This window comes from Mycolicibacter nonchromogenicus, from assembly GCF_002101775.1.
GTDB lineage: Bacteria > Actinomycetota > Actinomycetes > Mycobacteriales > Mycobacteriaceae > Mycobacterium > Mycobacterium nonchromogenicum.
Map to the genome: position 1 here is coordinate 1 of NZ_LQPI01000057.1, position 42,906 is coordinate 42,906.

Sequence of the window (42,906 nt, forward strand, 5' to 3'; positions counted from 1 at the left end):
CAGCGCCATCGACAGATCCAGCATCTCCACCGGATAGCCGGTCTTGTCAGCAACCACCGCCAACATGTCCCCGACCAAATCCACACCCGCCGCCGCCGGCGCAGGTGCAGCAGGTGCAGGCGCAGCCGCCGGCGCAGGAGCTGCTGCAACCGGGGCAGCAGCAGGCGCCGGCGCGGCAGCCGGGGCCGCCGCCGGACCCAGCAGCGACTGCAGGTAGTCGACGATCTCGCGCAGCGTCACCAGCGCCGCCATGGTCGCGGTGTCCACCTCAGGCAACGTCGGCACCCGATCCTGCACGGCCGACAAGATCTCCACCCGCTTGATCGAGTCGATACCCAGATCCGCCTCCAGCGCCATCGACAGATCCAGCATCTCCACCGGATAGCCGGTCTTGTCAGCAACCACCGCCAACATGTCCCCGACCAAATCCACACCCACCGCAGCCGGCGCAGCGGCCACCGGGACAGCCGGCGCGGGGGCAACGGGGACCGCAACCGGCGGGGCCGCAACCGGGGCCGGCGCGGGCGGAGCGGGCATGGTCGCGACCGCAGCAGGTGCGCTTACCGGCGCCGGTGCTGCAGGTGCGGGCGGGGCGCTGACGGGAGCAGCAGGAGCCGCAGGCGGCGCAGGCACCGGGGGCACCGGAGGCGCCGCAGGCGGCGCGGGCATGGCCGGCGCGGGCGGCGGGGTGACCACCGGCGGCGCCGGGGGGGCCGCAACGCCGTACGGGGCGGTGGGCTGAGCCGGCACCACCGTGGTGGCGGCCGGGAACAGCTGGGGGACCGGCATCGGCGCGAACCCGACATTGGAGACCAAGGTCTGCAGCAGGCCCTGCAGGTGCGCGATGGTCTGCTGCATGCTGCCCAGCGCGCCGACCATGTGGGTCACCATCTCCGCTCCGGGACCGGACACCAGCGGCGACGTCACCATCGGAACGGGGGCGGGCTGAACCGGCACCGGGTCGTGCGACGGGACATGTGCCGGCAGCCCGTTCGTCTCGGGAACGGGGGGATGCGCTGCTGTCATTTCGGGCTCCGATACGGTCGCGTGGCCGTTGTGGTCACTGCGGGGGGTGGATATCTCGGGTCGCTGCACCAGCTCGTCATTGATGTCTGGTCGGCCGAAGTTCGTGCCGTTGAGCTTGATCGTCAACTTGGGAGCCGGACGCGTCCGCGGGTCATCACCGTGGCGGTAGTCGGCCCACAGGGCATCGAAGTTCATCGGAACGCCGGCGGCCACCAGTTGAGCCAGGCCCATCCACAGCGATCGAATCCCGTTCCTGCCCTTGGCGTCCAGGGCGATCGCGACGTGGTCCTGGCCGGTCAGGCACTTGCCGACGAGGTTGGTGAGCACGCTGCCGGGGCCGACCTCGATAAAGGTGCGGGCACCCGCGGACCACATCGCCTGGACCTGCTCCACGAACCGCACGGGCTGGGCGATCTGATTGGCCAGCGTGGCCTGCATCTGGTCGGCGCCGCCGACGTACGGCTGCGCCGTTGCGTTGGCATAGACGGGCACCTGCGGCAGGCCGAACGGGATGCCCGCCAGGTACGAGGCGAACGGGCCCGCCGCCGAGCTGACGATCTCGGAGTGGAAGGCGGTGGCGACGTCGAGGAGCCGCGCGTTCATGCCTGCTGCGCCGAACCGCTGCGCGGCGTCGGCGATAGCCGCACTGTCGCCGGAGAGCACCACCTGGTTGGGGGCGTTGTGGTTGGCGATCACCACAGGCAGGCCCCACTCGGCGAGAAGCCGGCTGACCTGCTCGGCGGAGGCGGTCACCGCGCACATCGCACCATCGCTGCTGGCGGCGGCCTGGGCCATCAGTGCACCGCGTGCGCGTGCGATGAGCAGCGCGACGTCGTCACTGATCACCCCCGCGGCACACAGGGCACTGACCTCACCGAAGCTGTGACCGCCGACGGCAACGGGCGCGATGCCCAGCGAGCGCACGATGGACAGCAGGCTGAGGCTGTGCGCACCGATGCCCGGCTGCGCCCACTCGGTCTTGGTCAGCTCAGCCGCCTGAGCCGCGCGATCTTCCTCGGTGAAGGCCGTCTTGGGCCACACGACCTCGTGCAGGTCGCGGTCGGCGTTGAGCAGCTCGGCGCGCGCAAGCTCCCAGGGCGCCAAAGCCGGTCCGTAGAGCTGCGGGATGTCGGCACCCATGCCGACGTACTGGCTGCCCTGGCCGGGGAACAGCAGCGCCACCGGGCCAGCCTGCTGGCTGGAGTAGTAGTAGCCCTTCGGCGAGCTGAACGACGTCTCCACGTTGGGGGTTTGGAGTTTCGCCGCGGCTTCGCCGAGCATGGTGCGCAGGGTCTCGACGCTGTTGGCGACCACGGCAAGGCGATGCGGGCGGCCGGCGTCATACGCCGACTGCGTGCTTCGCGCGAGGTAGCTGAGCATCTCCGGGGAGTCGACCAGCGAGCCGGCCAGCTCTCCAGCCTGAGCAGCCAGTGCGGCCGCCGAATCCGCGCCCAGGACCACCAGCTCGGAGTCCCAGGAGCGATAGCGCGGAGCATGCTCGCCGGCGCCGGTGTACTCCTCCAGCGTGATGTGGAAGTTCGTCCCGCCGAAGCCGAACGCGCTGACCGACGCGCGCCGCGGCACGTTCTGGTCGGCGATCCACGGTTTGGTCTGCGTCGACAGGTAGAACGGCGACGATTCGATCTCGAGCCCGGGGTTGGGGCGGTCGATCTTGATGGTTGGGGGCAGGACCTTGTGATGCAGAGCCATCACGGTCTTGAACAGCCCGCAGGCGCCGGCGGCGCCCTTGGTGTGGCCGACCTGGGACTTGACCGAGCCGACAGCGCACCACTGACGGTCCGTCCGGCCCGACTCGTCGAACACCCGGCGCAGGGCGGTGAACTCGGCAACGTCGCCGGCCTTGGTGCCGGTGCCGTGGGCTTCGACGAGGCCGACGGTCTCCGGCCCGTAGCCGGCCGCCTCGTAGGCGCGGCGCAGGGCCTTGGCCTGACCGTCCGGGCTGGGGGCGTAGATGCTCTTGGCCCGGCCATCCGAGGACGTGCCGATGCCGCGGATCACGGCGTAGATCCGGTCGCCGTCGCGCTCCGCGTCGTCGAGGCGCTTGAGCGCCAGCATCGACAGGCCCTCGCCCAGCATGGTGCCGTCAGACTGGTCGGAGAACGGACGGCAGTCGCCGGTGCGCGACAGCGCGGTGACCTTGGCGAAGCACATGAACATGAAGATGTCGTTGAAGGCGTCCACGCCGCCGGCGATCACCATGTCGGCCTCGCGCAGGTAGAGCTCGTGCAGCGCGATCTCGATCGCGGCCAGTGAACTGGCGCATGCGGCGTCGACGACGCAGTTCGTTCCGCCCAGGTCGAAGCGGTTGGCGATTCGCCCGGCGATGACGTTGCCGAGCAGGCCCGGGAAGGTGTTCTCCTGCCAGGGGGTGTAGCCCGCCGCCACGCTCTCGCTGAAGGCGGTCAGCTCACTGTCGGACAGACCGGCCGCGCGCAGGCCGCGTTCCCAGATCGGCCGATGCAGGCGACCGCTCATGTAACCCGACATCTCGGTGCCCCCGGACGAGCCCAGCACCACGCTGACCCGTTCGCGATCGATCGTGGAGATGTCGCCGCCCGCGTAGTCCTCCAGCACCTGCTGCGCGACCCTCAGCGCCAGCAGCTGGGCGGTGTCGGTCGCAGGCAAGACGTTCGGCGGAATGCCGAAATCCATCGGCGCGAAGTCAATGGTGGGCAGGAAGCCGCCGCGACGGGCGTACACCTTGTCGGGCGTGCGGGGATCCGCGTCGAAGTAGTCGTCGACCCGCCAGTGCGACTCCGGTACGTCGGAGAACAGGTCCACGCCCTCGACGATGTTGCGCCAGAATCGCTCGGCTTCGGGGGACCCGGGGAACAGCGCACTGACGCCGACCACTGCGACAGGTGGATGTTTGGCTACCACAGGGTCTCCTTAAGAACGGCCTTGACGCAAAGCATCGAAAGCCTAAGTTTTGCCATCAGAGACGATGAATAGCAGCTGGGGGTCCGCTGATCATCCCAATGGCCAGACGCTGCCGGGACCATATCAGAGTGTTGTAGCCATCACACATCGAAGATGTCTGGCCCAGGCCCCGGAATATATTACAGTCTTCGGCCAAAATGTCATGCCGGGGCCCCGCTGAACAGCCACTAAGCGACGCGCATAACGAATTTTACGACTTTCGTCACACCGCCAGCGGACGTGGGCTGTAAGCGAACGCCCTGGCCGGCACCGGGACCCCGCAGGCGCGGGCCGCGCCGGCGCGACTCACGTGGGCCGCACCTTCGAGCAGGTTAAGCGCCACCTGGACAGCCTGGCGATTCTCGCATGCCTCGAGGTGGCTGCCCGCCACCCAGCTGTTGAACGCACCCATGGCCGGGCCGCACCAGATCTGGTAGTCGAGCACCCGCTCGGGGAGGCCGCTGATGGCCCACCGGCTCGACTGACCCAGATACCAGCGGAACACCAGCGCCATCTGGTACTTCGGATCCCGCGACGCGAGTTCGAGCACCGCCGGGTCGCGCTGTTGCCAGTACCGCTGGGTGTCCGCCCACACCTCGGCGACGGTGGCGCCCAGGATCTTCTCCAGCTCGGGGCCGTGCTTGGCGACCACGCTGGCCAGGTCGGGGTTGCCCGCGTACCACTCGTAGAGCTTCTTGCCGCGCGGGGCGAACATCGTTCCTCGTTTGAGGACCTGCAGGTTGACGCCCATCTCGAACATGTCGGAGGCGGGGGCCATCATCACGTCGGCGATCCCGGCCTTGGCGAGCATCGCGCGTCCGGCCTCCGACAGCCCCGACTCCACGCAGGCCTGGTTGACCGACCCGGTCAAGACGTAGGCCGCGCCCATCGCGAAGGCACCGGCGACCGCCTGCGGCGCACCGAGGCCGCCCGCCGCGCCCACCCGCACCCGGCCACTCAGCGCGCGCTGCTGGGCGAGCGTGTCGCGCAGCATGGCGATCTCGGAGAACAGCGCCGGCAGCGGACGGTTGTCGGTGTGCCCGCCGCTGTCGGATTCGACGGTGATGTCCTCGGCCACCGGCACATACCGAGACAGGTCGGCCTCGCGCTCCGTCAGCTTTCCGGCCGCGACCAATGCGGACACCAGCGCCGCCGGCGCCGGTTCCATGAACATGCGCGCCACCTCCGGCCGCGACACCTTGGCCATCACGTGGTTACGGCGCACGATGTTGCCGGCCGGATCGGTGTCCAGGCCCGAGAGTGCGTAGTGCACCACCGCGGGCGTCAGCTTCATGAAGGCCGAGGCCTCCACAACCGGAACGCCGCGCGCGATGAACAGCTCGGCGACGCGCGTCTCCAGCGAGACCTCATTGGGCGAGTGGATCAGGTTGGCTCCCCAGGCCAGCCCGGGCCGACCGGCCAACGCGGTCTGGATCTCGTGCAGCCCCCGCTCGACGGCCTCGTAGGAGAGCCCGCCGGCGCCGAAGAACCCCATCATCTGGGCCTCGGCCATCGCGATGACCAACGCCGGCGTGGCGATGCCGTTGGCCATCGCCCCGGTGACGTAGGGGAAACGGACGCCGTGCGCCTCGCAGAATTCGCGGTCGCCCAGCCACTCGGGGTAGATCGCGGGCAACGTGCCCACCAGGGAATATTCCGTCTCCCCGGCGCCGGCCACCGCCCCGCCCAGTGCCACGCCCAGCATCCCGGTGGCGGTTTCGCGCACCACATGCACGGGGTGACGGATGTAGCCGATGACGTCGGCGATGTCGTCGGGGGCGAATGCGGCCGGTGTGGTGGTGGGGCGCCAGCCCAGGCCCGGGCTCGCGCCGGCCTGCTGCTCCAGTACTGCGCCAGGTCGCTCGTTCACAGTCGTTCCTCTCGATCACCGGTGCCAAGAGCTCTCGCGCCGAGGGGCCGTGCGCACGAACCGGAGAAATCGATGAGAGTTTCTCATGGCCGGCGGCGGCGGGGAGTCTCCGCACCGTCAAACGGGTATAGGACCGCCGGTAGGCGCCAGCGGTGGCGCCGTGGACGGAGGAAATCGCTGCCGTGGGTCAACTACCGATGGCGCCGCTGCCGCGCCGCCGTTCTGGGCTGCGCCAGATCACCGAGGGCCTCGGCCAACTCGACGCCGAGGTGTTCGAGGCGATCGCACACTCACCCAGCCGGCTGCTCGACACCACCATGCCCCCGCTGACCCGCGCCGCCGACCACTCCAAACTGTGGCTGGCTCTGGCCGCCGTCATGGCGGCCACCGGCGGCCCGGCGACCCGCCGCGGAGCCGCGCGCGGAGTGGCGAGTCTGGCACTGACCAGCCTGATCACCAACCAGGTGATCAAACGGATCCGGCCGCGTGCGCGTCCCAACATCACGCTGGTGCCGCTGCTGCGCCGGGCCCGCCGGCTCCCGCTGTCGAACTCACTGCCCTCCGGGCACTCCGCGAGCGCGGCGGCCTTCGCCGTCGGGGTGGGCCTGGAGAGCCCCCTGGTGGGACTACCGGTCGCCGGGCTGGCGGGGCTGGTCGGTCTGTCCCGGATCGCCACCGGCGTCCACTACCCCGGGGACGTACTGGCCGGGCTGGGTATCGGCGCGTCGCTCGCGGTAGTCGGAGCCAAGCTGGTCCCGCCGATAGCCGCCCCTGCTGCTCAGCGCACCACGGCTCTTCGCGTCCCCTCCCCCGCACGTCCCGACGGCGACGGCGTGGTGTTGGTGGTCAACCCCGAGTCCGGCGGTGGGCGCGCGGGCGAGGTCGCCGCGCAGGTGCGCCGGGAACTGCCGGCCGTCACCATCGTCGAGGTCGGCCCCGACGACGACTTGGTGGAGTCGCTGCGCCGCGCCGCCGACACCGCGGAGGTCCTTTCCATCGCCGGCGGCGACGGGTCGGTCGCGACCGCAGCACACGTGGCGGTGCAACGCGACCTGCCGCTGGCGGTGTTTCCCGGCGGCACGTTGAACCACTTCGCCAAGGACATCGGTTGTGACGCCACCGAGAAGACCGTCCGGGCCATTGCCGAGGGCAGCCTGTCGCGGGTCGACGTGGTGCGGTTCAACGACGAGACCACCATCATCAACACAGCGAGCATCGGCGCCTACCCGACGTTCGTTCGGCGCCGGGAACGGCTGCAGGGCAAGCTCGGCAAGCCGGTCGCCAGCGCCTACGCCATGCTGATGACCCTGCGCCGCGAACGGCCGGTGCGTATTTCCTTCGACAACATGACTCTGCAGACGTCTCTGTTCTTCCTCGGCAACTCGGTGTATCAGCCCGAGGGCTTCGCGCCGGCCGTGCGGCACCGGATGGACGACGGTCTGCTGGACGTGCGGATCCTGGAGACCGGCCGACCGTGGTGCACGCTGCGAATCCTGGCGTCGGTGCTGACCGGACGGCTGCAGCGCAGTCGGCTCTATCACGAGCTGCGGGTGCCTTCATTCCGCTTCACCGCGCTCGACGGACCGGTACCGATCGCCCACGACGGCGAGGCCGACATCGCCTGTGCGGAAGCCGAATTCACCGCGTGCTACCGCGCACTGCAGGTGTATCGGCCCATGCCCTCGGCCTCGCGCTGACGACCCGGCTCGTCATCTCGGCGGACGCAGCACTTTCATGGCGGCCCGCAGCACCGGTGCGGGGATGCGGTCCCGCATGGCCAGCGCACCGGCGGCGGCCCGCGTGCGCAGCGGGGTGCCGCGGCCGAACACCCGGTTCAACGGTCCGCCGGTGGGCTCGATCTCGACGTGCAGCGGCGGGGTGCCGACGGCAGCGCCCAGCGCCTGGGCTATCACCATGCGCTGGATCTCACTGGTGCCTTCGAAGATGGTGTAGAGCTTGGCATCTCGATACCACTTCTCCACCGGATGGTCGGTGATGTAGCCCCAGCCGCCCAGGGTCTGCACCGCCCGCTCGGTGACCCGCACCGCGACCTCGCTGGCGGCCAGCTTGGCCATCGATCCCTCGCCGCGGGTGAAGGTGATCCCGTTGGCCGCCATCCAGGAGGCCCGCCAGGTCAGCAGGCGCGCCGCGTCGATCCCGGTGGCCAGCTCCGCCAACGGGAACGCTATGCCCTGGTTGTCGATGATCGGGCCACCGAAGGCCTCGCGCCGGGTGGCGTAGTCGGTCGCGTATTCCAATGCGGCGCGCGCGATGCCGATGGCCTGCGCGGCGACCATCGGCCGGGTCTGCTCGAAGGTCCCCAGTGTCGCGGAGCCCGAATGCGGCGCGCCGGCGAGAATCTCTCGGGCCCTGGCGAGTTTGTGCTCGAGTTTGTCCGCCCCGCCGAGCAGGTTCTCGGACGGAATACGTACGTGATCGAATCGCAGCTCGGCGGTGTGCGAAGCCCGGCAGCCCAGCTTGTCGAGCTTTCGGACCAATTCCAGTCCGGGAGTGCCACCCGGCACGATGAACAACGCCTGGCCGCGATGGCCGAGTTCGGGGTCGACGACGGCGTTGACCACATGCACGTTCGCGATACCGCCGTTGCCGATCCACATCTTATGGCCGTCGATGATCCAGTCGTCGCCGTCGCGACGGGCGGTGGTGCGCAGGTTGCGGACGTCGCTGCCGCCTTCAGGCTCGGAGATCGCCAGCGCGGCGAGCTTGAGATCGCCTGGCGTGCCGAAGCATTCCGGCGCCCACTGCAGCATCTGTTCGGCGGTGGCGGCCTGTCCGATCGCCGACAGGGCCAGCGCCGGCATCACGATCGCCAGCCCGATTCCAGCGCAGCCCCAGAACAGTTCTTCCATGAACATCGGCAACGACAGACCCGTCGAGTCGCCGATCAGGTCGCGATAGAACAGTGGGCTGTAGAAGCCCTGGGCCGCGGCCTCCTCAAGCACCGGCCACGGGAACTCCTGGCGCTGGTCATAGTCCAAAGCGACCGGCCGAATGACCGATTCGGCGAATTGGTGGGCGCGGCGAGCCAAGTCATGCTGCGCCGTGGTGGGCGTGAGGTCGAAGGCCATCGCGGAGTCCTGCCGTCCTGGGGCGTCCTTGCGGCCAGCCGTGGCCGCCTGAGCAGGATTGCCGCTCCGGCGCCCGGGCAAACGCGCGGCCTTGACCTCGCCTCAGGAGGCGACCAGGGCGTCGATCTGATTCAGCGCCGAGGTGGTGCCCTCCTCCACCCCCATGTCCAACACCTTCTGAAGATCCGCGGCGGAGGCGAACGTACCCACGTAGGTCGCGCGGGTTCCACCGTTGTGCTCAGTGAAGGTGTAGACGTTCCGGGAGGTCGGCATGGTGGGATCCGGATTGAAGTCCAGATCGGCGAAACCGTCGTCGAAGGTGAAACTCCGCGGCTCGTCGACAGCGATGATCTGCCAATATCCGGCGTACTTCTCACCGTCCGGGCCGGTCATGAAGTAGTTCGTGCGACCACCGGGCACAAGATCATGCTGGACCACGGTTGCGGGGAATGTCGGTGGCCCCCAAACCTTTTCCAGCTGGCGCGGGTCAGCGTAGACCTGCCAGATTCGCTGCACCGGCGCAGCGAACTCGGCGGTGATGGTCAACGTCAAGGCGTCGATGTCGTGGTGTACGTCGATCACAGGCATGGTGCGGCCCCCCTAGCTCTCCTCGGACATGATGAGTTCGTCGATACGAGCGATGCGACCGCGCCAAACCTGTTCCAACTCGGCGAGCATGGACGCCACCGACCGCACCGCGGCGACGTCACCGCAGGCCAACTGCTCACGGCCGCTGCGACGTTTGGTGAGCAGGCCGGATTTCTCCAACACGGCGACGTGTTTCTGCACCGCGGCGAAGCTCATCTCGTACTTCACCGCGAGCTCCGAAACCGAGTGCTCGCCGGCCAGGACCCGGCGCATGATGTCACGCCGAGTCCGGTCGGCAAGTGCGTGGAACAGGGCATCCGCCCTGTCGTCGTCGAGCCCGATCACCCGCCAATCGTACAACCATTTGGTTGTACGATGTCAAGGGCCGCCGCCCCGGCTGGGATCAGACCAGCGGGAACCAGTAGTCGAGGGTGTCCTCGACACCGCCCCAGTCGATGCCCATCCAGTCGGTGAAGAAGTCCTCGATCCTGCCGAACCCGGCATAGACGAACTCCACGATCGAGTTGAACATGCTCACCCACCAGCCGCTGTCGATCAGTCCGTTGCCCAGGGCGGTCACCCAGGCGCTGAACTGGTCGATGTCACCGGAGATGTCGATGTTGGTGATCAATCCGTCGGCGGTGGCCGTATGGTCGGCAACCTGCTCGGGGGTGAGCCCCAGATACATGACGTGTCCCCAGAACGTCCCGAGGATGGATGTCGAGGTGTAGTCGTCGACGGGGTCACCGGGGAAGCTGTAGACGGTGGTGGTGAACGCGTTGTTCGGGGTCAGATTGCCGAACAGCAGCGAGGGATCGTTGTCCAGCGACACCTCACCAGTCGAATTGGCCCACACGCCGTCGGGGCTCGACGGGTTGCCGATGAACACGAAGTGCAGCGCCTCGGGGTCCACGCCGTCATCGGCCAGCTGCGCCATTGCGATCGAGCCGGCCGTGGCGCCCTGCGAGTAGCCGAAGATCCACAGTGGGTTGTCGGCGTCGTAGGCATCCGGATTGGCGGTGAGTTCGGCGTGCACCGCCCGGACGATCTCGGCCGCACCGGCAAAGCTGCTGTAGCCCTGCAGGAACAGTTGCGGGGTGGTGAGCACCCGCAGGGGGTCGTCGCAGACGCCGGCACCGATCAAACACACCCCCGCGTCGTCGCCGGGATCAAAACCCAACGGCTGCAGGAACAGATCGGCCGCGGTTTGGGCGAAGGTCGCCGACGGCGTGGGCAGCATGGTGCCGCCGACGAAGATTGCGGTGTCCGACAGCAGGGTCACGTCCAGCGCCTGCGCCGCGTGGGCGACGGGCGTTCCGGCGACTCCGGCCGCGATCATGCTCGCGGCTGCCAGCGGCGCCAGAGCTTTCTTGGGGTTCATCCGCACTCCCTGAGACACCTAGAAAAATCCTCAAAAAACGCATGAAAAACAGCCGTGGCGATCATGGCAGCATCGCGCCTGGTCGTCAACGCTGCGCGTGCGAATCAGCGGGGCGGGGCGCCTCAGGCCGGACGGAGTCGGACCGGCAGATACTGATGACGGCGAATGATGTTGTTGATCGCCCAGGTCGGCTCGCCGGTCACCTCGATGCGATCGACCTGTTCGGTCAGGGCCCTGAGCAGCGCCGTGGCCTCCAGTCGCGCCAAGCCCTGGCCGGCACACGCATGCGCGCCGTTGCCGAACGCGATGTGCCGCCCGGCGTCGTTGCGAATGTCGAACACATCCGGTCTTCGCCATTCCCGCTCGTCGCGGTTGGCCGAGGCATAGATCACCAGGACCCGGGCGCCCGCCGGAATGGCCACGCCGGCGATCTGGTGGCTTCGGGCCGCTTTTCGAGTGAAGGCCCGCAACGGTGATTCGAAGCGCATAACCTCGTTGACCGCGTTGGGAATCAACGATGGGTCGGCTTTGAGCAGAGCCCACTGTTCGGGGTGGGTGGCAAAGAGTTGCACCGCACTGGAGATTGCGCTGATCGTGGTGTCCAGCGACGGCGCGAGGTAGTCGACCAGCAGTGGGGGCACCTCATCAAAGCTCAGTGTGCCGTCATCCACCGCTTTGAGGAGGTCGTCAGCCATGCTGCCCGGCAGCACGTCCCGACTGCGGGCGATCCGGCGTGCGAAGCGCAGCATCTGCAGGCTGCGCGGAATCGCCTTGGCGCCGTGCCAGTTAAGCGGCCCGAGCACATCGAAGGTAGCTGCAGCCCAGTCCAACAGATGTTCGCGTTGGTCGGTGGGCCAGCCCACCAGGTCGGGCACGAAGGCCAACGGCAGGGCGGTGGCCAGATCGGCGACCGCGTCGATGCTGCCGCGTCTCACGGCATCCTCGACGATGCACTGCGCCCGCTGGTCGACGCTGTCACTGAGGGCACGCAGTGCGCGGGGCATCATCCGATGGGCAAGAAGTTTGCGGCGCCGGTCATGCTCAGCGCCGTCGCTGCTCAGGGTGGTACCGCCGGAGAGCCGGTTGGCGGGCGTATTGGCCGCAACGCCGTGGCCCGACAGGTAGAGGGCGTCGTTGCGCAGGACTGCCTTGCATTGGGCATATCGGGGCAGGGCATAGAGCCGGTGCCGCGCCAGCCAGACCACCGGGCCGAGATCGCGCAGCGCCCGGTAATGCGGGTACGGGTCCACGATCGCCGACCGACTGTAGATGCTTCGCCGATACACCGGGACATCGGTGCGCCGAGCGAGCACGGTCCGTTTCCTACTCATGCGCTTCGCGTTCGCCGGAGTGCACGAACGTCGGCAGGGCGTGGCACAGCGCCGACAGATCGCGGCCGGCCACCATGACGGTGCCGTCGGGGCGCACCACCGCGCCGGTCACGCGGTGGTGACCCAACCAGCTGGCCAGCTCCTCACCCGTTACGGCGAGCACGCTCTGCGCGCCCCGATCCTCGACTATGCGTTGAAGATCCGGGGTCAGCGGCTGTGTGGTCAGCACCCCGAATCCCCGCCCCAGCTCATCGTCGAGGCGCCGGCCGGTGGCAAGAACCGGATTGGGGCACAGCCGCCCGGCGAGACGGCGGGTGCGCGCGGTCCGCCGCACCATCGCCGAGGCGCGCAGCGGTGGGGTCGTCGAGTCGGTGATCTTCTCGCGCAGCCCGGGCAGCAGATGCACCCTTGGCACCACCAGTCGCCGCACCAGGGTGCCGAATTCGCCGCCGGCGGTCATGGCCCGTCCGACGTTGAGTGCCAGCGAGATCATCTGCCTCGTGTGGCGGGAGCGTTCGGTTTCGTAGCTGTCCAGCACGCTCGCCGGCAGACCTGCGCGGTGATGTCCGGCGATCTTCCAAGCCAGGTTCATCGCATCGCGCAGTCCGGCACCCATCCCCTGACCGATGAACGGCGGGGTCAGATGCGCGGCGTCGCCGAGCAGAAACACCCGCCCCGATCTCCACCGATCGGCGATCTGGGCGCGGAAGGTGTATTCAGCGACCCGCAGCAGCTGCAGATCGGCATCGGCGATACCTCGCGTCCATGGCTCGATCAACGGCCGCAACTGGGCCAGCGTGGAGTAGTCGTCCACCGATTCCTGGTGCGCCAGTGCGAATTCCCAGCGATACCGGTTGGGGCCGATCCGCATATAGGTGCCGGCGCGCCGGCTGTCGCAGACCTGGTGCACCCCTTCCCACTGGTGCAGGTCGGCCGTGCAGGCGATGTCGAGCACCAGCCAACGCTGATCGAACCGCAGGCTGCGCATGGTCGCCCCGATCGCCGCGCGCACGGTGCTGTTAGCGCCGTCGCAGCCCAACACGTAATCGGCGGTGATGCGCGATTCACCGCCCGTCACCCGATCGCGAACGTGCAGTTCGACACCGTCGGCTTCCTCGGTGACGGCGAATACCTCGGTGTCACCACGCAACCGGACGTTCGGCAGGCGAGTCAGGTTGTCCCGCAGCAGCTTTTCCAACTCGGGCTGGTCGAACATGTTGGCGGCCGGAAAGCCGTTGCGGGTCGGTGTGGTGTCGCGGCTGAACTCGGCCAGCACACAGTGGTGGCGATCGACCAGTCGCAGCCCCTTGGCCGGCCGGGTGATGGCGGCGAAGGCGTCAGCGACGCCGAGGCGCGCCAGGATGCGGTAGACCTCGTCGTCGAGGTGCACGGCCCGGGGCTGCGGGTAGACCTGCGGCCAGCGGTCGAGCACCAGGGTTTCTAAGCCGTACTGCCCCAGCAGGGTGGCGGCGGTGATCCCGGTGGGTCCGCCGCCCACGACCGCGACCGACACGTGTTCGCCAGGCGTCATCGCAGTCCGCGGGTCATGCGTGCCGAACCGTCAGGCGCTGGGTGCCCAGGTCCACGGCGCCGTCGTCGGTGGCCACCGAGGCTTCGACGACGTCGCCGTGCTGCAGGTACTTCGGGTTCTTGGCCTGCCGGGCGAAGAAGGCCTTCCATTTGAGGGCCGGGGGCAACAGGTTGCCGATCAACTCGATCGGCTTGGGGGGTGCACTGAGCGCGGTGCCCACCGGCGTTCCGGTCAGGATGAGATCGCCGGGGGCCAGCTGCTGAAAACGGGTCAGCGCCTGCAGTGCCTGTAGGGGGCGATACAGCATGTCACCTTCCACCAGCCCGTTCTGGCGCTCTTCACCGTTGACGCTCAGCCGCAACCGCAGATCGCCGAAGCGCGCCAGCTCGGAAGCGTCGACGAGCACCAATGCCGGGCCCACGGGCGTGAAACTCGGATAGGACTTGGCCTCGTAGAACTGGGTCTGCGGCAGCTGGATGTCGCGGGCAGAGACGTCGTTGGTGACGGTCAGCCCCACCACGTAGTCGGCGAGGTTGGTATCGGTGATCGTGGTGCCGACCGGGACGTCGCGGCCGATGACCAGTCCGATCTCAACTTCGTAGTCCAGCAGTTTCACGTGTGGCGGGCGGATGATCTGGCCGTACGGATCGCTCAGTGAGGCAGAGGATTTGCGGAAGAACGTCAGCGGGACGGTTTTGGGATCCATGCCGGCGTCGATGACGTGCGATTCGAAGTTGGTCATCTGGGCCACGACTCGGCACGGTGCGGTCACCGGCGCCACCAGCTTCAGCTCCTCGACGGCGACGGTGCCTTCGGTGGCGGCGGCCGCATCGATGGCGGCCCGGTCGGCGAGCAGCTCGGCGGTGGTCGTCGCCGCGGTGGCGATCTTGGCAGCGCCCGTGGGCGTGCGCACCCACCAGGCGTCGGAGGTCCGCAGTACGGAAGTCGTCATGACACAGCCACTTTCAGTAGTCCGATGAGGCGCTTGAGGTCGAACTCGTTGTCGTGCCGCAGCGCGGTGATCATGGCGGCCGCCTGACGGCCCGCCGCGCGGGGGCTCGCGTCGAGAAAGTCTTTGGTGGCCGGTGGCCCCCATTGGGCAAGTCCGGATGCGGTGAACGGTGCCCAGCCCGGTTCGACGGTGTTGTCGAAGACGTCGCCGTCGGCGTAGTGCTCCACCAAGAAACCGTCGGGGTCGCGCCAGTAGTCGAAGATCTGGCTGCCCTGGATGTGTCGCCCGATGCCCCAGGAGCGGAAGTAGCCACGCTCGTGCAGATATTCACCGCCGGCGGCCAATGCGTCTAAGTCGGCGACTTCGTAGGCCGAGTGCACGTATCGGTTCACCGGGCCCAGCGCCAGGGCCAGGGTGTGGTGGTCGGTGGGCACGGTGCCGCGGTCACAGCGGATGAAACTCATGGCCGGGCCACGATCGCGTTGCCCGGGAAAGTAGAGGAAGTCGCTGACGATCATGCCCAGGGTGTCCAGGTACCAGTTCAGCGTCTGCAGGTAGGTGGTGGACTGCAGAACGACGTGGCCCAGGCGCTGCACGCGGGCCGGCACCCGCAGCGGCCGTACTCCGGCGTTGACCCGGGGCTCGGCGCCCCCGACGTTGGCAAGCTGCGGCGTCTGACAGGGCTGTGCGGGCAGGACATGCATGCCGGCGACCACTTTGACCGCGGTCCCGCTGGGGTCGGTCAGTTGCACGGCCACACCGCCGATCGATTCGGGCAGCCGCCGCAGCGGGACACCGGCTTTGTCGGCCAGCCGCGCGACGTCGGCCTCGTCGGCGGCACGCAGCGCATACCCGGCAAAGCGGGTACGCGGGCCGCGCCGCAGAAACACGCACGGCGCCCCGGGGTGGGTGCCGCGCAGCTGCACCTGCACCGGGTCGCTGTAGGCGACACCGAAGCCGAAGGCCCGGGCAAACGCCTCGGCGCGAACCAGATCGGGTTTGTCGAATTCCAGCCAGGCGATGTCGACCACCCGGATGAGCGGGTCCCTGGCGCGGCCGGGGTGCTCGCCGCGAACCGCGCCGTGTTCGCTGTGCAGATCTTTGTGCCCATCGGCCAATGACTGGCCTGTCTTCGGCACGCGCACCACCGCCCTCCGGCTGAACTGACGAAATCGTCACATACGACCAAAGCTTCAGTCAAATGGATTGACGAAATCCTCAATACTGAACCAGCTGATAATCTGCAGGCATGAATGCGCCCGAGCGCGACGTCGACCCGGCTGCGGCCGGTCCGGTCAACAGGCTCGAACGGCGCAAGCTTCGGACCCGCAATGCACTGATCCGCGCAGCCCAGGGCTTCATCGCCGACGGCAGGCTGGCCGTGCCCATCCTGGAGATCACCCAGGCCGCCGACGTCGGCATGGGCTCCTTCTACAACCATTTCGACAGCAAAGAGGAGCTGTTCGCTGCCGCGGTGACCGACGCCCTGGACAGCATCGGCGCCCTGCTCGACACCTGCACCGCCGACATCCCGGACCCCGCCGAGGCCTTCGCCGCCAACTATCGGCTCAGCGGCCGACTGTTTCGCCTGCGCCCGCAGGAGGCCGCACTGCTGCTGGCCAACAGCAGCACCATGATCCTGTCCGAACGCGGCCTGTCGCCCCGGGCATTGCGCGATATCACCGCGGCGATCGAGCAGGGCCGTTTCACCATCGCCGATCCCGAACTGGGGCTGGCCATCGCCGGGGGCGTGTTCGTCGGGTTGGGGACGCTGTTGAGCCAGCGGCCCGACCGCGAGCCCGAAGCCACCGTCGACGAAGCCACCGAGCACGTGCTGACGGCCTTCGGATTGAGTCACGCCGAAGCCCGCGAGATCTGCAGTCGGCCGCTGCCCGACTTGTCGCCGCTGCACGATTCGCCGGCAGCCGAGCCGGAGCACTGACGCAGGCCGCCCATTGACTTCGGCAGCGAGCCCCTGCGAGGATCGCTCTCAGGTTTCCCTTTGGATTTGCTCGTCTGATTATTAGCTGTTGGGCCAGTTTGTGGAAGGACGCCCGGTGATGCTGACCAAGCTCGTCGCCCCGATCGCGATCGCCGGTTCGGTGGCCGGCGGGGTCCTGGCCGCCCCGGTGACCCACGCCGCGCATTTCGACGTGGACCTGCTGTCTGGCACCGCGTTCTTCATAGGTCCCACGACGCTGTCGACGCCGTCGCCGACCTTCGCCCAGACCGCGGCCGATCTGTTCCTGCAGCCCTTGGGTTTTGACGGCGGTGAGGACTTGGACTCGTGTGTGGTCGGTGCCGGCGTGTGTGACGCCCCGCTGCGCATCCTGTCCACGCCGGCGCTGATCCAGCAGGGCCACAGCAGCTTCGTCGGCGCCGCCGAGATCGTCCGGGCGGTGCTCGCCGAACTCGATGCCAATCCGGATGCCTACGACGCCGAGAACCCGCTCTGGATCTTCGGCTGGTCGCAGGGCGCCACGGCCGGCTCCATCGCGATGGCTCAGTTGGCCCACGAAGAAGTCGATCCCGAAGCGCTGCACTTCGTGTTCATCGGCAACCCGGTGGGCGCGGACACCGCCTCGCCGGGAGGGGACGAGCCCGGCTTCTTCGACGGCTCTCTGCTGGCAGGGGTTCAGACCCCGAACAACGCGTTCGCCGTGACCGACTACACCGTCCCCGGAGACCCCGTCACCGACCCCACCTCGACCTCGGCGTTGGGGCTGCTCTACGAACACATGATGTACCTGGGGCTGACGCCCGAGCAGGTGGCCAACAACACGACCAGCACCGACGGCTTGATCACCAACATCGACATCTCTGGTGAATTCGACCAGTTCGGCGCCTGGATCAACGCCTGGGCCCACGGGCTGGTGGACAGCGGCTGGTGGCAGGGCATCTTCTACTCCGTCGTGGCGGCGTTCTACAGCGCCTTCGGCAACATCGAGGACTTCTTCGGTGACTGGCTGGGCATCGACTGGGGCGGCGTGGAAGAGACCCTCGACTTCTGGTTCCCGACCGACGTCTGACCCGCCCGTCGTGGCAGGTGGCTACCGTCATGGAGTGACCCTGCCGCGATCGCGCATGACCCGGGCCTGCGCCCTGGGCAGCGTCGCGCTGGTCCTCGGCGCGCTCCCGGCGTGCGGGCGCTCGCGGCAGCCGCCACCGCCGAGCAGCACCTCCGTTGCGGCAGCGCCTGCGATTCCGCGTGACGATGCGCCCTACCTGCCTCGCGAGGAGTTGGTGGCACCGGTCTCCGAGCTGATCAACGGCGCGATCGCGGCCCCCCGGTTACCGGGCGCGGTAGTGCGGATCGGGCACGCCAGCGCGGTCGTGTTCAGCCAAGCGTTCGGCGTGCGCAAACTCGACGGCGAACCCGGCCTGGACGGCTCGCCGGCCCCGGCCGAGCCGATGACCGAAGACACGATCTTCGACATCGCGTCATTGACGAAGTGCCTCGGCACGGCTGTTGCGGTCCTGCAACTGTATGAACAGGGCCGAGTCGAGATCGACGAACCCGTGCAGACCTATCTGCCGGAGTTCAACGAGGCCAACGACCCGCGGCGTGCTCAGGTGACGTTGCGCATGCTGCTCACCCACACCTCGGGGATCGGTGGCGATCTGAGCCACCAGGGCCCGTGGGGACTGACCGCGGCCGACAAGGCCGGTGGTGTTCATCGGGCGCTGACCGCCCCGCTGGAGTTCGGCCCCGGCGAGCTGTTCCACTACTCCGACATCGGTTTCATCATCCTGGGCACGCTGGTCGAGACCCTGACCGGCCGCCCGCTGGACAGCTACGTGCGCGACAACGTCTTTGCGCCGCTGGGCATGAGCGACACCCGCTACCTGCCCGCCACCAACGCCTGCGGCCCCCACCAGATCCGCGGAACCGCCGTTGCCGTCGACGCCGGCGCATCCGGTGACCATGACTGTCCGGCAGATGGCTGGCGCACAGAACTTCTGGCCCGCATCGCGCCGACCGCGCATGACGAAGACACCCCCGAGATCAATCCCGACTTCGACCAACTGCTGCGCGGCACCGTGCAGGACCCCACGGCACGCCGCATGGGCGGGGTGGCCGGCAGCGCGGGAGTGTTCTCGACGGCCGGCGATATCGGCCGATACGCCCAGGCCCTACTCGATCGACTCGCCGGGCGCCCGAGCCCGTTTCCGCTGCGGCGCTCCACCCTGGAGCTGATGACCACACCCCAGCAACCCGGGCACGACCCCGCCCAGGTGGTGGCCGCGAACGCCGCCGCGCAACAGGCGCTTGCGTCCTCGCCCAACAGGACTGACCCCCTGCTCGCTGTGAGCTACCCGGCGATCGCCGGACAGGATCTCCGCGGTTTCGGCTGGGACATCGATACGCCCCACTCCCGGCCGCGCGGGATGGTCTTTCCGATCGGCAGCTTCGGGCACACCGGGTTCACCGGCGTCACGCTGTGGATCGACCCGGGCTCGGACAGCTACGTGATCGTGCTGGCCAACGTGATCCACCAGCGCGGCGGTCCGCCCATCGCCGGGCTCAGCGGCGACGTGGCCACCGTGACCGGCCGGGCGCTGCACCTGTACGGGAATTGAGATCCGATAATGGCCGGGTGGTCGACCGCAACACTCCCGCGATCCCCGTCATCGCGCTGACGGGCCATCTCGGGGCGGGCAAGACCACCCTGCTCAACCATGTGCTGCGGGCACCGGGTGCCCGAATCGGCGTCATTATCAACGACTTCGGCGAACTCAACGTCGACGCCGGCCTGGTCACCGGCCAGGTCGACGAGCCGGTGTCGATCGCCGGCGGATGCATCTGCCATCTGCCGGACGAAGGCGGGCTCGACGAGGCACTGGAGAAACTGGCCGACCCGAAGCTGGCGCTCGACGCGATCATCATCGAGGCAAGTGGGGTGGCCGAGCCCGCGGACGTGTCACGGGTCATCCGGTTCAGCGGGGTGGAACGGATCCGCCACGGTGGTGTCGTCGACGTCATCGACGCGGCGGAACACTTCAACACGGTCGACACCGCCGCGGCCCCGCCCCAGCGCTACGGCGTGGCCTCCCTGGTGGTGGTCAACAAGCTGGATCGGATCGCCGAGGAGGCTCGCGACGAGACCCTCCGCCGGATCGAAGCCCGGGTGCGCGAACTCAATCCGCATGCGCACGTGGTGGGCGCTATGGCCGGACGGGTGGATCCCCGGTTGCTCTACGACGTCAGCGACGGCGACGCCGCCGGGCAGCTGTCGTTTCGGGAGCTGCTTCTCGACGGCGATGCTCACCACGAGCACACGCACGCTGACTCCGTCACGGTGGTCGGCGACGGCGCTGTGGATCCGGGGCCGCTGATCGACCTGCTCGAACAGCCGCCGCGGGGCGTCTACCGGATCAAGGGCACCGTCGCCGTCGGCAAGCGTCGCTATCTGGTCAACGTCGTCGGCACATCTGTGCACGTGGTGACCGCGCCGCCGGGATCAGGCCCGAGTCATCTGGTCGCGATCGGCACGGACCTCGACACCGCCGATGTTCGCGCGCGCCTGGAAGTAGCGCTGCGGCCGGCCCCGGAGAAGGTGGCCGCCGCCGGTATGCGGCGCTTGCAGCGGTTGCGGCAGTACAGCATTTAGTGGGTAGCCGCGCTCACAGGCCCAAGTCACTGAGTCCGGGGTGATCGTCCGGCCGAAAGCCTGCCCTGTCCCAGTGAAAGAGTCGGTCGGCCTCGGTGATCGCGACGTCGTTGATGCTGGCATGGCGAGTCTTCATCAGCCCGTCGCTGTCGAACTCCCAGTTCTCATTCCCGTAGGCCCGGAACCAGCGCCCCTCGGCGTCGTGGTACTCGTAGGCGAACCGCACGGCGATCCGCTCATCGCCGAACGCCCACAGTTCCTTGATCAACCGGTAGTCCAGCTCGGTCGCCCACTTGTCGCGCAGGAACTCCACGATCTGTTCGCGGCCGCTTAGGAATGTGGAGCGGTTGCGCCACCGGCTGTCCGGCGTGTAGCCCAACGCGACCCGCTCCGGATCGCGGGTGTTCCAGAGGTTTTCGCCGGCGCGGACCTTGGCGGTTGCCGTCTCCCGGGTGAAGGGAGGGACCAGCGGGGAGGTGCTCATCGTCGGCTCCTAGGGCTAAGCCTGCAGAAACGCCAGCAGGTCTGCGTTGATGGTGTCGGCGTGTGTGGTGGGCATGCCGTGCGGAAACCCGCTGTAGGACTTCAATGTTCCGTTCTGCAGCAATGCTGCGGACTTCGGACCCGAGGCGACGTACGGCACGATCTGGTCGTCCTTGCTGTGCATCACCAGCGTCGGAATGGTGATCTTCTTGAGGTCCTCGGTGAAGTCGGTCTGGGAGAACACGACGATCCCGTCGTAGTGCGACAGCGCGTCGCCCATCATCCCTTGGCACCACCAGTTCTCGATGATCGCTTCCGACGGCTCGACACCCGGCTGGTCGTAGTTGTAGAACGGGCCCGCGGGCAACGCCCGGTAGAACTCGGATCGGTTGGCCGCGAGCTGGGCCTGCAGATCGTCGAACACCGACTTCGGGAGTCCTTCGGGATTGGCCTCGGTCTGCACCATCAATGGCGGCACGGCCGAGATCAACGCGGCCTTCGCTGCTCGGCCTTCGCCGTGGCGGCCCAGGTAGCGGACCACCTCGCCGCCGCCGGTCGAGTGCCCCACATGGATGACGTCGTGCAGGTCGAGGTGCTCCACCACCGCGAGCAAGTCGTCGGCGTAATGGTCGGCGTCGTGGCCGTCGGGGGTCTGCGTCGAGCGCCCGTGGCCGCGCCGGTCGTGCGCTATGACGCGATACCCGTGCTGCAGGAAGAAGAGCATCTGGTTGTCCCAGTCGTCAGACGACAGCGGCCAGCCGTGACTGAAAACGATCGGCTGACCCGAACCCCAGTCCTTGTAGAAGATCTCCACTCCGTCAGCGGTGGTGACTGTGGGCATGTCGACTCCTCAGGCCGGCCCGGTGCCCGGGCATCAAGTAGGGCTCATCAGGGGCTCGCCTTTGAGCATCAGGCTCGACGGTAGCCGCTGCGGTGCGTTTGCCCTGGGGCTTTCCCAGCCCGTGTCGACCCGGAATCTGGCGACGCGCTCAGCGCGTGTCGTGCAGCCCAATTCCGGCTCGGCGACAGCGGGTGCGGCAGCGACAGCCACCACCCCACCGGCCACACCTCCACCACGCACCCCGGCAGCCCCGTGTGTTTCCGCGCCCCACCGTCGAGCCGGAATCTTGCGACGCGCCCGCCGCGTGTCGTGTAGCCAAATTCCGGCTCGGCAACAGCGGGCGGGGCGCGAAACCCGACCAAGTGCGTGCCATCGGGTGTAGGCAAGTGACTGGTTCCCCCTGGCCAGGCGCAGTAATGTCATCGCGGTGCGCTTTGTCGCCGCGGGGGGCGGCGCAGCATCACCGAGCGTGCGTGGTGAGGGGAACAGAGCATGCCGCTGAGTCTGTCGAACCGGGACCAGAACTCCGGTCACCTGTTCTACAACCGACGACTGCGCGCCGCCACCACCAAATTCTCGGTGCGAATGAAGCACGACGACCGCAAGCAGACCGCCGCGATCGTGCTCTCGATCGTGCTGATCTTCATCGGCATGGGTTGGATGCTGCTGCTGAACGTGTTACGTCCGGCCGGGATCGTGCGGACATCGTCGATCGTCGGCGACCGCGACTCCGGCGCGATCTACGCCCGCATCGATGGGCGGCTGTACCCGGCGCTCAACATCACCTCCGCCCGACTGGCGGTCGGTCACGCCGAGCTGCCCACCTGGGTCAAACCCGCCGAGATCGCCAAGTTTCCGACCGGGCCTACGATCGGAATTCCCGGCGCACCAACATCGTTGGTCGCCAACACCGATGCCCCCTCGGCGTGGGCGGTCTGCGACACCGCGGCCTCCCCGCGCCGTGCCGAGCCACCCGTGGTGACCTCCATCGCGGGCCCGTTGAGCCAGGCCGGACGCGCCGCACCATTGGCCCCGGGCGCGGCAGTGCTGACCCGCTTCCAGGGCGCCACGTATGTCATCTGGGGCGGCAAGCGATCCCAGGTGGATCCCGCCGATCGGGCGATCACGCTGAGCCTCGGCATCGACCCGGGCGTCACCGTTCCGGTGGAGATGTCGCGGGCACTGTTCGACGCGCTGCCAAGCACCGAACCGCTGCGAGTCCCGGTGATTCCCCTGGCGGGCACGCCGTCGCAGTGGGTGCCCGGGTCCCAGGTCGGGGCGGTGCTGGAGACCCGCACGGCCGGCGGCGGCTCCCAGTTCTATGTGCTGCTGCCCGAGGGAGTCCAGAAGATCACCAGCTTCGTGGCCGACCTGATTCGCAGCGCGAACTCCTTCGGGTCCGTGGCGCCCCTGGTAATCAGCCCGGACAAGCTGATCAACATCCCGGAAGTGGGCACGCTGCCCGTCGAGTACTACCCGAACAGCACGCTGAAGTTCGTCGACACGACCGCCAATCCAACGACGTGCGTCGCTTGGGAGAAGGCTTCCGGCGACCGGCAGGCGCGGATAACCCTGTTCAGCGGGCGCGGCCTGCCGGTGTCACCGGCGATGGACAGTCGGATCGTCAAGTTGGTTCGCGATGACCGCAGCCCCACCTCGGTGGTGGCCAACGAGGTACTGGTGCTGCCGGGCGCAACCAATTTCGTCACCTCGACCAGTGAACTGCTCGACTCCGACTCGCGCGAAACCCTGTTCTGGGTATCACCCAACGGTGTGCGATTCGGGATCGCCGCCGAGAGCGAGACCCTGCGGGGCCTCGGCCTGGATCCCGGCTCGGCGCAGCAGGCGCCGTGGCCGTTGTTGCGCACCTTCGCGACCGGTCCGGAACTGTCACGGCATGCCGCGCTGCTGGCCCGCGACACCGTGACCTCGGCCGGCGCGGTGCAACCGGTGGTCCCCAACAATCAGCAGGGCCTACCGGGAGGGCACTGAGGCGATGTCCAAGCGCGCATTCGTTCCGGTCCGTCTTCAGGTTCCCGAACCCAGGCCGGTGCGGGTGGCTCCCCGCGCACCGGACGCCCTTCCCGAACGGGAGCCACGCAACCTATGGGTGATGATCGGCATGCCCGCGCTGATCGTCGCGCTGATCGGCACCATCGTCATGCTCTACGTCTCCGGGGTGCGCAGCTTGGGCTCGGGCATGTTCCCCATGGTGGGCATGGCGGGTCTGGGCATGCTGATGTTCTCCGGGCGATTCGGGCGGGCCCGCAAGATCAGCTGGGGCGAGCAGGAAAAGAATCGGCGCAGCTATCTGCGAACTCTCGACGGGGAGCGCGACGAAATCCAGAAGGCGGTCTGCGCCCAACGCAGATCCCAGGAACTGGTGCACTCCACTCCGCAGAGCCTTGGCGCGGTCATCGGCGGGCCGCAGATGTGGGAACGCCGTCGCTCCGATGTGGACTTTCTGGACGTGCGGATGGGTGTCGGCGTGCAGCATGCCCCGGACTCCGTGCTGTCGGTGCAGTGGCCGGAGATCCCCATCGACGAGGAGTTGGAGCCGGTCACCGGCCAGGCGTTGCGCGACTTCATCCTCGAACAGCGCAAGATCCGCGACATCGCGAAGGTGGTCAACCTGCGCTCCCGCCCGGGCTTCAGCTTCATCGGCGAGGACCTCGACGCAGTCCGCTCACTGCTGCGTTCCATGCTGAGCGGGCTGGCGGTATTTCACAATCCGCTCGACATCAAATTGATGGTGGTGACCCGGCACCCCGAGCTGTGGTCCTGGATGGTCTGGCTCCCGCATAACCAACACGATGAGCTGTTCGACGCCTGCGGATGGCGGCGCCTGGTCTTCACCAGCCCCACCGAACTCGAGGCGACGCTCGGCGCCGACCTGCATATGAAAGGCAAGCGCGGCGCCTGGCGGGCGCCTTCGTCGCCGAGTCCCACCACCATGGGATCGGCGTTGGAAACCGGCACCGATGGCCACGATCTGGGTCCGCACTGGGTGATCGTCGACGACAACACCGGCAGCCCCGAGGCCTGGGAGAGCGTTGTCGGGCGGGTCGGGAAGGAAGGCATCACCGTGCTGCGGGTGGCATCCCGGCCGGGTGCCGGTGTCGGATTCGCCCGCGAGGAGATCTTCGAGGTGATCGGCCAACCGGCCCACCGCGGCACCGACCCCGCAGCGCGGCCCATGCTGCGCGCCGGCGGCAAATTCTTCGCCCACGCCGATCAGCTGTCGGTGCCGCGCGCCTACCGCTACGCGCGGGCGATGGCCCGCTGGTCCCCGACGGCCAGTGTTGACGTCGCCGACGCGGGCAGCGGCGCTGTCGAGCTGTTACGCGCACTGGGGATCGATGACGCGCGCGAGCTGAACGTCGACCGGTTGTGGGCCGAGCGGCGCAGTCGCGGCGACGAGCGCTGGGCTGAGATCCCCGTCGGCGCCAAGCCCAATGGTGAGTTGCAGAACGTGGTGCTGCGCGCAAAAGACTTCGGCGGCTTCGGGTTCCACTCCGTGGTGATCGGCACCAGCGGCTCAGGCAAGTCGGAGTTCTTCCTGTCCCTGGTCTACGGCATCGCGCTGACCCACTCGCCGGAGACCTTCAATGTGATCTTCGTGGACATGAAGTTCGAGTCCGCGGCCCAGGACATCCTCGGCATCCCGCACGTGTCGGCGGCACTGTCCAACCTCGGCAAAGACGAACGGCACCTCGCCGAACGGATGCGCCGGGCCATCGACGGTGAGATCGCCCGACGCTACCGCCTGTTCAACTCGGTCGGGGCACGCGATGCCAACGACTACGAGGAAATCCGGCTGGCCGGCCGGGACCTGGAGCCGGTGCCGATCCTGCTGGTGGTGATCGACGAATACCTCGAGCTGTTCCAGAACCATCCCAAATGGATCGACCTGATCATCCACATCGGTCAGGAAGGTCGCGGCGCCAACGTCTTCTTTATGCTCGGGGGACAGCGTCTGGACCTGTCGTCGTTGCAGAAAGTCAAGTCCAACATCGCTTTCCGGGTCGCACTGCGCGCCGAGTCCGGTGACGACAGCCGCGAGGTGATCGGCTCGGATGCCGCGTATCACCTGCCGTCGAAGGAGAACGGGTTCGGTCTTCTGAAGGTTGGCCCCCGCGACCTGGACCCGTTCCGCTGTTTCTACCTCTCTGCTCCGTTCGTCGTCCCCAAGCGCAAGACGTCGACGGCCAAGACCTTTGACATGACCCTGACCAAGCCGCGGTTGTACACCTGGCAGTACCAGCCGCTTGATGAGGCGGACGCACAAGCGCTGCAGGATATTTCGGCCACTGATGCCGAACCGGACGAATTCCTTCTGCACGCCGACGGCTTCAAGAAGAAGAAGATCGTCGACGTACTGCGGGAGTCCCTGATCGCCGCCGACCGCAAGGCCCCCCACCTGCCGTGGCTGCCCCCGTTGGAGGTCTCCGAGCCGGTAGACGAGTTGGTGGCGCGGTATCGCGGCAAGCCGTGGGACATCGACTACGGCCGCAACCCCGGGCTGGTGTGGCCGCTGGCCGTCAAGGACATCCCCGAGGACGCCCAGCAGTTGGTTCACTGTGTCGACGTGTTGCGCAGCAACGTCATGGTGGTGGGGGCCAAGAGCCGCGGCAAGACGACGACGCTGATGACACTGATGTGTTCGGCGGCGCTGATGTACTCCCCGGCGCGGCTGACGTTTTTCTGCGTTGGCGGCGCCACGCTGGGCTATGCCGAGACTCTGCCGCATGTGGCCGACATCGTCTCGCCGGCCGACCGCGAGGGCGTGGAGCGCACCGTGGCGACCATGGCCGCGCTGATCAGCGCCCGGCAGGACTCCTTCCGGCGCGACAAGATCGACATCAACGAATTCCGGGCGCGGCGCTTCGGTTCCGGCGAGGATGGCCTCGCGGGCACCGATCCCAATGATCCGTACGGTGACGTGTTCCTTGTCGTCGACGACTTCTCCGACCTCTACGCCGCCGACACCATGCTCGGCGACCGGATCATCGCGCTCAGCAGTGCCGGACCCGAATACGGCGTGCACCTGATGACCAGCGCTTCAGGCTGGATCCACGGCCAGCGTCAGACGTTGTTGCAGAACTCCGACGTGCGCATCCAGCTACGACTGCAAAATCCGGCCGAGAACGAGATGGGCACTGCATCGCTCGATGCCCGCGACGCCGCCAAGCGCACGGTGAACCGGCCCGGTTTCGGTCTGACCGAGTCGCTGCACGAGATGCTCATCGGGGTGCCGGAGCTGGCCGCAGCCGACGGCACCCGCATCGGAACCCGGGAACTGGGGGCGCGGGTCGCCGAGGTCGCGGGGGTGACCAAGCACGCCACGCTCAAGCGATTGCCGCCCGCGGTGGCACTGTCGGAGCTCCTGGCCTACGACGTGGCTCAGCGTCCGCCCGCCCAGACTGCCCCGTCGATCGCGTTCATGATCGGCGAGCAGCACAACCTTCTGCCGGTACCGCTGATGCTGTCCGAACATCCCGGGATGATGATCCTCGGGCGGGCCCTGTGCGGTAAGAGCGCCACCCTGGCCGCGATCGGCGAAGCGGTCATGGCGCGGTTCAGTGCAGACGAAGCGCAGATCACCATCGTCGATCCCAAGACCGGGCCACTGCGTGACCTGCAGGGTGCCGACTACATCAACGCGTACGCCTATGACCAGGACGAGATCGACGAGGTACTGACCACGCTGGCTCAGCAGGTTCTGCTGCCCCGGCTGCCCGCCAAGGGCCTGAGCCAAGAGGAACTGCGCGCGCTCAAGCCTTGGGTGGGGCCGCGTCATTTCGTGTTGGTGGACGACGCGCAGGATCTGCGTCCGGCGCAGATCCATCCGGCCAAGGCGCCGGTGGGTGCAGCGTTGTGGAAGCTGATGGAACGCGGCCGTCAGATCGGACTGCACGTGTTCGCCACCAGGAACTCGTCCAACTTCGGCCAACTGGAGATGGACCCCTGGGTCAAGACCCAGCGCGCCGCCAAGGTGCCCACCTTGTTCATGGACAACGACCCGCAGAACAAGGTCAATCGGATGGTGCGGGCACAGGCGTTGCCGCCCGGCCGCGGATTACTCGTCAACGATTCCGAGGTGGAAGGCGTGTTGGTCGGGGTGCCATCGTCGATGATCCACAATTTCGAGCAGCAATAACCGGTATTTACTTTATGAAGTGACGGCGGCCGCATATCGGTTTACGATCGATCCGACCTGCCAACGTCGGCATATCGACGATGCGGCATCGGGGAGGAAATCATGTTCTCTGTAGAACCGGAAGCGGTCCTGGCGTCTTCGGGGGTCGAAGCGGAAATCACCGCAGAAACAGCGGCGGCCGCCTCCGCGGCCAGCCCGGCCCTGTTGGGCGTTCTACCTATGGGCAACGACCCGGACTCCATCGCTTTCCAGGCCGCATTGCTGGCATCCGGTACGCAATACCTGGGTATCGTCGCCGAGCATTCGGCGCAGCGCGGGCTGTTCTCCGGTGCACAGGCCACCGCCTCCGGTGTCTACGGCGCCACCGAGGCGCTGCGATCCGCCGCCGTCGCACTGGGCGGCTAATCAGTGGCTGACCCGGGGTGGGCCGCCCGCACGCCGGAGACCAACGACATGTTGATCAAGTCCGGCGCGGGCGTCGCGACCATGCTGACCAATGGGGCGGCATGGACATCCCTGGGGGTGGCCCACCACGCGTCGGGAATCGCTTCGGCCGTCAACACCGCCCTGACCTCTATCGGATGGATCGGCGCCGGATCGGAGGGATCGGTCCTCAACGCAACCCTGTTGAACGTGGCGCTCCACGGTCTGGCGGGCTGGGTGGATGTCAAGGCACCTGTCGTCGCCACAGCGGTCGAGGCCTACCAGCTGGCCTACAGCAGCATGCGCACCACCCAGGAGTGCGAGGAGAACCGGTTCGAGACGGCCACCGACTACGGCATCAATCCGTCGGTATTGGGGGCCTTGACGCCGCGCATCACGTCGCTCGAGTTCGAGTATTACGGCCTGTTCTGGCCAAACAACGCCGCGGTGGGCGCGTCCTACGGTGCGGTGCTGACCGCGCTCATCTCCAGCCTGACGGTTCCCCCACCGGTGGCCGGAATGGGCGCTTCGCCGGCGGCCCCCGCCGCTGCCGCCAGCGCGGTCGGTGAGGCGACGTCGCAGGTCGCGGCCGGCGGCGCCATGCGCGCCGCCCACACCGGTACCTCGACCGCGAGCAACGCCGCCGGGCAGGGCGCCAACGCAGCGCAGGGTATGGGCGGGCAGATGAGTTCGATGCTGGGTCCGGTCCAGCAGATCGGTTCGACACTGACGCAGGCGCCACAGTCACTGATGCAGATGCCGCAGTCGCTGATGAGCCCGATGCAGTCGCTGATGGGCATGTTCATGAATCCGAGCATGCTGGGCGGCGCTCTCAATCCGGGCGGGACCGGTGGGGCCACGGCCACGCTGGCCAATGCGACGTCAGCGCCAGGTGCAGGCGCCTTCGGCGGTGGCGGATCGGGCGCGCCGCTCTCGGCTTTCACCCGACCCGTGAGCGCGTTCGATTCCGCCGGCGGCCGCCCGGTTGGTTTGCGGCCCAGCAGCGCACTGGGCTCCGTCGAGTCCCAACGGGTGACGTCCACCGGCGGTGGCGGCATGGGCGGCATGCCCGTGGCAGCCCACGGCGCGGGGTCGGGCGGGAAGGGCCAAGGCGCCCGGTCCTCCGACCGAACCAACACCGTAAGAGTTGTCGACGACCGGGCTTGACCTGGAAGTTTGCTGAATGCAGGGTGAATCGACACATCCGAAAGGAGCAAATACACTACCGCCAGCCACATCCCGCCAAACCAGGGGGGTTGTTTTACAACCGAGGAGGAACCGATGGCAGCCATTGTCGTCACGCCCGAACTGATGCGGAACACCGCGTCAAAGTTGTCGCAGCACATCGAACACGCGCAGGCCATCGCCAACCAGTACCTGGCCGACCACGAGAACATCCTGGGCGCTGGAACGTGGGACGGTGGCGGCTCCCGGGCGTCGTATGCCACCGCCGCGCAGATTCACGATGACGTACAGAAGGTCCTCACCGGCGGCCACCGGCTGACCGAGGGGCTCAACCAGGCCGCTGCCCTGATGGAGTCGCACGAATCCCACTCCGAGCACGCCTTCCACTCACTCTTCGGCGGACAGTCCGCCTAACCCTCGACCCCAGCTCTCGAAAGGACACCGATCCCCATGGCAGACAGTGGCGGTATCACCTACAACCCCGGCCCCGTCTCCGATCACGCCCACAGCGTGGTCAGCAGCGCCGGCACCCTCGACCAGATCCACCAGGACGCCCACCAGCTCACCCAGATGCTGACCGAGTACTTCGCCGGCCACGGTGCCACCGGCTTCTTCGAAGCCCAGGCCCAGATGCTGTCCGGGCTGCAGGGCCTGATCGAAACCATCGGTCAGCACGGCTCCACGATCGGCTCTGTACTGGAAGGGGCCATTTCGACCGACAAGACGATCCAATCGCTTTTCTGATCGGCTTGATCATCACGGAGGTGGGGTGTCTGCGCGAGCGGCGCAGATACCCCACTTTCCGCGTCAGGCCGACTACGGCGACCACAGGTGAGACGAGGGTGACGTGCTGACTACGACGCTCGACGGACTGTGGGTGCTGCAGGCGGTCACCGGGATCGAGACACTCTGCCCCGAACTGGGCCTCCGCCCCCTGCTGCCCCGTCTCGACACTGCCGAGCGTGCGCTGCGGCACCCCATCGCCGAGGAACTGACCGAGATCGGCGTACTCGACGACCAGTGCGAAGTGGACCCCATGGTCCGGGAATGGCTGACCGTGATCATGCGTCGCGACATCGCGCTGATGCTGAACCTGCACTTCCCCGGGCGGCCCAGCGGCGACCCCCAGTTCATGACCCGCGTCTCGATCAGCCGCTTCGCCTCCTGGTGGGTGGTGCTCGAACGCCATGACCAAGAGGTGCGCCTGTATCCCGCCGGCAGTGCGAGCGACCCGGGCGCCGCGGGCGATCTGGTGGTGGGCCAGATCGAGCGGCTATGCGGGGTCACCGACGCAGCCCAGCTGCGTCCAGTCACCCTGGACACCAAGCAGCTGCTCGAGCGCGTCCATGACCAGGACAGTCTCCGCCAGTACCTGACGGCGCAGCGTCTCGACGTCGACCAACAACAGGTCGTAGCGCTGGCCGCCGACCCGGAGCTTTCTGGACAGGCCAACGTCGTCGCGATCCAGCCGGGCGCCGGCCCCGAGGAGCTGGCGCGGATGGCTATTGCGGACACCGCGGTGCTGATCTCGGACACTCCGTCGGGCCGCGTCTGCGTGGAGAACGTCGACACCGGCGGCCGTCGCTACCAGATCATCTCCCCCGGCACGCGTGGCAACGTCGCCGACGCCATCCTGCGACTCATCGCTCGACTTCCGGCGGGCGCGGACTGGCATTCACATAGGCGGGTTGTGTGACAGTGAATTCACATCTTCACCATTACTGTGCAATATCAACAATCATCAGAAATATTGCAAACGCCGAATCAGCAGCCGTGTTAACATCACTCTCGTGACGAGCCCATGGAATAACTCGAATATGCCAGACGAAGGCTCGTCCGGGCGGTGGGATCCTGCATCCAGCCACCGCTACCGCGATTCCGTATCGGATTCCATGCGCATTTCCGACCTGGCGACCCCCCGCAAGATTCCGCCGGGCTCGGGCTGGCGCAAACTGGTCTATGCCGTGTCGGCGAAAGTCATAAATCCCGGCGAATCTCCGCGCGAACGGCATTACCGCGATCTGCGTAATAGAATTCGTCGCCATATCCGGCGTCAGTACGTGATCACCTTGGTGTCCGGAAAGGGCGGCACCGGGGTGACGACGATGACCGCCGCTATCGGCAGCGTGTTCCGCGAATGCCGACCGGAAAATGTCATCGCGATTGACGCCGTCCCGAGCTTCGGGACCCTGTCCGATCGCATCGACGAACACCCGCCGGGCGACTACTCGGCCGTCCTGAGCGACACCGACGTGCAGGGCTATTCCGATATCCGCGAACACCTGGGACAAAACGCCATCGGCCTCGACGTCCTCGCCGGAAACCGCACCTCGGATCAGCTGCGGCCGCTGGTTCCAGCCATGTTCAGCGGGGTGCTGTCGCGGTTGCGGCGGACCCACAACGTGATCCTGATCGATACCGCGGCAGACCTGGAGCACCCGGCCATGAAACCGGTGCTGGAGAACACCGACACGCTGGTCTTCGTCTCCGGCATCACCGCGGACCAGTCCCGGCCGGTGTTGCGGGCGGTGGACTACCTCGCCTCGCAGGGCTACCACGAACTGGTGTCCCGGTCCACGGTGATCCTCAACCACCCCGCGCCGGGTGGGGACAACGCCGCGGTGGCCTATCTGACCGAGCGGTTCAGCAAGACCGGCGCCACGGTGGAGGTCATGCCGTATGACGCACATCTGGCGAAGGGCGGAATCATCGACGTCCAAAACGAGGTGAAGAAAAAAGCCCGGTTGCGGTTATTTGAAATAACCGCCGGTCTGGCCGACAAGTTCGTGCCCGACACCGAAAGGTAAGCATGGTGACCTCTCCGACACCAGCTAAAGTCGCGTTTCCGGCACGCTGTGCGGTGAGTATCGCCTATGACAAACATCTCGTATCGCAGGTCTTTCCGGCCGGTATCCCGGTGGAGGAATTCTTCGAGGGAATGGTCGAGCTGCTCGACGAGGACCTGCACCACCACGGTTTCGACGGGGTAGCTCTTCCCCCGGGCGGCTACGAACTGCACAAAGTCAACGGTGTCCGGCTGGATATCACCCGCAGCCTTGACGACCTGGGTGTCCAGGACGGCGACACCCTTGTTCTGGTCCCAGCCGTGGGCGGCGACTCCTTCGAGCCGCAGTTCGAATCGCTGTCGAGCGCTCTGGCCGCCACGGCCCGCCGGCTGGGCACCCAACCCGAGATCAAATGCCAGGAGTGTGGGCACAAAGCCGACGAGCAGACGGTGGCCCGGCTACTCAACGTCAAAGTCGACCGGATGTTCGCTCCAGTCACCGCGTTGACCGCCGCGCACACCGCGATCGGGCTGCTTGCCATGGCGGTGGTCGTGCTGTCGACGCTGGCGGTTCGGGCCCGGACCTTCAGCGACAGTTGGCCACCCGCGGCGGTCCTGGCCGGCCTCGGCGGACTGCTGGCGCTGGGTGCCACGGTGATCCGACGGAACTGGCCATCACGCAACGACTTGTTCAGCGGATTCGGCTGGTTGGCCGTGCTGGCGCTGTCCTCCGCTGCGCTGTGCGCGGCACCCGGCGCCCTGGGCGCGCCCCACCTGCTGATCGCAGTGACGGTCCTGGGGTTGGGCGCGCTCGGCCTGAGCGTGCTGCTGCGCTCGCAGACCGCCGTGGCAACCGCGGTGGTCACCGCCGCCGGAATCGGCGGGACGGTGGCGGCAGTGCGGATGTGGCATCCGGTGTCCCCGCAGGTGATCGGTATCTGCATGCTGTTGGGTCTGCTGATCCTGTTGCGTATGTCGCCGACGATCGCGCTGTGGGTGGCGCGGGTGCGGCCGCCGTACTTCGGATCGATCACCGGCAGGGACCTATTCGCTCGCCGCGCCAACATGCCTATCGATACGGTCTCTCCGGTCAGTCCGGAAGACGGCGAGGACGACGAGGACGACCTGGTCGACATCTCTGCCCGTGGCGCCGCGATCGCGGCCTCGGCCCGCCTGATCAACGCGGTGCAGGTCGGGATGTGTGTCGCCGTCGCGACGGCGCTGCCGATCGCGGTCTGGATGGTGTTGGAACCGAGCGGGGCCCGGCCGCGTGGGGCAGTGGCTCTGTGCGGTCTGGTGGCGGGCCTGTTCATCACCCAGGGCCGCGGCTTCGCCGGCCGCGTCCAAGCGATCGCCCTGGTGGGCGGGGCATGCGCGGCCGTGCTGACCGGAATCGTGAAATACGCACTGGCGAGCCCGGGCGACACCGCCGCCGGGTTCTTGTGGCCGGCCGCTGCCGTCGTGGTATTCGCCGGGCTCGGGGTGGCTGCCGGCCTGTTGGTCCCTGAGACCAGGTTCGTGCCCTGGATCCGACTGGCCGTCGAATGGCTCGAGGTCCTCGCGTTCATTGTGGTTGGGGTTCTTGGCGCTTGGCTGGGAGGACTGTTCGTGTGGGTGCGCAACTGAGCCGCGTGCGCGTCCACGGGGGGGTGGTAGCCGCGGTCATGCTGTTGGTGAGCTTGTCCGGTGGCGCCCCGGCAGCGCGAGCGATCGAGCCGCCCTCCGTCGATCCGGCGCTGGTGCCGGCTGATGGGGTGCCCGGGCCGGACCAGCCGATGCGCCGCTCGAATTCCTGCAGTGTGCCGATCACGGTCAGCAATCCCGACGTGGCACAACTGGCACCCGGATTCGACATGCTGGGAATCGCCACCGCGTGGCAGTACTCCACCGGCAACGGCGTTCCGGTCGCCGTCATCGACACCGGTGTCACACCGAATCCCCGGTTGCCGGCGATCGCCGGGGGCGACTACGTCATGGGCGGCGCAGACGGACTGGGCGGTCTGCAGGACTGCGACGCCCACGGCACGATTGCGGCCTCGATCATCGCCTCGGCCCCGCTCGGTGTGCTGCCGATGCCCCGCCCCATGCCGGAAGTCCCGGCGTTCCCTCCGCCGGTGGGCCCGCCGCCGAGCATCAACGAACCCCTGCCGCCGGCTGATGTGCCCGGCCCGCCTGCACCGCCCCCGGCCCCGGCTCCGGTGACCATCACCCAGGTGGCACCGCCGCCCCCGCCACCACCTCCCCCGCCGGCGGACGGTGCCGTGGCCCCAGCCTCGGGTCCGGCCGACCCTCAGACTGAGGACGAGCCGGCGGTTCCCCCGCCCCCACCGGGCTCCCCCGACGGTGTCGTCGGGGTGGCCCCGCACGCCACCATCATCTCGATCCGCCAATCGTCGCGGGCATTCGAACCGGTCAACCCGCAACGGTTCGGCTACGACGACGAGCGGGTAAAGGCCGGCACGCTGGCAACGCTGGCCAAAGCGGTCGTCCATGCAGCCGACCTGGGGGCCAAAGTCATCAATATCTCGGTGACCTCCTGCGTATCGGTGGCGGCCGGACTCGACCAACAGGTGTTGGGGGCAGCACTGTGGTACGCGGCGACCGTCAAGGACGCGGTGATCGTCGCGGCCGCCGGCAATGTCGGGGAGGCCGGCTGCGCCGACAACCCGATGTTCGACCCGCTGAACCCGAACGACCCGCGGGACTGGAACCACGTCAAGGTGATCTCCAGCCCGTCATGGTTCTCTGACTACGTCTTGTCCGTCGGCGGCGTGGACGCCACCGGGACGCCGATCGACAAGAGCATGGCCGGACCCTGGGTGGGGGTGGCCGCACCGGCCACCCACGTGATGGGCCTCTCGCCGCAGGGCGGTGCCCCAGTCAACGCGTACCCGCCGATTCGGGCCGGCGAGAAGAACATGCCGTTCTGGGGCACCAGCTTCTCGGCCGCCTACGTCAGCGGCGTGGCTGCTCTGGTCCGGGCCAAATACCCTGCGCTCACCGCGCACCAGGTCATCAACCGCATCATGCAGACCGCTCACAATCCGCCCGCGGGCGTCGACAACCGGGTGGGTTACGGCTTGGTCGACCCGGTCGCAGCGTTGACCTTCAACGTGCCGGCGGGCGACCCGCTGGCGCCGGGGTCGCAACACCGCGTGATCACCCCGGCGCCGCCGCCACCGCCGCCGGACCACAGAGCCCGGACCGTTGCCCTGGGATTCCTGGGCCTGATCGCAGTGACCGTCCTTGCCGCCGCGATCACCGCTCGGATCCGGAGGGCTGCCAAGTGAGCCGAGACCAGTTCCGGTTGACCGGATTCGCGCCGTCGAGCAACCGCCGGCTGCTGTGCGGGGCGACCGTCGCACTGTGCGGTCTGGTGGGCTGGGCGCTGGGCGGGCCGATCGGTGTCGTCGCGGCTGTCCTGCTGGCGGGGCTGGTCGTGATGGTGCCGTGGTGGGGGCAGCCGGCGTGGTCGTGGGCTCTGCTGTGGCTGCAGCGCCCGTCGAAGGCCGCCCGGAACGAGCCGATCACGGTGGCCAACAACCGCGCCGGCGGTGGAGTTCGCATCCAGGACGAGGTGGCGGTGGTGGCGATCCACCTGCTGGGCCGGGCGCATTCGGCCACCGTGGCCACCGGATCGGTGAACGTGGAGACCGACAACGTCGTGGACGTCGCCGACCTGCTGCCGATGCTGCGGCACGCGCTGGGACTGGTCCTGGAGTCGATGAGCGTGATCAGCATCGGTGCGCGCCGGGCCACCACCGGCGACTACCCGCGGGTCTACGACACCGAGATCGGCACACCGCCCTACGCCGGCCAGCGAGAGACCTGGCTGGTGCTGAGATTGCGTGTCATCGACAACACTGCCGCACTGCGCTGGCGCACCACGCTGGGTGCCACCGCTGTCGCAGCAGCGCAACGGATTGCCGGTCTGCTGCGTTGCGGGGGCCTGCGCACCCGGGTGGCCACCGCCAGCGACCTCGTCGAACTGGATCGGCGCCTCGGGGCGGGTTCGCTACCTACGAACGCCGAAAGGTGGAAGTCGCTGCGCACCGAGCGCGGCTGGGTGACGACCTATGCCTATCCGGCCCACCAGATCAGCGCGCAGCTGCTGGGGCAGGCGTGGACTCTGCCGGTCGATGAGGTGATCCAGAACGTCACCGTGTTCCCGGACGGGACATGTACGGCGACGGTGACCCTGCAGACACCGCAGCCGGCCCCGACTCCCCCGTCGGTGGTGTTGCGCCGGCTCAACGGCGAGCAGGCGGCTGCCTTGGAGGCCAACATGTGCGCCCCCCGTCCGCAGCTGCGCGGCCTGCGGCCCGGCCGGTTGCCGGCCACCCTGCCCATCGAGATCGGGCCGTCGGGTGTGCTGATAGGCAAGCTGGCCAACGGCGACCGCCTGATGGTGCCGCTCACCGACTCCGGCGAGCTGAGCCGAGTCTTCATCGCAGCCGAGGACCTGATCGCCAAGCGCATCATCATCCGGGCGGCCGGCGCCGGAGAACGAGTCTGCGTGCACACTCGGGACACGGCCCGCTGGGCCAGTGTTCGAATGCCCGAGGTGACCATGGTCGGCGAATCCCGGCCGACTCCACGCACCACCGTCAGCGTGGTGGACGGGCCGATCGCGCCGTCACCGCGACCCGCCACCGTGATCACGGTGGCGCCGCCAGGAACACCTCCCCCACCCTCTGGCGCCCTCGAGGTGAGTATCGAGCAGATAGAGCGGAACGCGGTACACGTTTCGGCCGCCGGGAAATCGTGGCTGGCTACGGTGGAATTGTTCCGGGCGGAAAACCGGTACTGCAGCCCGGAGGCGCTGGCCCCGGTGTCGCCCCGACGGAGGACGGCAGACATTGAGTGACTTGCTGGCGGCCCGTCGACACTTCGACCGCGCCATGTTGAGCATGGACGGGCGCTACGGCGCCCCCGACGCGTTAGGCGACTTCGTCGCGGCAACCGAGGCGGACCCCTCGATGGCCGATGCCTGGCTGGGCCGGATCGCCTGCGGCGACACCGGATTGGACACCCTCCAACGGCTCTACGCCAACAGCGACTGGCTGCACAAGGAGACCACCCGGCTGGGCCGTCACCTGGCCGCTCAGATCCCGCTGGGACCGTATCTGTCGATCACGGTTACCGACGCCTCGCACGTGGGTTTGGCTCTGGCTTCAGCGTTGACCGTTGCAGGCGATTACGCGCGTGCCGACGCCCTGCTGGCCGACAAAGCTCTGCTCGACAGTTGGATCAACCACCAGTGGCATCAACTCGCCCGCGCCTACCTGATGTTCGTCACCCAGCGGTGGCCGGACCTGCTGACCGTCGCCGCCGAAGATCTGCCCGACCGCGCGATAGTCATGCCGGCCGTCACCGCATCCGTGTGCGCCCTGGCCGGCTATGCGGCAGCGCACCTGGGTCAGGGTCGGGTGGCATTGGACTGGTTGGACCGCGTCGACATCATCGGGCAGACGCGTTCCTCGGAGCGGTTCCCGGCGGGGGTGCTCACCGCGTCGATCAACCCCAGCGAAATCCCCTTGCTGGCCGCCGATCTCGCTTACCTGCGCGGCATGGTGCACCGCCAGATCGGCGAGGAGGACCGCGCTCAGATCTGGTTGTCCAAGGCAGCCATCAACGGTGTGCTGACCGAACCGGCCAAGGCCGCGCTGGCCGAACCGAATCTGCGCCTGGTGGTCACCGAGGAACAGATCATCGACAGTCGCACCGACCGCTGGGATGCTGCTTCGGCCAAGAGCCGTGCGGAACTCGACGAGCACAATGCACTGGATCGTCGCGCGGAACTCTTAGAGCAGGGTCGCGCCGAGCTGGAGAGGCAGGTCGGCCTCGCGGAAGTCAAGCGTGCGGTCAAAGCCTTGGAGGATCAGCTCGAAATCCGTGCCATGCGACTCGAACACGGTCTGCCCGTGGAAGGGCAGACCAACCACATGCTGCTGGTTGGTCCGCCCGGGACCGGCAAGACGACCACAGCCGAGGCGTTGGGCAAGATCTACGCCGGCATGGGTATCGTGCGCAACCCGGAGATCACCGAGGTGCGCCGTTCGGATTTCTGCGGAGAACACATCGGATCATCCGGGCCCAAGACCAACGATCTGATCGAAAAGGCCTTGGGCGGAATTCTTTTCATGGATGAGTTCTATTCGCTGGTGGAACGTCACCAGGACGGAACTCCGGACATGATCGGCATGGAGGCCGTTAACCAGTTACTGATCGCGCTGGAGAAGCACCGCTTTGACTTCTGCTTCCTCGCCGCCGGCTACGAAGACCAGGTCGATGAATTCCTGACCGTCAACCCAGGCCTGGCCAGCCGGTTCAACCGCAAGATCCGGTTCGAGTCGTACTCACCAGAGGAGATCGTCGAGATCGGTGAGCGGTACGGATCCAGCCGGGCAACTGTACTGGATCACGAAGCGCGCCAGAGATTCCTGGCTATGGTGACCACGATCCGTGGCTACGTCGGTCCGAGCGGGGAACACGGCATCAACGTCATGCACAACGGCCGGTTTGCCCGCAATGTGATCGAGGAGGCCGAGCTCGCCCGCGATACCCGGGTGGCCGCGCAAAAGCGTGCCGGGCAACCGGTGACGATCGACGACCTCAAGACCATCACGGCCCTCGACATCGACTCGGCTGTGCGCACCGTGTGCGGCACTGAGCGCGAGATGGCCGCCCTGAACTGGTAGGGATTGTCAGACCGGACTGGCGCCGTAGCGGGCTTCGAAGTCGGACTGGGCTTCCTCTCGCAGTGCCGTGAAGACGAGGTTGAGCCGATCCGCCAATTCACTGTGGGTGTAGTCGCTGACCACACACGGGTGCAGTGTCAGCTCGAGCAGCCGGCCGTCAGAATTGGCCACTGCACGGACGTCGCCTAGATCGACGCTGTAGGTGGTGTTCTCGGCCTCGGCGACCAGCGCCTCCCACTTCTCGGCGGCCTCCCGCAGATCCCGCAACACGGACTCGACAAGGTCCTTGTCGCTGAGTTCCGCGTGGCTCTCCGCCCCCGACATTGGGTAAGTATGTCCAGCCAGTTTGAACAGCGTCAATTCATCGCGGCGATCGAGTCTGTCAATCCCCCTGGCCGGCGGTCGGTGCACTCAGCGTACGAAACCAGCTGAAGTGGTAATTGGCCGAAACTGTGTCCCCGGTCGCAATGCCTTCCGTGGCGGCCAGCAGCATGCAATTCAGCACCAGAGCGGCGTCGGAGTCGGGGTACTGCGCCAGCAGCTGGTACCGCATGGTGTCCAGATGCACACGTAATAAGTCGATTTCGGCGTCGATCACACCCGTGTCTGCGGCGCCCGCCCTGACCAGTGTGTTGGCCATCCGCGGAAGTCCTTCGCGCCAGTGGGTGGCTTCGCTGAGCCGCCAGGCGAGATCGTCGACTGGCGCCAGCCTGCGGGGCTCTACCGAGGTGTCGGTCACCGCGAAATCACTGGCCCAGCCGAGACGGTCTCCGGGACTGTAGCTGGCCGTCTCCTTCGCCTCACCCAGCATCTCGGTGGCGGTGCCGCTCCGACGGTCAGGTTCGAGCAGTTGCACGCCGTCCGGTAGCTCGATTCCGGACGGGATCCATCCGTTGGCGATGTCGGTGACCAGTCGGGTGCTGCCGTCGGCAAAGGTGCCGACCGCCCAGCGCAGCCCTGGTTCCTGGCGGGCGACGACGGCCAGCAGCCGTCGAAGTCGCTGCTCATCGGATTCGGCGACCGTCGGTTTGGCGGGGGCGGGCTCGGGCTGGTCGGCCACAACTGGGACTGAGGCGGTGGAAGTCGGTTCCACGATCGGCTCGGCCGGTGTGGCGACTGCAGGTTCCGGAGCCTGCTCCGCATCCAACGACTCCGGGGCGGGGGGTGACATCGCAGGCGCGGCCGGGGCATCGGATTCCGGCAGCCGATGGCGGGCGCGTCGGGGTGATGCCTCCGGAGACTGCTCGGGAGGCGGCGCCACCGCAGCCCCTGGTGCTGCCGCCGGAACCGCGTTCAGGCTGGTGTACTCCGTGCCGAAATCCAAGGCCTCCTTGTGGAGTTGGCGGACCGTCGACTCCACCCTGAGCACGGCGAAAGCTCTGGCGACGTTGATGACCCGGGTCTCTGCGGCCTGGCGTGCCGGACCGGCCAGGTCCGATTGACTGATGGCGTAGAGCTTCTCGTTGGCCGAGTGCGCGATGCGCTGCAGGTCGGCGTTGAGGTAGTCGGCAAGCGGTGCGGTTTCGGGGGTGATCGTGGTCAACTCGGCGGGCCACAGGCCACCCAGTACCCAGGAACTACAGTCGACCGGAGCGCTGAAGGCCGGGATGTTCAACGATTCGCGGGCCGCGTCTCGGAGGCGCTGTCGCGCCGACCACCGACCGAAGAGTGCCACCGCGCAAGCGTACCGTTGCCGCCACAGCGCTCTTGTCCGAATCCGGCCTCGAGCGACCTTGCACAACTACGGCACGCGGTGAATTGTCAGCTCTTGGGCCGGTCGGTAGCGTGCAGATCATGGCTGATGTCGGGTCCCCGGAGACTGGGTGCGCAGCACAGTTGAGTGAGGTACTCGCGTTGCTGGAGCGGGCCCGAAAGCTGTTTGGCGACACAGTGGTTGATCCGCCCGCAGACATCGTGCCCAATGCTGACGCTGCCGGAAGATGGGTACTTTAGCCCTCGGGCTTCTCACCTTGGTGCAGCTCGTGGCCCAGTAGCCGCTCGGTGGCCACCCGCAGATCGTCATTGGTGGGAACCGCTGCCGAGGGCACATGCCCCGTCGTGATGATCCCGCTCCGGATCTCTAACGCCGCCTTGAGAAACGAGACGTCCGCGGCCAGCACGATAGCCTCGGCCAGCCGGTGCGCGTCGGTGTCCATCACTGCCTCGGTGAGCACCACACTGTGCAGATAGCCACCGTGGCAAGACCGGAACAGTACATCGCCACTGGGGTGGATCGTGTCGAAGGCCGGATTCGGCTCAGTCATCGGTGCCCATCGGTGAGGCGCCCGAAGGCGTTGGCGGCATCATCCTCATTCTCGTCCCACATCGCCACCGCCCGGTGCAGATTGTCGGAGACCGTCGAATGTTCCCTGGACTGGCTTTCATAGCAGTCCTTGCGTGCGTCCAGCAGCGAACTGGCAGCCTGGCGAAAGTCGCCGTAGATCGGACCGAGGGAGTTCAGGGTCGCCTGGATCCCCTCGTGGGTGGCCGGGACGGTGGACAGGTAGTCCGACGCCTCCTGATGGTTCTCAGCCGCCTTGGTCAGAACGTCCTGGTTGACGTGGATCTTCTCGGGCATGTTCCACCTTCCTGGCTAATCGACGATGACGGTTGGAGCCGGCTTTTTCAAGAGCACACTCGCCGGCTTGGTCGCGACCGGCTCGGCGGGCGGCGCGGGCTCCTGCGCCAGCCCCGGCGGATGTTGCCAACCCAGGAAGCCTGGACCCCGCAGGTTCTCCACCAGGTGGATCTGCCCGTCGAGTAGTGCCTTGCCGGCGCCGACAGCGAGGGCGTGGCGGTCGGTGAACACGCCGATGTCGCCGGGGCGCAGACTGGCCACATCGACAGCTGCCGCCACCGGTGCTCCAGGTGGCGGGATGTGGATGCCCTGGCTCCGGAATGCCTCCACGACAGACTCTCCGTCTGCGGCGGCTTGCATCACCGCGGCCAGTCGCGGATTGGCCACCGTCATGGTTTCGCCGTCGGGCAGTCGCACGGTCACTTCGCGCTGCTCCCCCGGCTCCTGCTCCGATGATTCGTCGTCGGCTCCGTCAGCATCAGCGCCCTCGGGTGCGGCCGCGTCCTCGGGCAGATATTCGTCTTCTGCCGGCATACCGGCACTGCCCGAACCAGGAGTCAACCCGGTCGATGGAAATCCGGCGGGCATCGGCCCGAATCCCGGTCCCTCGCCACCCATGCTCGGGAACATCGGCGACGTCCACTGCGGTAGACCGTGTGGAATCTCCGCATCGGCCTCAGGGTCTACGTCGGTCAGTTCGTCCAGATAAGGATCGGCATCCGGCTCCCCCGAAAGGGTGTGGTCGTCTTCGGGCGCCGGCTCGGGGCTGTCGGATGCCACGGCCGAGTACAACAATCTCAGTGCAGTCGCGAGCGAGTGTTTGGATCCGTCATCATCATTGGCCTCTTCGACCAGTTTGATGATCTGCTCCAGTCTGTCGATCAAGAATCGTTGGAATTCACGTGCGCCTGCGGCAGTACTCAGGTCCCAGGACCCTGCTGCGCCGGCAATCTCGGCCTCGAAGCCCTCGAGTCGCCGACGGCCTTCCAGCGTTGTCTTGCGCGCCTGGCGCAGTGCTCCGAGGATCTGCCTGTCAAAGTTCGCGGCAGTCGACAATTGCTGGGCGAGAGCCGCTTCGACCTGCTTCATGGCTTGCGCCGCCCAGCCCTCAGTCCCGCCGCCGCCGCTCTCGATGCGGCCGATCACATCAAGAACGTCGTCGCGGGTAGCCATCTCCTCAGCCCAACACCGTTGAGCTGGGCCGACGCTCAGGAGCTGACCGGGTCATGGCCGGTGACTGTACCGAGACAAGCCGTGACCGACAATTCACCCGATCACCCCCATTACGGCAGCAGACGGCGGATCGCCACGTGCGCGCCCAGCGGGCTGATCTGCACGGTCGCTCCGGCATGCGGGGTTGCGTCCAGCAGAGTGGTGTACGAGTCGGACCTGATCAGCGGTGCCGGCGTGTCGTAGCCGAGTGATTGAAG

General features: G+C 67.5%; 34 protein-coding genes. 17 read left to right on the forward strand and 17 right to left on the reverse strand.

Features of this window, described 5'->3' with window-relative positions; all coding sequences use genetic code 11:
• Together AWC18_RS15595 and AWC18_RS15600 are read right to left on the reverse strand one after the other, a co-directional pair.
• A partial coding sequence (locus AWC18_RS15595; RefSeq protein ID WP_133055000.1) for a type I polyketide synthase occupies positions 1-3,927 on the reverse strand: 3,927 nt, incomplete at its 3' end.
• Positions 3,928-4,189: 262 nt separating this feature from the next.
• Positions 4,190-5,836 carry a PfaD family polyunsaturated fatty acid/polyketide biosynthesis protein gene (locus tag AWC18_RS15600; protein ID WP_208858379.1) on the reverse strand — a complete coding sequence of 549 codons (1,647 nt, stop codon included), beginning with the start codon at positions 5,834-5,836 and terminating at the stop codon, positions 4,190-4,192.
• A gap of 197 nt (positions 5,837-6,033) precedes the next feature.
• Here AWC18_RS15600 and AWC18_RS15605 point away from each other — a divergent pair, with 197 nt between their 5' ends.
• A complete protein-coding gene (locus tag AWC18_RS15605; protein WP_085139310.1) occupies positions 6,034-7,533 on the forward strand; it encodes a bifunctional phosphatase PAP2/diacylglycerol kinase family protein in 1,500 nt (499 codons plus the stop codon).
• A 12-nt stretch (positions 7,534-7,545) separates the two neighbouring features.
• Here the strand turns inward: AWC18_RS15605 and AWC18_RS15610 are convergent, their stop codons facing one another.
• The 8 genes from AWC18_RS15610 to AWC18_RS15645 form a co-directional block, all read right to left on the reverse strand.
• Complete coding sequence (locus tag AWC18_RS15610) at positions 7,546-8,925, reverse strand: acyl-CoA dehydrogenase family protein (protein WP_085139311.1); 1,380 nt, start codon at positions 8,923-8,925, stop codon at positions 7,546-7,548.
• A gap of 102 nt (positions 8,926-9,027) precedes the next feature.
• Complete coding sequence (locus tag AWC18_RS15615; RefSeq protein ID WP_085139312.1) at positions 9,028-9,513, reverse strand: SRPBCC family protein; 486 nt, start codon at positions 9,511-9,513, stop codon at positions 9,028-9,030.
• Positions 9,514-9,525: 12 nt separating this feature from the next.
• A complete protein-coding gene (locus AWC18_RS15620) occupies positions 9,526-9,858 on the reverse strand; it encodes an ArsR/SmtB family transcription factor (protein WP_085139313.1) in 333 nt (110 codons plus the stop codon).
• 58 nt (positions 9,859-9,916) lie between these two features.
• Positions 9,917-10,894, reverse strand: a complete 978-nt coding sequence (locus AWC18_RS15625; RefSeq protein WP_085139314.1) for a PE-PPE domain-containing protein — start codon at positions 10,892-10,894, stop codon at positions 9,917-9,919.
• Between the two features lie 122 nt (positions 10,895-11,016).
• The gene (locus AWC18_RS15630) at positions 11,017-12,225 is read right to left on the reverse strand and encodes a cytochrome P450 (protein ID WP_085139315.1); all 1,209 of its coding nucleotides are present in this window, start codon (positions 12,223-12,225) and stop codon (positions 11,017-11,019) included.
• On the reverse strand, positions 12,218-13,756 hold the full coding sequence (locus tag AWC18_RS15635) for a bifunctional 3-(3-hydroxy-phenyl)propionate/3-hydroxycinnamic acid hydroxylase MhpA (RefSeq protein ID WP_085139316.1): 1,539 nt from the start codon (positions 13,754-13,756) through the stop codon (positions 12,218-12,220). Before AWC18_RS15635 ends, AWC18_RS15630 begins: the two co-directional genes overlap by 8 nt.
• 13 nt (positions 13,757-13,769) lie before the next feature.
• Positions 13,770-14,708, reverse strand: a complete 939-nt coding sequence (locus AWC18_RS15640; RefSeq protein ID WP_085139317.1) for a fumarylacetoacetate hydrolase family protein — start codon at positions 14,706-14,708, stop codon at positions 13,770-13,772.
• Complete coding sequence (locus AWC18_RS15645) at positions 14,705-15,847, reverse strand: VOC family protein (protein WP_208858380.1); 1,143 nt, start codon at positions 15,845-15,847, stop codon at positions 14,705-14,707. Before AWC18_RS15645 ends, AWC18_RS15640 begins: the two co-directional genes overlap by 4 nt.
• A gap of 110 nt (positions 15,848-15,957) precedes the next feature.
• Between AWC18_RS15645 and AWC18_RS15650 the strand changes: the two genes are divergently transcribed.
• The 4 genes from AWC18_RS15650 to AWC18_RS15665 all read left to right on the forward strand — a co-directional run bounded on the left by AWC18_RS15650 (position 15,958) and on the right by AWC18_RS15665 (position 20,320).
• Positions 15,958-16,650, forward strand: coding sequence for a TetR/AcrR family transcriptional regulator (locus AWC18_RS15650; RefSeq protein ID WP_085139319.1), 693 nt, complete (start codon positions 15,958-15,960; stop codon positions 16,648-16,650).
• A gap of 118 nt (positions 16,651-16,768) precedes the next feature.
• Positions 16,769-17,737 (forward strand): PE-PPE domain-containing protein, encoded by a 969-nt coding sequence (locus AWC18_RS15655; RefSeq protein WP_085139334.1) that lies wholly within the window; start codon positions 16,769-16,771, stop codon positions 17,735-17,737.
• A gap of 55 nt (positions 17,738-17,792) precedes the next feature.
• Positions 17,793-19,289 (forward strand): serine hydrolase domain-containing protein, encoded by a 1,497-nt coding sequence (locus AWC18_RS15660; protein WP_085139335.1) that lies wholly within the window; start codon positions 17,793-17,795, stop codon positions 19,287-19,289.
• A gap of 17 nt (positions 19,290-19,306) precedes the next feature.
• The gene (locus AWC18_RS15665; protein ID WP_085139320.1) at positions 19,307-20,320 is read left to right on the forward strand and encodes a CobW family GTP-binding protein; all 1,014 of its coding nucleotides are present in this window, start codon (positions 19,307-19,309) and stop codon (positions 20,318-20,320) included.
• Between the two features lie 13 nt (positions 20,321-20,333).
• Here AWC18_RS15665 and AWC18_RS15670 read toward each other — a convergent pair whose 3' ends face one another.
• Both AWC18_RS15670 and AWC18_RS15675 read right to left on the reverse strand, forming a co-directional pair.
• Positions 20,334-20,804 (reverse strand): nuclear transport factor 2 family protein, encoded by a 471-nt coding sequence (locus AWC18_RS15670; RefSeq protein WP_085139321.1) that lies wholly within the window; start codon positions 20,802-20,804, stop codon positions 20,334-20,336.
• 15 nt (positions 20,805-20,819) lie between these two features.
• Positions 20,820-21,644, reverse strand: coding sequence for an alpha/beta fold hydrolase (locus tag AWC18_RS15675; protein ID WP_085139322.1), 825 nt, complete (start codon positions 21,642-21,644; stop codon positions 20,820-20,822).
• Between the two features lie 492 nt (positions 21,645-22,136).
• Here AWC18_RS15675 and eccB point away from each other — a divergent pair, with 492 nt between their 5' ends.
• The 12 genes from eccB (at position 22,137) to eccA (ending at position 38,898) form a co-directional block, all read left to right on the forward strand.
• On the forward strand, positions 22,137-23,636 hold the full coding sequence (gene eccB / locus AWC18_RS15680) for a type VII secretion protein EccB (RefSeq protein WP_085139323.1): 1,500 nt from the start codon (positions 22,137-22,139) through the stop codon (positions 23,634-23,636).
• Positions 23,637-23,640: 4 nt separating this feature from the next.
• Positions 23,641-27,804 carry a type VII secretion protein EccCa gene (gene eccCa, locus AWC18_RS15685; RefSeq protein WP_085139324.1) on the forward strand — a complete coding sequence of 1,388 codons (4,164 nt, stop codon included), beginning with the start codon at positions 23,641-23,643 and terminating at the stop codon, positions 27,802-27,804.
• 102 nt (positions 27,805-27,906) lie between these two features.
• Positions 27,907-28,209 (forward strand): PE domain-containing protein, encoded by a 303-nt coding sequence (locus AWC18_RS15690; protein ID WP_420093351.1) that lies wholly within the window; start codon positions 27,907-27,909, stop codon positions 28,207-28,209.
• Positions 28,210-28,212: 3 nt separating this feature from the next.
• Positions 28,213-29,394 carry a PPE family protein gene (locus tag AWC18_RS15695; RefSeq protein ID WP_085139326.1) on the forward strand — a complete coding sequence of 394 codons (1,182 nt, stop codon included), beginning with the start codon at positions 28,213-28,215 and terminating at the stop codon, positions 29,392-29,394.
• A 114-nt stretch (positions 29,395-29,508) separates the two neighbouring features.
• Positions 29,509-29,826: a WXG100 family type VII secretion target gene (locus tag AWC18_RS15700; protein WP_064997967.1), complete on the forward strand. Its 318-nt coding sequence runs from the start codon at positions 29,509-29,511 to the stop codon at positions 29,824-29,826.
• A gap of 36 nt (positions 29,827-29,862) precedes the next feature.
• Positions 29,863-30,156 (forward strand): WXG100 family type VII secretion target, encoded by a 294-nt coding sequence (locus AWC18_RS15705; RefSeq protein ID WP_064997966.1) that lies wholly within the window; start codon positions 29,863-29,865, stop codon positions 30,154-30,156.
• A gap of 103 nt (positions 30,157-30,259) precedes the next feature.
• Positions 30,260-31,108, forward strand: coding sequence for an ESX secretion-associated protein EspG (locus AWC18_RS15710; RefSeq protein WP_085139327.1), 849 nt, complete (start codon positions 30,260-30,262; stop codon positions 31,106-31,108).
• Between the two features lie 94 nt (positions 31,109-31,202).
• Positions 31,203-32,219: a MinD/ParA family ATP-binding protein gene (locus AWC18_RS15715; protein WP_109560107.1), complete on the forward strand. Its 1,017-nt coding sequence runs from the start codon at positions 31,203-31,205 to the stop codon at positions 32,217-32,219.
• A 2-nt stretch (positions 32,220-32,221) separates the two neighbouring features.
• A complete protein-coding gene (eccD, locus tag AWC18_RS15720; protein ID WP_085139329.1) occupies positions 32,222-33,823 on the forward strand; it encodes a type VII secretion integral membrane protein EccD in 1,602 nt (533 codons plus the stop codon).
• 38 nt (positions 33,824-33,861) lie between these two features.
• Positions 33,862-35,487, forward strand: coding sequence for a type VII secretion-associated serine protease mycosin (mycP, locus tag AWC18_RS15725; RefSeq protein WP_234806550.1), 1,626 nt, complete (start codon positions 33,862-33,864; stop codon positions 35,485-35,487).
• Positions 35,484-37,064: a type VII secretion protein EccE gene (gene eccE, locus AWC18_RS15730; RefSeq protein WP_085139331.1), complete on the forward strand. Its 1,581-nt coding sequence runs from the start codon at positions 35,484-35,486 to the stop codon at positions 37,062-37,064. The genes mycP and eccE overlap by 4 nt, the downstream gene beginning before the upstream one ends.
• Before the next feature lie 34 nt (positions 37,065-37,098).
• Entirely contained in the window at positions 37,099-38,898 is a 1,800-nt protein-coding gene (gene eccA / locus AWC18_RS15735) for a type VII secretion AAA-ATPase EccA (protein WP_064998852.1), read from the forward strand.
• A 6-nt stretch (positions 38,899-38,904) separates the two neighbouring features.
• Here eccA and AWC18_RS15740 read toward each other — a convergent pair whose 3' ends face one another.
• The 5 genes from AWC18_RS15740 to AWC18_RS15760 form a co-directional block, all read right to left on the reverse strand.
• Entirely contained in the window at positions 38,905-39,222 is a 318-nt protein-coding gene (locus AWC18_RS15740) for a DUF2710 family protein (RefSeq protein ID WP_064998840.1), read from the reverse strand.
• Positions 39,223-39,280: 58 nt separating this feature from the next.
• Positions 39,281-40,573 (reverse strand): DUF5631 domain-containing protein, encoded by a 1,293-nt coding sequence (locus AWC18_RS15745; RefSeq protein ID WP_064998839.1) that lies wholly within the window; start codon positions 40,571-40,573, stop codon positions 39,281-39,283.
• 274 nt (positions 40,574-40,847) lie between these two features.
• On the reverse strand, positions 40,848-41,162 hold the full coding sequence (locus AWC18_RS15750; RefSeq protein WP_064998838.1) for a DUF2694 family protein: 315 nt from the start codon (positions 41,160-41,162) through the stop codon (positions 40,848-40,850).
• A complete protein-coding gene (locus AWC18_RS15755) occupies positions 41,159-41,476 on the reverse strand; it encodes a type VII secretion target (RefSeq protein ID WP_064998837.1) in 318 nt (105 codons plus the stop codon). The genes AWC18_RS15750 and AWC18_RS15755 overlap by 4 nt, the downstream gene beginning before the upstream one ends.
• Before the next feature lie 15 nt (positions 41,477-41,491).
• Positions 41,492-42,649: a DUF4226 domain-containing protein gene (locus AWC18_RS15760; protein ID WP_085139332.1), complete on the reverse strand. Its 1,158-nt coding sequence runs from the start codon at positions 42,647-42,649 to the stop codon at positions 41,492-41,494.
• Positions 42,650-42,906 lie beyond the last annotated feature (257 nt).

Bases quoted from the DNA above. Each gene is read 5' to 3' on its own strand.
- AWC18_RS15605 (WP_085139310.1), top strand. From the start codon at position 6,034: ATGGCGCCGCTGCCGCGCCGCCGTTCTGGGCTGCGCCAGATCACCGAG.
- AWC18_RS15610 (WP_085139311.1), bottom strand. From the start codon at position 8,925: ATGGCCTTCGACCTCACGCCCACCACGGCGCAGCATGACTTGGCTCGC.
- AWC18_RS15615 (WP_085139312.1), bottom strand. From the start codon at position 9,513: ATGCCTGTGATCGACGTACACCACGACATCGACGCCTTGACGTTGACC.
- AWC18_RS15625 (WP_085139314.1), bottom strand. From the start codon at position 10,894: ATGAACCCCAAGAAAGCTCTGGCGCCGCTGGCAGCCGCGAGCATGATC.
- AWC18_RS15630 (WP_085139315.1), bottom strand. From the start codon at position 12,225: ATGAGTAGGAAACGGACCGTGCTCGCTCGGCGCACCGATGTCCCGGTG.
- AWC18_RS15635 (WP_085139316.1), bottom strand. From the start codon at position 13,756: ATGACGCCTGGCGAACACGTGTCGGTCGCGGTCGTGGGCGGCGGACCC.
- AWC18_RS15640 (WP_085139317.1), bottom strand. From the start codon at position 14,708: ATGACGACTTCCGTACTGCGGACCTCCGACGCCTGGTGGGTGCGCACG.
- AWC18_RS15650 (WP_085139319.1), top strand. From the start codon at position 15,958: ATGAATGCGCCCGAGCGCGACGTCGACCCGGCTGCGGCCGGTCCGGTC.
- AWC18_RS15655 (WP_085139334.1), top strand. From the start codon at position 16,769: ATGCTGACCAAGCTCGTCGCCCCGATCGCGATCGCCGGTTCGGTGGCC.
- AWC18_RS15660 (WP_085139335.1), top strand. From the start codon at position 17,793: ATGACCCGGGCCTGCGCCCTGGGCAGCGTCGCGCTGGTCCTCGGCGCG.
- AWC18_RS15670 (WP_085139321.1), bottom strand. From the start codon at position 20,804: ATGAGCACCTCCCCGCTGGTCCCTCCCTTCACCCGGGAGACGGCAACC.
- AWC18_RS15675 (WP_085139322.1), bottom strand. From the start codon at position 21,644: ATGCCCACAGTCACCACCGCTGACGGAGTGGAGATCTTCTACAAGGAC.
- eccB (WP_085139323.1), top strand. From the start codon at position 22,137: ATGCCGCTGAGTCTGTCGAACCGGGACCAGAACTCCGGTCACCTGTTC.
- eccCa (WP_085139324.1), top strand. From the start codon at position 23,641: ATGTCCAAGCGCGCATTCGTTCCGGTCCGTCTTCAGGTTCCCGAACCC.
- AWC18_RS15690 (WP_420093351.1), top strand. From the start codon at position 27,907: ATGTTCTCTGTAGAACCGGAAGCGGTCCTGGCGTCTTCGGGGGTCGAA.
- AWC18_RS15700 (WP_064997967.1), top strand. From the start codon at position 29,509: ATGGCAGCCATTGTCGTCACGCCCGAACTGATGCGGAACACCGCGTCA.
- AWC18_RS15705 (WP_064997966.1), top strand. From the start codon at position 29,863: ATGGCAGACAGTGGCGGTATCACCTACAACCCCGGCCCCGTCTCCGAT.
- eccD (WP_085139329.1), top strand. From the start codon at position 32,222: ATGGTGACCTCTCCGACACCAGCTAAAGTCGCGTTTCCGGCACGCTGT.
- mycP (WP_234806550.1), top strand. From the start codon at position 33,862: ATGCTGTTGGTGAGCTTGTCCGGTGGCGCCCCGGCAGCGCGAGCGATC.
- eccA (WP_064998852.1), top strand. From the start codon at position 37,099: ATGTTGAGCATGGACGGGCGCTACGGCGCCCCCGACGCGTTAGGCGAC.
- AWC18_RS15740 (WP_064998840.1), bottom strand. From the start codon at position 39,222: ATGTCGGGGGCGGAGAGCCACGCGGAACTCAGCGACAAGGACCTTGTC.
- AWC18_RS15750 (WP_064998838.1), bottom strand. From the start codon at position 41,162: ATGACTGAGCCGAATCCGGCCTTCGACACGATCCACCCCAGTGGCGAT.
- AWC18_RS15755 (WP_064998837.1), bottom strand. From the start codon at position 41,476: ATGCCCGAGAAGATCCACGTCAACCAGGACGTTCTGACCAAGGCGGCT.
- AWC18_RS15760 (WP_085139332.1), bottom strand. From the start codon at position 42,649: ATGGCTACCCGCGACGACGTTCTTGATGTGATCGGCCGCATCGAGAGC.